At 70.0% G+C, this 55,611-nt stretch carries 54 protein-coding genes and 1 pseudogene (1 of these 55 only partly in view); 32 read left to right on the top strand and 23 right to left on the bottom strand.

Going from position 1 to position 55,611, the window contains the following annotated elements:
• Positions 1 to 327, bottom strand: the 5' portion of a protein-coding gene (locus tag ACZ44S_RS31170; RefSeq protein WP_466934855.1) for a Rid family hydrolase. The gene continues 99 nt to the left of window position 1, outside the view; only the first 327 of its 426 coding nucleotides appear in the window; it begins with the start codon at positions 325 to 327; the stop codon falls past the left edge of the window.
• Positions 328 to 455: 128 nt separating this feature from the next.
• Here ACZ44S_RS31170 and ACZ44S_RS31165 point away from each other — a divergent pair, with 128 nt between their 5' ends.
• Positions 456 to 965, top strand: coding sequence for a MarR family winged helix-turn-helix transcriptional regulator (locus ACZ44S_RS31165; protein WP_466934852.1), 510 nt, complete (start codon positions 456 to 458; stop codon positions 963 to 965).
• A gap of 31 nt (positions 966 to 996) precedes the next feature.
• On the opposite strand, the gene ACZ44S_RS31160 is transcribed toward ACZ44S_RS31165, so the two are convergent.
• Complete coding sequence (locus tag ACZ44S_RS31160) at positions 997 to 1,575, bottom strand: Dps family protein (RefSeq protein WP_466934849.1); 579 nt, start codon at positions 1,573 to 1,575, stop codon at positions 997 to 999.
• Positions 1,576 to 1,815: 240 nt separating this feature from the next.
• Here ACZ44S_RS31160 and ACZ44S_RS31155 point away from each other — a divergent pair, with 240 nt between their 5' ends.
• A complete protein-coding gene (locus tag ACZ44S_RS31155) occupies positions 1,816 to 2,694 on the top strand; it encodes an ABC transporter substrate-binding protein (protein WP_466934846.1) in 879 nt (292 codons plus the stop codon).
• A 57-nt stretch (positions 2,695 to 2,751) separates the two neighbouring features.
• Here ACZ44S_RS31155 and ACZ44S_RS31150 read toward each other — a convergent pair whose 3' ends face one another.
• Together ACZ44S_RS31150 and ACZ44S_RS31145 are read right to left on the bottom strand one after the other, a co-directional pair.
• A complete protein-coding gene (locus ACZ44S_RS31150; protein WP_466934844.1) occupies positions 2,752 to 5,532 on the bottom strand; it encodes a SpoIIE family protein phosphatase in 2,781 nt (926 codons plus the stop codon).
• A 77-nt stretch (positions 5,533 to 5,609) separates the two neighbouring features.
• Positions 5,610 to 8,324, bottom strand: coding sequence for an nSTAND1 domain-containing NTPase (locus ACZ44S_RS31145; protein WP_466934841.1), 2,715 nt, complete (start codon positions 8,322 to 8,324; stop codon positions 5,610 to 5,612).
• A gap of 384 nt (positions 8,325 to 8,708) precedes the next feature.
• Here ACZ44S_RS31145 and ACZ44S_RS31140 point away from each other — a divergent pair, with 384 nt between their 5' ends.
• From ACZ44S_RS31140 to ACZ44S_RS31125, 4 genes are all read left to right on the top strand, one after another.
• On the top strand, positions 8,709 to 9,155 hold the full coding sequence (locus ACZ44S_RS31140; protein WP_466934838.1) for a peptidase inhibitor family I36 protein: 447 nt from the start codon (positions 8,709 to 8,711) through the stop codon (positions 9,153 to 9,155).
• Positions 9,156 to 9,351: 196 nt separating this feature from the next.
• A complete protein-coding gene (locus ACZ44S_RS31135; protein ID WP_466934836.1) occupies positions 9,352 to 10,236 on the top strand; it encodes a hypothetical protein in 885 nt (294 codons plus the stop codon).
• A gap of 269 nt (positions 10,237 to 10,505) precedes the next feature.
• Positions 10,506 to 10,889 (top strand): hypothetical protein, encoded by a 384-nt coding sequence (locus tag ACZ44S_RS31130; RefSeq protein WP_466934833.1) that lies wholly within the window; start codon positions 10,506 to 10,508, stop codon positions 10,887 to 10,889.
• Positions 10,890 to 11,026: 137 nt separating this feature from the next.
• Complete coding sequence (locus ACZ44S_RS31125) at positions 11,027 to 11,194, top strand: hypothetical protein (RefSeq protein WP_190163222.1); 168 nt, start codon at positions 11,027 to 11,029, stop codon at positions 11,192 to 11,194.
• A 207-nt stretch (positions 11,195 to 11,401) separates the two neighbouring features.
• On the opposite strand, the gene ACZ44S_RS31120 is transcribed toward ACZ44S_RS31125, so the two are convergent.
• Positions 11,402 to 12,004: a DUF2867 domain-containing protein gene (locus ACZ44S_RS31120; protein WP_466934831.1), complete on the bottom strand. Its 603-nt coding sequence runs from the start codon at positions 12,002 to 12,004 to the stop codon at positions 11,402 to 11,404.
• Between the two features lie 95 nt (positions 12,005 to 12,099).
• Between ACZ44S_RS31120 and ACZ44S_RS31115 the strand changes: the two genes are divergently transcribed.
• From ACZ44S_RS31115 to ACZ44S_RS31095, 5 genes and pseudogenes are all read left to right on the top strand, one after another.
• A complete protein-coding gene (locus ACZ44S_RS31115; RefSeq protein ID WP_466934828.1) occupies positions 12,100 to 12,657 on the top strand; it encodes a TetR/AcrR family transcriptional regulator in 558 nt (185 codons plus the stop codon).
• Between the two features lie 218 nt (positions 12,658 to 12,875).
• On the top strand, positions 12,876 to 13,247 hold the full coding sequence (locus tag ACZ44S_RS31110; protein ID WP_466934825.1) for an SDR family oxidoreductase: 372 nt from the start codon (positions 12,876 to 12,878) through the stop codon (positions 13,245 to 13,247).
• Positions 13,248 to 13,341: 94 nt separating this feature from the next.
• On the top strand, positions 13,342 to 14,223 hold the full coding sequence (locus tag ACZ44S_RS31105) for an alpha/beta fold hydrolase (protein WP_466934823.1): 882 nt from the start codon (positions 13,342 to 13,344) through the stop codon (positions 14,221 to 14,223).
• A gap of 220 nt (positions 14,224 to 14,443) precedes the next feature.
• Positions 14,444 to 14,599: pseudogene (locus tag ACZ44S_RS31100) on the top strand (helix-turn-helix domain-containing protein); the annotation flags it as partial.
• Positions 14,539 to 14,682, top strand: a complete 144-nt coding sequence (locus ACZ44S_RS31095) for a hypothetical protein (RefSeq protein ID WP_466935100.1) — start codon at positions 14,539 to 14,541, stop codon at positions 14,680 to 14,682. The pseudogene ACZ44S_RS31100 and the gene ACZ44S_RS31095, both read left to right, overlap by 61 nt.
• A gap of 17 nt (positions 14,683 to 14,699) precedes the next feature.
• Here ACZ44S_RS31095 and ACZ44S_RS31090 read toward each other — a convergent pair whose 3' ends face one another.
• The gene (locus tag ACZ44S_RS31090) at positions 14,700 to 15,461 is read right to left on the bottom strand and encodes a DUF6193 family natural product biosynthesis protein (RefSeq protein WP_466934821.1); all 762 of its coding nucleotides are present in this window, start codon (positions 15,459 to 15,461) and stop codon (positions 14,700 to 14,702) included.
• Positions 15,462 to 15,614: 153 nt separating this feature from the next.
• Positions 15,615 to 15,986 (bottom strand): winged helix-turn-helix transcriptional regulator, encoded by a 372-nt coding sequence (locus ACZ44S_RS31085; protein WP_466934818.1) that lies wholly within the window; start codon positions 15,984 to 15,986, stop codon positions 15,615 to 15,617.
• A gap of 78 nt (positions 15,987 to 16,064) precedes the next feature.
• Here ACZ44S_RS31085 and ACZ44S_RS31080 point away from each other — a divergent pair, with 78 nt between their 5' ends.
• Positions 16,065 to 16,946, top strand: coding sequence for an NAD(P)-dependent oxidoreductase (locus ACZ44S_RS31080; protein ID WP_466934816.1), 882 nt, complete (start codon positions 16,065 to 16,067; stop codon positions 16,944 to 16,946).
• Between the two features lie 50 nt (positions 16,947 to 16,996).
• Here the strand turns inward: ACZ44S_RS31080 and ACZ44S_RS31075 are convergent, their stop codons facing one another.
• On the bottom strand, positions 16,997 to 17,392 hold the full coding sequence (locus ACZ44S_RS31075) for a cupin domain-containing protein (protein ID WP_466934813.1): 396 nt from the start codon (positions 17,390 to 17,392) through the stop codon (positions 16,997 to 16,999).
• A gap of 52 nt (positions 17,393 to 17,444) precedes the next feature.
• On the opposite strand from ACZ44S_RS31075, the gene ACZ44S_RS31070 reads away from it, so the two are divergent.
• The 3 genes from ACZ44S_RS31070 to ACZ44S_RS31060 all read left to right on the top strand — a co-directional run bounded on the left by ACZ44S_RS31070 (position 17,445) and on the right by ACZ44S_RS31060 (position 19,668).
• Positions 17,445 to 18,437 carry a GlxA family transcriptional regulator gene (locus ACZ44S_RS31070; protein ID WP_466934811.1) on the top strand — a complete coding sequence of 331 codons (993 nt, stop codon included), beginning with the start codon at positions 17,445 to 17,447 and terminating at the stop codon, positions 18,435 to 18,437.
• A 55-nt stretch (positions 18,438 to 18,492) separates the two neighbouring features.
• Positions 18,493 to 19,062 carry a DUF6328 family protein gene (locus ACZ44S_RS31065; protein WP_466934808.1) on the top strand — a complete coding sequence of 190 codons (570 nt, stop codon included), beginning with the start codon at positions 18,493 to 18,495 and terminating at the stop codon, positions 19,060 to 19,062.
• Between the two features lie 84 nt (positions 19,063 to 19,146).
• A complete protein-coding gene (locus ACZ44S_RS31060) occupies positions 19,147 to 19,668 on the top strand; it encodes a 2'-5' RNA ligase family protein (RefSeq protein WP_466934806.1) in 522 nt (173 codons plus the stop codon).
• 35 nt (positions 19,669 to 19,703) lie between these two features.
• On the opposite strand, the gene ACZ44S_RS31055 is transcribed toward ACZ44S_RS31060, so the two are convergent.
• Positions 19,704 to 21,128 carry a hypothetical protein gene (locus ACZ44S_RS31055; protein WP_466934804.1) on the bottom strand — a complete coding sequence of 475 codons (1,425 nt, stop codon included), beginning with the start codon at positions 21,126 to 21,128 and terminating at the stop codon, positions 19,704 to 19,706.
• Positions 21,129 to 21,323: 195 nt separating this feature from the next.
• Here ACZ44S_RS31055 and ACZ44S_RS31050 point away from each other — a divergent pair, with 195 nt between their 5' ends.
• Positions 21,324 to 21,497 (top strand): hypothetical protein, encoded by a 174-nt coding sequence (locus ACZ44S_RS31050; RefSeq protein ID WP_466934801.1) that lies wholly within the window; start codon positions 21,324 to 21,326, stop codon positions 21,495 to 21,497.
• A gap of 18 nt (positions 21,498 to 21,515) precedes the next feature.
• Here the strand turns inward: ACZ44S_RS31050 and ACZ44S_RS31045 are convergent, their stop codons facing one another.
• Positions 21,516 to 22,124, bottom strand: coding sequence for a TetR/AcrR family transcriptional regulator (locus tag ACZ44S_RS31045; RefSeq protein ID WP_466934799.1), 609 nt, complete (start codon positions 22,122 to 22,124; stop codon positions 21,516 to 21,518).
• Positions 22,125 to 22,243: 119 nt separating this feature from the next.
• On the opposite strand from ACZ44S_RS31045, the gene ACZ44S_RS31040 reads away from it, so the two are divergent.
• The 6 genes from ACZ44S_RS31040 to ACZ44S_RS31015 all read left to right on the top strand — a co-directional run bounded on the left by ACZ44S_RS31040 (position 22,244) and on the right by ACZ44S_RS31015 (position 27,040).
• Positions 22,244 to 22,909, top strand: a complete 666-nt coding sequence (locus ACZ44S_RS31040) for an NADPH-dependent F420 reductase (RefSeq protein WP_466934796.1) — start codon at positions 22,244 to 22,246, stop codon at positions 22,907 to 22,909.
• An 8-nt stretch (positions 22,910 to 22,917) separates the two neighbouring features.
• Entirely contained in the window at positions 22,918 to 23,352 is a 435-nt protein-coding gene (locus tag ACZ44S_RS31035; protein ID WP_466934794.1) for an ester cyclase, read from the top strand.
• Positions 23,353 to 23,549: 197 nt separating this feature from the next.
• A complete protein-coding gene (locus tag ACZ44S_RS31030) occupies positions 23,550 to 24,428 on the top strand; it encodes a lysostaphin resistance A-like protein (RefSeq protein WP_466934792.1) in 879 nt (292 codons plus the stop codon).
• Between the two features lie 26 nt (positions 24,429 to 24,454).
• On the top strand, positions 24,455 to 25,675 hold the full coding sequence (locus ACZ44S_RS31025; protein ID WP_466934790.1) for a sensor histidine kinase: 1,221 nt from the start codon (positions 24,455 to 24,457) through the stop codon (positions 25,673 to 25,675).
• Positions 25,676 to 25,679: 4 nt separating this feature from the next.
• The gene (locus tag ACZ44S_RS31020; RefSeq protein WP_466934787.1) at positions 25,680 to 26,366 is read left to right on the top strand and encodes a response regulator; all 687 of its coding nucleotides are present in this window, start codon (positions 25,680 to 25,682) and stop codon (positions 26,364 to 26,366) included.
• A gap of 89 nt (positions 26,367 to 26,455) precedes the next feature.
• Positions 26,456 to 27,040: a DinB family protein gene (locus tag ACZ44S_RS31015; RefSeq protein ID WP_466934785.1), complete on the top strand. Its 585-nt coding sequence runs from the start codon at positions 26,456 to 26,458 to the stop codon at positions 27,038 to 27,040.
• A gap of 36 nt (positions 27,041 to 27,076) precedes the next feature.
• Here ACZ44S_RS31015 and ACZ44S_RS31010 read toward each other — a convergent pair whose 3' ends face one another.
• The 5 genes from ACZ44S_RS31010 to ACZ44S_RS30990 form a co-directional block, all read right to left on the bottom strand.
• Positions 27,077 to 28,681 carry a polyamine aminopropyltransferase gene (locus tag ACZ44S_RS31010; protein ID WP_466934782.1) on the bottom strand — a complete coding sequence of 535 codons (1,605 nt, stop codon included), beginning with the start codon at positions 28,679 to 28,681 and terminating at the stop codon, positions 27,077 to 27,079.
• Between the two features lie 12 nt (positions 28,682 to 28,693).
• On the bottom strand, positions 28,694 to 29,131 hold the full coding sequence (locus ACZ44S_RS31005) for a DUF350 domain-containing protein (protein ID WP_466934780.1): 438 nt from the start codon (positions 29,129 to 29,131) through the stop codon (positions 28,694 to 28,696).
• A gap of 98 nt (positions 29,132 to 29,229) precedes the next feature.
• Positions 29,230 to 29,634, bottom strand: a complete 405-nt coding sequence (locus ACZ44S_RS31000; protein ID WP_466934777.1) for a DUF4247 domain-containing protein — start codon at positions 29,632 to 29,634, stop codon at positions 29,230 to 29,232.
• Positions 29,631 to 30,137: a DUF2617 family protein gene (locus ACZ44S_RS30995; RefSeq protein WP_466934774.1), complete on the bottom strand. Its 507-nt coding sequence runs from the start codon at positions 30,135 to 30,137 to the stop codon at positions 29,631 to 29,633. Before ACZ44S_RS30995 ends, ACZ44S_RS31000 begins: the two co-directional genes overlap by 4 nt.
• Positions 30,138 to 30,292: 155 nt before the next feature.
• Positions 30,293 to 31,291 carry a helix-turn-helix transcriptional regulator gene (locus ACZ44S_RS30990; RefSeq protein WP_466934772.1) on the bottom strand — a complete coding sequence of 333 codons (999 nt, stop codon included), beginning with the start codon at positions 31,289 to 31,291 and terminating at the stop codon, positions 30,293 to 30,295.
• 101 nt (positions 31,292 to 31,392) lie between these two features.
• On the opposite strand from ACZ44S_RS30990, the gene ACZ44S_RS30985 reads away from it, so the two are divergent.
• Entirely contained in the window at positions 31,393 to 31,815 is a 423-nt protein-coding gene (locus ACZ44S_RS30985) for a VOC family protein (RefSeq protein WP_466934769.1), read from the top strand.
• Between the two features lie 668 nt (positions 31,816 to 32,483).
• The gene (locus ACZ44S_RS30980; protein ID WP_466934767.1) at positions 32,484 to 33,731 is read left to right on the top strand and encodes a serine hydrolase domain-containing protein; all 1,248 of its coding nucleotides are present in this window, start codon (positions 32,484 to 32,486) and stop codon (positions 33,729 to 33,731) included.
• A 101-nt stretch (positions 33,732 to 33,832) separates the two neighbouring features.
• Here ACZ44S_RS30980 and ACZ44S_RS30975 read toward each other — a convergent pair whose 3' ends face one another.
• Positions 33,833 to 34,582, bottom strand: a complete 750-nt coding sequence (locus ACZ44S_RS30975) for an SDR family NAD(P)-dependent oxidoreductase (protein WP_466934764.1) — start codon at positions 34,580 to 34,582, stop codon at positions 33,833 to 33,835.
• 127 nt (positions 34,583 to 34,709) lie between these two features.
• Here ACZ44S_RS30975 and ACZ44S_RS30970 point away from each other — a divergent pair, with 127 nt between their 5' ends.
• Positions 34,710 to 35,144 carry an Rrf2 family transcriptional regulator gene (locus tag ACZ44S_RS30970; RefSeq protein WP_466934762.1) on the top strand — a complete coding sequence of 145 codons (435 nt, stop codon included), beginning with the start codon at positions 34,710 to 34,712 and terminating at the stop codon, positions 35,142 to 35,144.
• 59 nt (positions 35,145 to 35,203) lie between these two features.
• On the opposite strand, the gene ACZ44S_RS30965 is transcribed toward ACZ44S_RS30970, so the two are convergent.
• Positions 35,204 to 36,232 (bottom strand): LacI family DNA-binding transcriptional regulator, encoded by a 1,029-nt coding sequence (locus ACZ44S_RS30965; RefSeq protein ID WP_466934759.1) that lies wholly within the window; start codon positions 36,230 to 36,232, stop codon positions 35,204 to 35,206.
• Positions 36,233 to 36,647: 415 nt separating this feature from the next.
• Between ACZ44S_RS30965 and ACZ44S_RS30960 the strand changes: the two genes are divergently transcribed.
• The 4 genes from ACZ44S_RS30960 to ACZ44S_RS30945 all read left to right on the top strand — a co-directional run bounded on the left by ACZ44S_RS30960 (position 36,648) and on the right by ACZ44S_RS30945 (position 42,258).
• Positions 36,648 to 37,958: an extracellular solute-binding protein gene (locus ACZ44S_RS30960; protein ID WP_466934757.1), complete on the top strand. Its 1,311-nt coding sequence runs from the start codon at positions 36,648 to 36,650 to the stop codon at positions 37,956 to 37,958.
• On the top strand, positions 37,955 to 38,860 hold the full coding sequence (locus ACZ44S_RS30955) for a carbohydrate ABC transporter permease (RefSeq protein ID WP_466934754.1): 906 nt from the start codon (positions 37,955 to 37,957) through the stop codon (positions 38,858 to 38,860). The genes ACZ44S_RS30960 and ACZ44S_RS30955 overlap by 4 nt, the downstream gene beginning before the upstream one ends.
• A gap of 1 nt (position 38,861) precedes the next feature.
• Positions 38,862 to 39,758, top strand: a complete 897-nt coding sequence (locus ACZ44S_RS30950) for a carbohydrate ABC transporter permease (RefSeq protein WP_466934752.1) — start codon at positions 38,862 to 38,864, stop codon at positions 39,756 to 39,758.
• Positions 39,759 to 39,879: 121 nt separating this feature from the next.
• Positions 39,880 to 42,258 carry a beta-xylosidase/alpha-l-arabinosidase gene (locus tag ACZ44S_RS30945; RefSeq protein ID WP_466934749.1) on the top strand — a complete coding sequence of 793 codons (2,379 nt, stop codon included), beginning with the start codon at positions 39,880 to 39,882 and terminating at the stop codon, positions 42,256 to 42,258.
• A 60-nt stretch (positions 42,259 to 42,318) separates the two neighbouring features.
• Here the strand turns inward: ACZ44S_RS30945 and ACZ44S_RS30940 are convergent, their stop codons facing one another.
• Positions 42,319 to 43,506 (bottom strand): fumarylacetoacetate hydrolase family protein, encoded by a 1,188-nt coding sequence (locus ACZ44S_RS30940; RefSeq protein ID WP_466934746.1) that lies wholly within the window; start codon positions 43,504 to 43,506, stop codon positions 42,319 to 42,321.
• 32 nt (positions 43,507 to 43,538) lie between these two features.
• Positions 43,539 to 45,275 (bottom strand): IlvD/Edd family dehydratase, encoded by a 1,737-nt coding sequence (locus tag ACZ44S_RS30935; RefSeq protein ID WP_466934744.1) that lies wholly within the window; start codon positions 45,273 to 45,275, stop codon positions 43,539 to 43,541.
• Positions 45,276 to 45,425: 150 nt separating this feature from the next.
• Here ACZ44S_RS30935 and ACZ44S_RS30930 point away from each other — a divergent pair, with 150 nt between their 5' ends.
• A complete protein-coding gene (locus tag ACZ44S_RS30930) occupies positions 45,426 to 46,124 on the top strand; it encodes a FadR/GntR family transcriptional regulator (RefSeq protein ID WP_466935088.1) in 699 nt (232 codons plus the stop codon).
• 29 nt (positions 46,125 to 46,153) lie between these two features.
• Here the strand turns inward: ACZ44S_RS30930 and ACZ44S_RS30925 are convergent, their stop codons facing one another.
• The 4 genes from ACZ44S_RS30925 to ACZ44S_RS30910 all read right to left on the bottom strand — a co-directional run bounded on the left by ACZ44S_RS30925 (position 46,154) and on the right by ACZ44S_RS30910 (position 51,385).
• Positions 46,154 to 48,022 (bottom strand): GMC family oxidoreductase N-terminal domain-containing protein, encoded by a 1,869-nt coding sequence (locus ACZ44S_RS30925; protein WP_466934741.1) that lies wholly within the window; start codon positions 48,020 to 48,022, stop codon positions 46,154 to 46,156.
• On the bottom strand, positions 48,019 to 49,470 hold the full coding sequence (locus ACZ44S_RS30920) for a hypothetical protein (protein WP_466934739.1): 1,452 nt from the start codon (positions 49,468 to 49,470) through the stop codon (positions 48,019 to 48,021). The genes ACZ44S_RS30925 and ACZ44S_RS30920 overlap by 4 nt, the downstream gene beginning before the upstream one ends.
• 149 nt (positions 49,471 to 49,619) lie before the next feature.
• On the bottom strand, positions 49,620 to 50,330 hold the full coding sequence (locus tag ACZ44S_RS30915; protein ID WP_466934736.1) for a FadR/GntR family transcriptional regulator: 711 nt from the start codon (positions 50,328 to 50,330) through the stop codon (positions 49,620 to 49,622).
• A 185-nt stretch (positions 50,331 to 50,515) separates the two neighbouring features.
• On the bottom strand, positions 50,516 to 51,385 hold the full coding sequence (locus ACZ44S_RS30910; protein ID WP_466934734.1) for an alpha/beta fold hydrolase: 870 nt from the start codon (positions 51,383 to 51,385) through the stop codon (positions 50,516 to 50,518).
• 171 nt (positions 51,386 to 51,556) lie between these two features.
• On the opposite strand from ACZ44S_RS30910, the gene ACZ44S_RS30905 reads away from it, so the two are divergent.
• Together ACZ44S_RS30905 and ACZ44S_RS30900 are read left to right on the top strand one after the other, a co-directional pair.
• Positions 51,557 to 52,336, top strand: coding sequence for a hypothetical protein (locus tag ACZ44S_RS30905; protein WP_466934731.1), 780 nt, complete (start codon positions 51,557 to 51,559; stop codon positions 52,334 to 52,336).
• A 76-nt stretch (positions 52,337 to 52,412) separates the two neighbouring features.
• Positions 52,413 to 55,157 carry an NACHT domain-containing protein gene (locus ACZ44S_RS30900; protein ID WP_466934729.1) on the top strand — a complete coding sequence of 915 codons (2,745 nt, stop codon included), beginning with the start codon at positions 52,413 to 52,415 and terminating at the stop codon, positions 55,155 to 55,157.
• Positions 55,158 to 55,611 lie beyond the last annotated feature (454 nt).

Below are 55,611 nucleotides of genomic sequence, written 5' to 3'. Positions count from 1 at the left end.
GCCGCCGAGGCGACGGCGGAACTGTTCGGCCATGACCCTGTTGTGGTCCTCGCCGATGACGTCGTCCCCCGGAGAGACCTTGTGGTAGGAGTTGACGTGGATCACGTCCTTCCACGTCGCGCCGACCGTGGCGAGTGTGCGCTCCACGTTGTCGAAGGCCTGGATGATCTCCTCTTCGAGTGAGTCGGGTATGACCAGGTCGTCGTCCACCCCGGCCTGGCCGGAGATCTCGACACGGTCGCCGACGCGGACGGCGCCGCTGTAGCCGAGGGCCTCGTGCAGCTTCTCGCCGAAGCCCGGGGTGATGCCGAAGGTGACGGTGCTCATGATGCTTCCTCTCCCGTCCATGGGGGTGCGTTTCGCCTCTGAATGACTTCACGCGTAAAGTGACGCTAACAAGCGATGACTTCAAGCGCAAAGTGATGGCCGCTTCCGCAGGAGGGACGGGAAGAACCATGAGCAACACGGGAGGGCCCTTGAGCGGGACGGGCGAGGACCAGGGCGACGAGGAGCTGTGGTGGCTCGACGAGCAGGAGAAGGCCGCGTGGACGGGGCTGATCTCCCTGGTCCTGCTGCTGCCCGGCAAGCTGGAGTCGCCGCTGCGGCAGGAACACGGTCTCACTCTGTTCGAGTACCTCGTGCTCAGCCACCTCTCCGAGGCCCCGCAGCGCAGGCTGCGGATGGGAGAGCTCGCCTTCCTCGCCAGTGGGTCGCTCTCCCGCCTCTCCAACGTCATCAAGCGCTGTGAACAGCGCGGCTGGGTCGTACGGTCGCCCGACCCGGCCGACGGCCGCTACACCCTCGCCGAGCTGACCGGCGCAGGTTTCGACGTCGTCGACCGGGCAGCGCCCACCCATCTGCGCTCCGTACGGCGCATCGTCCTCGACTCGCTCGACACCACCGACCAGAAGGCCCTCACCCGCATCGCGGAAAAGCTCCGCATCGTCCCCGACGACTTCGGCTGACCCGCCCGAGCCGCGGGCCGCTCCCGGCAGGTCAGGGCTGATCGCGCGCCTGGTCCGCGGCCTGCTCGGCGGCCCGGCTCTCCGTTGTGGCGCCGCGAGTGCTGAGCGTGCCGCCGCTGGACTCCAGGTGCGCCCGCACGAACCACTGGAACAGCTCCAGGCCCCGCAACTGCTCGATGAGCATGTCCTGGGTCACCGGGTCCGACGCCTCGGTGGCGTGCATGGCCTCGCGGTGGTCCTTGATCACACCCGTGTAGACGAGGTCCAGGGCCCCGAGGTGCTCGATGGCTTCGGCCAGGCCGATCGAGTAGTCGTCCCACGTGCGCTCGTCGACCAGCGCACCGGGCGTTCCCTTGGGCTCACCGCCCAGGGTGGAGATCCGCTCGGCGATGTCGTCGGTCATGGACCGCACCTGGTCGACCTGAGGGTCGAGCATCTCGTGGACCGCGATGAAGTGCGGGCCGACGACGTTCCAGTGGATGTGCTTCAACGTCAGATGAAGATCGTTGAGCGCGTGCAGGCGCTTCTGCAGCAACGTCACGATGTGGCTGCTGTCCTGCCTGCTCATTCCCGGCACGGTGTACGAGAGGTCGGAACCCTGTGAGGGCACGGCGTCACTCCTCTGATCGTCATACGCGGTCCTGGACACCACAGCAGGCCCGGGGAGCTGCGTCGCGGGGCCGCGCCCGACAGCCTCCTGACTGTCACCGGAGCGGAGCACCCCGCCGGGGTGCGGGTGCGCGCCGGCCGGACACCGCGCCGTGAAACCGGCCCACGTGGCTCCGGCAGCCGTATGGTTCGGGATGATTTATGGTGACTCAAGGAGTCGGTTCCTACCGGAGGTGCAATGATGCGCGCCGCGGCAGCGATCGTCTCCAGGGCTGTCGGCGTGGCGCTCCTCCTCGTGACTCCGGCCTGCGACCAGGGGGAGTCGGAGTCGCCGAACGTCAAGTACGGTGACTGCGCGGTCTCCGGGCAGTACGGCGAGTTCGAGCTGTCACCCGTGACGGCGGGCGCCCTCACGGTCAGGACGACTCTGCCGGCCCCCGGCTGGTGGAACGGCGAAACGCCGGACTCCATCACGAGCGGCTACGAGTACTGCATGGCGGCCAATATCGCCTACCGGTCCGGACTCGACCGGGTGGCGGTTCAGAACGCCCCCTTCCCTGAGGTCGTGTCCGGCCGGACCAAGGACTTCGACCTGGCCCTCGCCCAGATCACGATCACTCCGGAACGGCGCGAGGTCGCCGACTTCTCCCCGCCCTACCTCTCCTCGACCCTGGGGCTGCTGATCAGGGACGGTGAGAAGATCAACGAGGACAACATCCGCGACGTCCGCATCGGCGTGGCCGAGGGCACCACGGGCGAGGAGTTCGTCGACGACCGCATCAGGCCGACCGAGCCCGTGACCGCGTTCGCCAACGACCCGGAGATGGTGGAGGCGCTGCGGCAGGGGCGGATCGACGCCGTCGTGCACGACACGACGATCCTGCTGGCGTACCCGCAGAAGATGGAGGACAAGGTGCGCCTCGTGGGCCAGTACCGGACCGGCCAGAGCTACGGCGCCCTGTACCCGAAGGGGTCGGCCGAGAAGGAAGAACTGGACCGGATCATCCAGCAGCTGATCGACGACGGGACGCTCACCAAACTGTCGGCCGTCTATCTCGGGGCGGCCTTCGGCCAGGACCCGGTCAAGATCCCGTACCTCAGGGTCGACGACGGCTCCTGACCGCGCCGGAATGCGGCACCGCCGGCATCGGCGACGGCCCGGTGCCCCTGTTCCGCCTCACAGGTCCGCCATCAGGAGACCGCTCAGATCCCCCGCGGCACCGGCGTCCAGCGCCTGCTCGGCCCAGATGATCTTGCCTCTGTCGGTGTACCGGGTGCCCCAGCGGCGCGACAGCTGCGCCACGAGGAACAGACCGCGGCCGCCTTCGTCGGTGATGGCTGCGCGGCGCAGGTGCGGAGAGGTGCTCGTGCCGTCGCTGACCTCGCAGATCAGGCTGTCGCCGTCACGCAGCAGCCGCAGGCCGATGGGGCTCGCTCCGTAGCGGATGGCGTTCGTGACCAGTTCGCTGAGGATCAGCTCGGTCGTGAACGCCACCTCGCCGAGCCCCCAGGACTCCAGCATGCCGGTGGCCTCGGCGCGGATCCGGGAGACGGCGGCGGGGTCGTCGGGCACCTGCCACTCCCCGACCTGCCCCGGGTCCAGCAGTCGGGTGCGAGCGACGAGCAGGGCGATGTCGTCGCTCGAGCCGGTGCGCAGCATCGCGTCGAGCACCGCCCGGCAGGTGTGGTCCGGGGTGGCGCCGTCCGTACGGGCCAGTGCCTCCCTCAGCATGCCGAGCCCGACGTCGATGTCACGCCCCCGGGCCTCGACAAGGCCGTCGGTGTAGAGGACCAGCCGGCTGTCGGCGGCCAGCCGGAGTTCGGCCGTCTCGACCGGCAGACCTCCTCCCACCCCGAGCGGCGGGGCGACCGGGATGTCGGGGAAGGTCACGGAGCCGTCGGGGGACACCAGCGCCGGGCCCGGATGGCCGGCCCGGGCGAAGACACACCCTCCGGACACCGGATCGTAGACGGCGTACAAGCAGGTGGCACCGGTGACGGTCTCGGTGTTTCCCTCGGCTGCCGCGTCCTGGTCGATCCGGGCGATCAGGTCGTCCAGGTGCGCGAGAAGCTCGTCCGGGGACAGGTCCAGGGAGGCGAAGTTGTGTACCGCGGTTCTCAGCCGGCCCATCGTCGCCGCTGCGTGCAGTCCGTGTCCGACGACGTCGCCGACCACGAGAGCCACCCGCGCCCCCGGCAGCGGGATGACGTCGTACCAGTCGCCGCCCACGCCCGCCTGCGCGGGAAGGTACCGGTGCCCGACCTCCAGGGCGGACAGCTCGGGGAGCGTGCCGGGCAGCAGACTGCGCTGGAGCGTGACGGCCGTGGTGTGCTCGCGGGTGTAGCGGCGCGCGTTGTCGATGCACACGGCCGCCCGGGCGGCGAGTTCCTCGGCGGGGGACAGGTCGTCCGTCTCGAAGGGGTCCTGCTCCGAACGCCAGAACTCCACGACGCCCAGCAACTGGCCACGCGCCTGGAGCGGCACCGAGATCATGGAATGGATGCCGTACTCGATGACCTTGCGGGTCTGCTCCGGGTCCTGGGCGCGCCATTCGTCGGCCATGGCGAGGTGCGGCACGAGGACCGGCCGACCGGTGGTCATACCGACGGACACGGGGTTGTCGGGCACGTAGTGCAGAGGCGTCCCGACGGGGTTGAGGGGTGCCTCGTCCCGGATGCCCGCGGCTGCGATGCGGCGCATCTCCATCCGCGCCCCCGTCGGTTCACCGCCCTGCAGCACGGGCTCGACCAACTCGACCGTGGCGAAGTCGGCGAAGCGGGGCACCGCCACCTCGGTCAGCTCCTCGGCGGTGCGCTTGATGTCGAGGGTGGTGCCGATCCGCGTGCTGGCCTCGTAGAGCAGTTGCAGGCGCCCGCCCGCCACCTCCGCCCGGCCCGCGAGGGCACGCAGCTCCGTGGTGTCCCGCAAGGTGGCCACGACACCCCCCTTCGGGCCCACCGGCCGCAGGCTGACCGCGAGCAGGAGGTCCCCGGCGAGGAAGACCTTGTCGGTGACCGCCCGGCCCGATTCCAGCAGCCCGGCCAGGGCCGGACTCAGCCCGAGCGCGGTCACCGGCCGGCCCTCGGCCTGTGCCGGCAGCGCGAGCAGCCGGCGCGCCTCGTCGTTGACCAGCAGCAGCTTTCCGTCGCCGTCCAGGATGATCACGCCTTCACGGACCGCGTGCAGCACCGCGTCGTGATGCTCGTACATGCGCGTCATCTCCACCGGCAGCAGCCCTCGGGTCTGCCGCCGCAGACGCCCGCTGACCAGTGCCGACCCGCCCGCGGCCAGCAGCAGCGCGACACCGCCCGCGGCGAAGATCACCGGTAGCTGGTGTTGCACCACACTGGTCACCTTGTCCACCGTGACCCCCACGGTGACGAGGCCGACGGCGGTCCCCTCCTCGTCGAAGACGGCCACCGTCGAGTCGACCGCCTTCCCCAGGCTGCTGTCGAACGTGGTCTGGTGGGGTTCGCCTTCCAGCGCCTCGCCGTAGGAGGCGGAGACGTGCTCCCCGATCTGGTCCGGATCGGGGTGGGTCCAGCGGAAGCCGTAAGGGCTCAGCGCCACGACGTAGTCGACGCCCGTCGCCTTGCGCACCTGCTCGGCATGGGGCTGGAGTGCCGCGGTCGGGTCGTCGCTCCGCATCGCCTCGGCCGTGCCCGGCGCTTTCGCGAACGACTCGGCCACCGCCAGCGACCGGTCGCCGGCCTCTTGGGTCGCGGTGTTGCGGTCCTGGATCACGAGCGCCACGACGGCCGTGGCGATGAGCAGCAGGACGACCGCCAGTTGCAGCAGAAAGACCTGACCGGCGACGCTGCGCGGCCTCAGCAAGGACAGGATGCGCCGGTCGGCCGCACGGCGACGCGCCTCCGGGCCGGTTTCCGGCGGCCCGGCCTTCGGCGGCACTCGGGCGTCCCGGCGGCCCATCGGGACGTATTGCCGAAGTTTGCCCATTTGTCCAGTATCGGTGACCGGTGCACGGTCCTCTCACCGCGGAGTCGATTCCCCTGCGGTGTGCGCCGCGCGGCGGCTCACGCGCGGCGCGGGCACGGAGGGGCGTAGTCGAGGCGGGGGAAATGGCGGGCCCACTGGTCGCGGCGGATGGAGGTCCGGATGCGGTCGCAGGCGTCGGCGAGCGCCCGGTCCAGGTCGGTGTACCAGATCTGGACGCTGTAGTGGGCCGTCACGGTGAGGAAGGTACTGTTCGCCGCGAGGGGACGCACCTCCTTCACCGTCCCGCCGGGGTTGGTGAGGTGGGCCAGGTGGGCGGGGCGCGCGCGGTCGGTCACGTCCCATACGTTCACCGCGCCGTCCACGCCGACCGTCACCGCCGTGCGGCCGTGCGGGGCGAAGGACACGCCGGTGACGATATCGGCGTGCCTCGCCAGCTCACCCAGTTCCCGGTGCCGGGGGAGGGCGCTGATGTCCCACAGCTTCGCCGTACGGTCGTCGCTCCCGCTCAGCAGCGTACGGCCGTCCGGGCTGAAGGCGAGGGCGTCCACGAAATGCCGATGGCCTTCGAGGACGGCAACGGGGACGGCGTGGTGCGGGTCGGTCACGTCCCAGATGCGGACGTCGCGGTCGTCGGCGCCCGATGCCAGAGTCCTCCCGTCGGGGCTGAACGCCACCGGTTTGACGTTCCCCTCGTGCCCGGTGAGTGTGTCCAGCATCCGAGGGCGGGCCGGGTCGGTGAGGTCCCACAGGCGGATGGTGTCGTCATAGCTGCTGGTGGCGGCCATGCGGCCGTCGCGGCGCACGGCGATCGAGTAAAGGGGGCCGGAGTGGCCCGTGGGCCGTTCCGACAGCAGGACCGGATGCCGCGGGTCGGTCACGTCCCACAGCCGGAGCACACGGTCGACGCCCGTCCCCGCAAGCGTGTCGCCGTCCCCGGTGAACTCGATCGCGTTCAGGCCGACTCCGTCCGCGTCGAGGGCGCCGAGCCGACGGGGCAGTCGCGGATCGCTCACGTCCCACAGGACGACGCGCGAGCCGTCGGCCATGGCCAGCGTGCGGCCGTCGGCCGTCACGGCCGGCGCGTGCCCGACCGGGGTGTGCTCGGCGGGAGCCTGCCCGGCCGGCCGGGATCCCAGCGTCCTGGAGCCCATCGACGCCACGGACAGCGTGCTGAGCAGGGCGTCCCGGGTACGCCCCTGCGGGGACTGGTGGTAGGCGGCCAGGGCGATCTGCAGCGCCAGGGACGGACTGTTCCGGCTGAGCCGCACGGACTCCGCGGCGGCCCGCAGGGCCACGGCCTCGTTGCGCTGCCGCGTGACGGTGTCCTGCGCCCGTACGGCGAACACGGCGGCGGTCACCGCACACAGCAGCAGCACGACCAGGGCCCCGGCCAGTCGGCGCAGCCGGCGCAGGCGGCGGCGGTCCCGCTGCTCCGCCTGCTTCACCGCCGCGTCACCGGCCTCGAGGAAGGCGCGTTCCCGGGCGGTCAGCACCCGGGGCGGGAGTTCCCTGGCGGCGGCGAGGCGCGCCCCGCGGTAGAGGGTGTCCGGATCGCGGTCCATGGACTCCCAGAGGGCCGTGGCCTCCGTGAGTGCGCGATGCAGGCGCTCCTGGCCGCGGTCCTCCTCCAGCCACCTGGCGAGCCGGGGCCAGCACCGGATCAGCGCCTCGTGGGCGATCTCCACGTGGTCGCGGTCGGCGGTCAGCAGCCTCGCCCTGGTCGCCTGTTCGAGGACGAACCCGGTGTCGGGGCCACTGTCGAGTTCCTGGCGCGGCACACGGCGCTTGGTGTCCTCGGTGCCCTCGCCCAGCGCGACGAGCCGCACGAACAGCCGCCGTGCGGCCTCCTGCCCGCCCTCGTCCAGGGCGCCGTACAACTCCTCGGCGGTCTGGGTGAGCGCGCCCTCGAATCCGCCCGCGGCGCGGTAGCCGGCCAGCGTGAGGGCGTTGCCCCGCCGTCGCTTCCAGGTCTCCAGCAGCGCGTGCGACAGCAGGGGCAGCGCCCCGGGCCTGCCGTGGGCGTCGGCCGTGAGGGAGGTCAGCAGAGCACCCTCGACGGTGAGTCGGCAGCGGGCGGCGGGCCGGACGACGGCGGCCCGCAGCTCCTCGGCGGTCATCGGGCCGACGGAGTGGTGGGCGCGGGGCAGAGCCTCGGCGAGAACGGGCAGCCGTGTGCAGTGCGTGTAGAAGTCGGACCGTACGGCGACGGCGACCCGCGTCCGGCTGTCGGGTGTCTGTGCGGCGTGCACGAGGGCGGCGACGAACCGCTCCCGCTCCCGCGCGTCGCGGCAGAGGGTGAACAGTTCTTCGAACTGGTCGACGACCACCAGCAGTTCCTCCGGTGCGGTCCCTGTGTCCTGCCGCCCGGCGAGGATCCGCCGCACCATCCGGTGGAAGGTGTCCGGCTCGGCAGCGAGTCCGGCGTGCACGGGTCCGGGAGCGGTGCCGGCGCGAGCCGCCAGCCGTGAGCCGCATTCCTCCAGCGGGTGTGCGCCGGGCGTGAAAACCAGCGCGGAACCATCGGGAAAGGCGGGAATCACGCCGGCGCGCAGTACGGACGACTTACCGGACCCGGATGCCCCGAACAACACGAGAAGCCTTTTTTCCTTCAGGTGTTCGACGAGGGCGGCGGTGAGTTTCTCGCGGCCGAAGAAGAATCCGGCGTCGGCCTCCCCGAATGGGAACAGGCCGGCATAGGGAGGCTTCGTGCCACCGTTTTTCCGCTTCTCCGTATCGGTGTCGGGCGACGCGTCCGCACCGCTGCATGCGTCGGCCGTCCGCTGCCAGATCACCTTCCATTCCCGCTCGTCACCCCCGCAGGCGCGAACGTAGGCAAGGGTGACCGCCAGGCTGGGAAGTTGCCGTCCCGACGCGGCAGAGGACAGCGTCGCGATCCCGTAGTGCGCCCGCTGCGAGAGGTCCCGGTAAGTGGGACGGCCTGCGTCTTCCCGCAGTTTCCGCAAACGGGCCGCGAATTCGAACAGAGGACCGCCTTCCGGGTCCAGAGGAATCTCTCCCCGTGGCACGCACCGCCCCTTTCACGCATCCCCATCGGATTGTTCGGCATCCGTTTGTTCACCGTCGGACCGCCGGACCTGAACAACAGATTAGCGGCTACAAACGGTGCATCAGGTCCCGCAATCAGGACCGGACAACGAACGGAAAAGAGGAATCGCATGAGGAAGCCCAAGCGCGTCATCGGGACGGTGCTGGCCTCACTCGCCCTGGCAACCACCGCCCTCGCCACGGCCGGCCCCACGCATGCGGAGACGTCGGAGGCGCGGTCCCGGGCGGTGACGGTGGGTTCGGCCACGGACACCACGAACGCCGTCGACACCACGAACGCCGTCGCCCTGCCGCACTGCGCCGTCGGCAGGATCTGCATGTGGTCGGAGGCCAACTTCCAGGGCAAGCGCTACGACTGGAGCCCCGACCAGGGGAATGTCTTCCTCGGCAGCCACGGGCTCGCCGACAAGGTCGCTTCGTTCGTCGCCTCGGTCAGGGGCTGCTTCCAGGACTCGCCGCCGCCGGACCCGGCCACCACGCGCCCGGTCAACCCGGGCGACTTCAGCTCGAACTACGACTTCGGCCGCCGGGTGGACCGGGTCAAGCCGGTCTGCTGAGCGCCGAGCGCACAACGCGGGCGCACCCGACGCCGCGGGCCCGGCCCGCGTAGGCCGCCTCGCCCGCAGCACCCGCTGTCCGTCCCCACGAAGCCCGTGGGGACGGACAGCGGGCCCTGAGTTCCACGTCCGCGGACTCACGGGCTGATCCGACGCCCGTCGGAAACACTCACGCACGGAAGGAAACACACCCACCATGACCATGCCCACCTTCGCCCACCGCACCCCCCACCGTTCCGCAGCGCGGTCCGCCGCCCTGCGCCGGCTGCTGCCGGTGCTCGCCCTGACCTGCCTCGCCGCGGGCGGCGTCGCGGTGCCCGACCACGCCGCGGCGGCACCGACGCACATCGGCGCCACGGGCGTGCAGGCCGCCGCGTCGTTCCCCACGTGGGGGACACGCTGGGTCGTCCACGCCACGCCCGACATCGACTCGCCCGCCGTGGGCATGATCAACCGGACCACCGCCGGTCAGGACCGGATCACCGCCGACTACCAGGTCGACACCGGGCGCCGGGTCTGCGAGGGCAGCGCCTGCTCCACCTTCATGGCCCACATCACCCGGCCCGTCACCGGCTTCCTCACGGTCGTCGCGGTGGACATCCCCGAGGACCGCCTGCCGGGCGTCCCCGTGCAGGCCGGACAGCCCGACCCCCAGCCCGCCTCGCGGCAGCGGACTCTCCAGCGCGCCGCGACCTGGCTCACGGCGAACAACGGACGCCCGGTGCCCTACGCCCAGGACAAGTACTGGCGGGACGGCTACCGGCAGGACTGTTCCGGCTACGCCTCCATGGCGTTGGGCCTGCCCGCACCCGGACCCAACACCCAGGGTCTGGCCGGCAGCAGGCACACCCGCCCCATCGCCATGAACGAGCTGCAGCCCGGTGACCTCGTCATCGACGCCATCGGTGACAACAACACCCGGCACGTCGTCATCTTCGAGAAGTGGAACGACGCGGCGCACCGCTCCTACACGGCATACGAACAGCGCAGCGTGCACGGCACGAGCCACCGCACGGTGACGTACGGACTGGCGGCGGGCAGCGAGTACAAGGCCTACCGCCCGCTGCAGTACGGCAACTGACACGTCATCGGCATGTGTGCCCCGCCTCTCCGGCGGGGCACACAGATGTGCCGCAGGGTGACCCGCGCGGTCGGGACCCCTCCCAGGCAGGTCCCGCTACAAGGCAGGCCATGAAACGACCCGTGCTCCTGGCCGCTGCCGTAACCGTGCTGACCGTAGGCGGCTGTTCCGATGGCGGCGGCTCCGTCAGCGACGACAGGTCTGCGGCCACACCGTCGTCCACACTCACGTCAGGCGAACGCTTGTCCCCCACGCCGAGTCCGAACGGCATGAGCCCTACCCCGAGGGATGTCGGCGTTGAGGACCTCACCGGGGGCTGGATGCCCATCGGCTCGAACGACGGTGTCTACACCCTCATCATCGACAAGGACGGAGACGCCGACTCGGTCGGCAGCCCCGACCCCCACTCCATTGGTGGGAACAGCGAACTCTGCTTCGGCTCCCTCAAGGGCGAGAGTCGGCTCAGGTTGGAGTTGGACTGCCACACCACCGACGATCTCAAGGGCTCCGGAACCCCGTACCGAGGCACGGTCGCCGTCGAGGCCCCCAAGTCGAAGAGTTCCTTCATGGACTGCAGCAAGGGCCCGGGCGTCTTGGTCATCACCTGGGAAGGCGGAGATCAGGATGCCCTGTGCTGGATCGGTGACGCCTGACACCACCGCAGATGTGGGGAAGCGGGACAGGTTGTGGTCCGCCTCCCGCAGGCCGGCGGTTCCGCAGAGTCCTTGTACGTCTGCGGGGACGATGGCCGGGCATACGGGTTCACATCCCCTTGAGAGGAGCTCGTTTCATGCTCGGCATAGTTGCGGCGGTGTTGTTCTTCGTTGCGTTCCTCATCAACGCGGCGGATCTCAGCACCAACGATGTGTTCTCATCAACGAACGTGATGCTGCTCGGACTCACCGCTCTGGCCCTGCACGTCGCCGGGATCGGCAGCGGCCGGCCCCGCAGACGCTGATCCCGCTTTCGCGATCCCGGGCTGTCACTGTCGCCGTTCCCCACCACGACTCGTGCGACGTGTTGCGGCAGTTGACCGCCTGACCTCGGCCACCACCGGCGCGGCGTCCCCGGATCTCCCGGGCCGCCGCGCCGGCGGCTGTGCCGAGTCCTCCTCGACGGGCCGGGAGCGCTGTTCCGGGGTGCCCCTGTTTCGGCCATGCGCGAGTCAAGTAGGGCGTGCCGTGTTCTCCTGCCACTCCCGGCCGATCGACCGCAGCAGGGCCGGATACACCCCCAGGTACCGGAAGGGTTTGATGCCGAGCATGTACAGCGAGCCGAGGCGGCCGTTGGGCTTGACCAGCACGGCCATCTGGCCGCGGTAGCCGCCACTGCCGTCGGGGACCCAGCCGATGTGCATCACCCCGTGCATCGTCTTGTTGGCGTACTCGGCGGCCCACTCGTCGTGTGTCTGGAAGACCGATGTGAAGGGCGCCGAGCTGAGGTCGGGCCCCCGCGGTCCCTCGCGAAGGTCGTCCGGCAGTCGGTCGCGCAGCGTCGCCACCCTGCCGCCGACGCCCGAGCCGGGCTTGTCCCAGCCGAGCAGCGCGCCGAGCTTCCAGCGCACCGCGAAGAGGAAGCGGCCCACGGGGTTGCCGCCGTCCGGGCCGTCCTTGCCGCCCGCCATTTGCCGCACCAGGTGGTGCAGGTCGTCCGGGCCGCCCGGTGTCGGCAGTGCCCACACATCCTCCAGCCGGAAGTCGGCGGCGACCTCGTGGATCCGCCAGGGGCGGGACGTGTGGTCGGTCGAGGGAAGGCGCAGATCGCTCATGGCAGGCCCTGTCTATACGGTGGCGTATAGATCGAGCATAGACCCGTCTGTACGGCGCCGTATACTCGCTCGGGAGATGTGAGGGGAGACACGGCATGGGCGCGATCCGCACGCCGCGCGAGAAGTGGATCGAAGAGGGGCTGCGAGCCCTCGCCGCCGGCGGCCCCGAGGCTGTGCGCGTGGAGGTCCTCGCCCAGGCGCTGGGCGTCAGCAAGGGCGGCTTCTACGGCTACTTCCGCAACCGCGCCGCCTTGTTGGAGGAAATGCTCGACACCTGGGAGCGCGGGGTCACCGACGACGTCATCGAGCGCATCGAGCGCGACCCGGGCGACGCCCGCGAACGGCTCGGGCGCCTCTTCGACTACGTGGGCTCCGGCGAAGCGCTGGTGACCAGTGCAGGCGTCGAGCTCGCGATCCGTGACTGGGCCCGCCGCGACGACGACGTCGTACGCTGCCTGCGCCGGGCCGACAACCGGCGCATGGACTACCTGCGCGAGCTCTACGGGGCCTTCTGCCCCGACGAGGGCGAGGTCGAGGCCCGCTGCCTGATCACCTTCTCGCTGCGCATCGGCGACCACCTCATCGCCGCCGACAACGGCCCGCGCAGCCGCACGGACGTCCTCGCCGCGGTCCGGAACCGGTTGTTGAGCTGAGCAGCCGGTCGTGATCGTGCTCGGCGGCTCCGGGGCAAGAAGGACACCGGAGCCGTGGTTGCCGATGCGCGACGCATAGCGGAAGCGGGCGCCGCGACCGTACTCACCCACCCCCTGCCGGGGTAGCACTGCCGGCTTGACTCCCCGGTGTGACGTCCCGCCGGCCACCGTCTTCCTGCCTTCCCCCCCGTCACCACGGACGAGACGGAGGGAGACCGGTGGATGCGCCGCACGGCCCGGACGCCCGCACCGATCGGAGCCGCCCACGGGGCGCCTCCCAGGCGGGTGTGGAGGTCATGATCCGCTACTGGGCCTGCGAGTTCGGCGGCAGCGGCGTACGGGTCAACACCGTCTCGCCCGGTCCGGTCAGGACGGACGGCACCGCTGCCATGTCCGGTGATCGGATCGCGATGCCCGACGCGGTCAACGCGCGGGGCAAGGCCGGTGGGCCTCGAGGGGGTCGCCGAAAGCGTCCCTTTCTCGCCGGTCCTGCGAGCAGGTACGTCGACGGAGTCACCCTCTTTGCTGCCCGCCTGCGGATCGCAGGGTCTCCTGTCGCGCCGGTCGCCTCCCAGTCCGGCATGATCTGAGTCTTCTAACCCTCTTAATTGACTTGACAGGTTAGATTGAATCCTGTCCACTTGCTCTGTAGGTAACCGCTCTAGATACCCAAAGGGGTTAGGCATGAGGGAGACTCGCCACCAGTACGCCACGGTGCAGGGGCATCGCATCTTCTACAGGGAAGCCGGACCTCAGGACGCTCCGGTCGTCGTGCTCCTGCACGGATTCCCCACCAGTTCCCGCATGTTCCGCCGGCTGATCCCCGAACTCGCCGACCGGTTCCGGGTGATCGCTCCCGACCACCTGGGCTTCGGCCACTCCGACACTCCGGCGGCGGACGAGTTCCCGTACACGTTCGACGCGCTCACGGACATCACGGAAGCATTCCTGGCCGGGCTGGGCGTTACTCGCTACGCCATGTACGTCCAGGACTACGGTGCGCCCATCGGCTGGCGGCTCGCGCTGCGCAACCCGGGGGCCGTCACGGCCGTGATCACCCAGAACGGCAATGCCTATGAAGAGGGGTTCGTGCCGGAATTCTGGAAGCCCGTATGGGCCTACACGAACGATCCAGGGCCTGACACGGAGCCGGCTGCGCGCCACGCACTCAGTCTCGAAGCCGTCCGCTGGCAGTACCTCCACGGGGTGGAACACCCCGAACTGGTCGACCCCGACACCTGGACGGCCGATCACCGGGACATCAGCCGTCCCGGCAACGACCTCGCGCAGCTGGCTCTCTTCCGGGACTACGCCACCAACCCGCCTCTCTATCCGCGGGTGCACGAGTACTTCCGGCAGAGCCAGGTGCCGCTCCTGGCGATATGGGGAGCCGAGGACCTCATCTTCGGCCCCGACGGCGCGCGAGCCTTCAAGCGGGACCTGCCGGACGCCGAGATCCATCTGCTGCCCGGAGGCGGTCACTTCCTCCTGGAGAGCCATCTGCACACCGCGGTCGGCCACATCCGGGACTTCCTGGCCCGCCCGTTGGTGACTGCCCGGGCATGACGGACTGAGCGGTGCCCAGTCCTCTCGCGTGCTGAGGTCCCGTGCAGAACGCGGTGTCCACGGCCGGCATGACCGCCTTCGCGGCCTTCTCGCCGTCGCCGAAGGTACCCGGCAGCGCGGTCACGGCAGGCCCGACGGAGCGGCTGTCGTCCGTGGCACCGCCGCGGGTCTCGAACCCGTCGATGTCGCCGCCCCTGCGGCGACGGTATTCGTCAGTGCACTGCGCCGGGCCGCCGAACGCTTCCAGGTCTCTCCCACCACCGCCCAGCGGTGGGCCGACCGCTACCGGCAGACGGGCGAAGCCGCCTCGCCCAGGTGCGGCGCAGCCTCGCCGCCGCCGAGGCCCGCCTTCTCACCGACCTCGACGACCAGAACGCGGAGCAGTTGCGCACCCTGCTCTCCCGGGTCGCGCAGACCGCTCGGCGAGTGACGATCGCCCTCGGCGAAGCGGACCGCTGACAATCCGCCTCCATCCGCTATGCGTCGTGACGACGCCCCGGCCAGCCTCCCTCGACGGCCGGGCCGCTGCCCGCTGGGATGTTCGCTGCGACCAGCGCCGCGGCTTCGTCGGCACCGAGGCCGGTACCGAGCACACGTGACGGTGTCTGCGAGGACCCCTGCGCGACCACGTTCCACAGCCCGTCGATGGTCGGTATCACCCGCGGAAGCTCCTCATGGAACGGATCAGCGGTGCTGCTGAGCAGGCTGAACTGGCCGTGTGACGGCCACGGGAAGAAGACGCGCAAGGCAGGCTGCGCATAGAGCGCTTCGGCGAGTTCGGCATCGCCCAGCCTGATCGTCCGCGAGCGTTCCAAGGTCAGCCGCCAGGCGGTCGACACGACCCTGCCAGGAGGTGCCGCCTTGAGCGGGTCATCCGCCAGGAACGTCCACTCGCGGCGCAGCTGACCGATCGATGCGCCCCCGCCCCATGCGTGCAGGAGGGCGGCCACCACTGTGAGGCTGTCGGTGCTGCCGAAGGCGCCCCCGGGCCATCCGGTGCCCTCGGAGATCTCAACACGGAATTCGCGTTCCTCCTCGTTGGTCGCGTAGACCGTGAACCGCGCCTCTCCGCGGACACAGCACACGGCCACCGTCGAGGCGAACCCCTCAACAGATCGAACGGGGCCGATTGCGTGTCCCTGGCGAGCCGCTTCGCCGGCGAGTGCTTCTCTCAAGCCGCCCGACCCCGCCACGTCCGGGTAGAGGTCGGCGGGCACTTCACTTGAACGCTCCTTCATGCGCATACCGTAGGCCGGGCAGGCTGCAGCAGCCGTTGTGCAGCGGTGTCCCACCGGTGTGTCAACTCGCGCCCCACGCGTTCTTGCATGCTGCTCCGCTGGTATGTGCCGATACGTGTGCTCCGGCGCGTGCACGGAAGGACCCCGGCCCGCCTACTCCTCCGGCCCTCGAGTGGTAGGCCGCTCGCGGCCCCAGGCGGCCAGCGGCTCGAGTGCGTCGTTGAGGCGCCTGCCGTCCTCGGTCAGCGAGTACTCCACACGTGGCGGTACCTCGTCGTGCGAGACGCGGTCGACGACACCGTCCGCTTCCAGCTCGCGCAGGTGTGAGGCCAGCACCTTCTCGGTGATGCCGGGAACCAGTCGGCGCAGTTCCCCGAAGCGGCGGTGGGGGTGCTCGTGGAGAGCCCAGAGGATCAGCACCTTCCACTTGCCGCCGATGACCTCCATCGCGGTGTCGATCCCGCAGACGTGGCCGTCCGCCGCACCCGGCCGGTTCAGCGTCGCCATGGCCCACCCCTCCGACATGCTCGCTCACCTCGAGGTAACCACCCACTGCCAAGTGCGTACTTGATCACCTCTGCACCTGGGGCCAGCCTAATCCGCATGACACGGAACACTGTTGAGAAGACCCCCGTCACCCTGCTCGGCCTGGGCGCGATGGGCACCGCGCTGGCCCGTACCTGGCTCGCCGCCGGTCACCCCCTCACCGTCTGGAACCGCACTTCGTCCCGCGCCGCGGCACTCGCCGCCGAGGGAGCACGGGTCGCGGACAGCGCCGCTGAAGCGGTCACGGCGAACACATTGATCGTCGTCTGTCTGATGGACGACGCTTCCGTCGGGGAGGTGCTGTCCGGCACGGACCTGACCGCAAAAGACCTCGTCAACCTGACCACCGGCACCCCCGCCCAGGCCCGCGCCCGCGCCGAGTGGGCCCGCGGGCGCGGCGCCCGCTACCTGGATGGCGGCATCATGGCCGTCCCTCCGATGATCGGCGTCCCGGAAGCCGGCGGGTACGTCTTCTACAGCGGCTCACCGGAGCTGTTCCAGCAGCACCGGGAGACCCTGGTCGTCCCGGCCGGCACCACCTACGTCGGCGAGGACGCGGGCTTCGCCGCCCTGCACGACGTGGCCCTGCTCAGCGCCATGTACGGAATGTTCGCCGGGGTCGCGCACGCCTTCGCCCTGATCCGCGACGAGGACATCGACCCCGCGTCGTTCGCCCCGCTGCTCGCCGACTGGCTCGTCGCGATGGCCCCGTCGGTTCACCAGACCGCCGAGCAACTGCGCAGCGGCGACTACACCAAGGGCGTCGTCTCCTCCCTCGCCATGCAGGTGGCCGGCACGCCGACCTTCCTGAGCACAGCCGAGCAGCAGGGCGTCAGTCCGGAGCTGCTCAGCCCATACTTCGAGCTGATGCGCCGCCGCCTGGCCGAGGGCGGCGGCGAGGAGGACCTGACGGGCGTGATCGACCTGCTGATGCGCTGACCGGCCGCAAGCGGTCCCGGAAGCCGCTTATGGGACCGAAGCCCGCCTGCTCAGGCGTTGAGCGCATGCCCGGTCGTCGAGTCCACGTGGTCCGGGACCTCGTCGTGGCGATCGCCCACGGTCGACGTCCCCGTGGGCTCGAACATCAGGATGGCGGCGCCGGACGGAGCAAAGGGCTTGTGTTCCGTCCCTCGGGGGACCGTGAAGACCGCCCCCTGAGGCAGCAGGACCGTGCGTTCACCGCCGGGCTCGCGCAAGGAGATGTGCAACTCCCCGTCGAGCACCAGGAAGAACTCGTCGGTGTCATCGTGGACGTGCCAGAGGTGTTCGCCCTCGACCTTGGCGATGCGGACGTCGTAGTCGTTGACGCGCGTGACGATGCGAGGGCTCCACAGGGCATCGAAAGAGGCCAGCGCCTTGCCGAGAAGGATGGGTTCGTCGCTCATGAGCCCATCCTGGGCCCTTCCGCAGCGTCCGTGTGAGTGCTAGGAATCGCAGGTGACGCAAGAATCCTCGCACGCCGTCCACGCGAACGGCGCACACCGGGTCGTCGTGATCGTGGACGAGAACTCGAACCCCTTCGAGCTCGGCTGTGCGACCGAGGTCTTCGGTCTGCGCAGACCGGAGATCGGCCGTGACCTCTACGCCTTCACTCTCTGTTCCCCCGAGCCCCGCACCCTGATGCGCGACGGGTTCTTCACCCTCACGGGAGTCGCCGACCTGGCGGCGGCCGACGCGGCGGACACCTTGATCGTTCCGAACCGCCCGGATGTCGAGGTGCCCCGCCGCCCGGCCGTGCTCGATGCCGTACGACGGGCGCACGCCCGCGGTGCGCGCCTGGTCGGCTTCTGCAGCGGCGCCTTCACCCTGGCGGAGGCCGGAGTCCTCGACGGCCGACGGGCCACCGCGCACTGGCAGTGGGCGGACTCCTTCCGGGCCCGCTTCCCCTCCGTCCGGTTCGAAGCGGACGTGCTGTTCGTGGACGACGGCGACATCCTCACCGCTGCGGGGAGCGCGGCCGCACTCGACCTCGGGCTGCATGTGGTCCGCCGCGACCACGGCGCGGAGGTGGCCAACTCCGTGAGCCGACGCCTGGTCTTCGCCGCGCACCGGGACGGCGGACAGCGACAGTTCGTGGAGCGCCCCATGCCCGACCTGCCGGACGAGTCCCTGGCGCCCGTCCTGGCCTGGGCCCAGGAACGACTGGACTCACCGCTCACGGTCTCCGACCTCGCGGCCCGTGCGGCCGTCAGCCCGGCGACGCTGCATCGCCGCTTCCGGGCACAACTGGGCACGACGCCGTTGACATGGCTCACGGGTGAACGACTCGCCCTGGCCTGCCGGTTGATCGAGCGAGGTGAGCATCGTTTCGAGGTGGTGGCCCGGCGCAGCGGGCTCGGCACCGCCGCCAATCTGCGCACCCTGATGCGCCGCGAGACCGGCATCACTCCGTCGGCATACAAGGAGCGGTTCGGGCCGGAAGCGGACTGAAGCATGAAACCGGCGAGGTCGGGGCAGACGGTCGACCTGCGATCGGGAGGGTTTCATGACAATGACGGAACAGTCGGCCACGTCGGTGAAGGAGGAAACCGCGCGTTGCACACACCACGACGGTCACGGACCGAGAGCCGGTGCCGAAGAGCCCGAGTCCCCGCGTGAGCGGGTCAACCGCCGCTGGAACGAGGTGCTGCAGGAGACACGGGTCACCCAGACCGGTGTGCAGATCCTCTTCGGCTTCCTGCTGAGCGTGGCCTTCACTCCACTGTTCCGGCAGCTCGGAACGGTGGACCACGTCATCTACGTCACCACCGTGGTACTCGGCGCTTCGGCCACCGGAGCGCTCATAGCGCCCGTCTCCATCCACCGCTTCCTGTCCGGCCAGCGGATGAAGAACGAAGTGGTGGAGGCCGCCTGCCGACTGATGATGTGCGGCATGGTCCTGCTCGCGCTGACCATCGGCTGCACGCTGCTCCTCATCCTGCGTTTCGTGGTTCCCGGCGTTCTGGCCGAAGTACTGGTCGTCGCGGTCATGCTGTGGTTCGGCCTCTGCTGGTACGTACTGCCCTTGCGCATACGACGTCGCGCCACGCCCCATTCCTGCGCCGACCAGGGCTGACTGGACGCGAGTGCGGACCTTCGAGCAGGTGCGGCCCGGCTCACGAGGACATGATCACTCACTGACCGCCGGTAGGCTGGTGTGGTGCGCACGGTCGAGCTTCTGTTGGACGAGGCGGCGGAGCTGGCGGTTCGGGAGGCCTGGCGGCGGCTCGCGGAAGCGGGGCTGCCCAGTCAGGCGCGCCACCGCTCGCCGACCAACAGTCCGCACCTGACCCTGGCCGCCTGCCCGGAACTGACCGCCCCGATCCGTTGGGAGCTCGCCGAAGTGGCGGCCGCTCTGCCGCTGCCGGTGCGCTTCACCGGCCTGGTGCGCTTCGAGCGGCCCACCTCGGTGCTGGCCTGGTCGCTGGACCGCGACCCCGCGATGGCCGGTCTGCATCGCAGGGTATGGGAGGCGGTGGCCTCGGACAGCCCGCCCGGGAGCCTCAGCCCCTTCCACGAACCCGGCCGCTGGAGCCCGCACATCACCCTCGGCCGCACCCGACGGGCCGGAGCCTTCGCCGGTCGGCGCATTCCCGAACTGCTGCCGGCGCCGCCGCTGTCGGCCCGGCTCATCACTCTGCGCAGCTTCGACACGGAGACCGGCGCCTTGGAAGTCCTGTAGCCCCACTCTCGCATTCCGACGCCGGAACCCGCGGTTCAGAAGTGGCCGATGCCGAAGCTGCTCGGCCATGTGGTGGCGTGTCCCGTCGACGTCCGGTCGCCTGACGGCGAGGGCACAGGGGGCGGCCAGGGATCCGGACGCCCCGCCCGCTCCGCCACCGTACGGAAATGTTCGTGTTCATACCGGTAACGCTCTTCGGTGAGGACGGCGCGTAACCGTGTGCCGTCGGGGTCTTCACGGTCGTACCGCTCGAACTGCTCGGTGAGGAAGAGCAACGGGAGCAGCCCTTGGTCGTCGTCGGGCAGATAGCCTGCGTCGACCACGGCCGCGACCGCCTCCGGCTCGAGCTCGGTCGCGCGGGCCAGGACGGCCCGTCGCATGACCCGGCGTTCGACGTTCTCCACGGATGGGTCGTCCAGGGGACCGAGGTCACGCAGGGACCGCCGTACGGCTGTGGCGACATCGTCCGGCAGATCTGTGCTCAGACCTGCCAGTATGCGATCGACGATGACGTCGCATGCTCTCGTACTCAACCTGCCTGCAGCGCATGCCAGTTGCAGGACCCGTCCGTCCGGGTCGGCCTCGCGATAGGCCGCGAACTGGCGGGTGAGCAGCAGAAAGACGGGGGCCCGGGCGGGGTCGGCCGGCCGGTATCCGGCATCGCGGGCCGCGGCGATGGCCTCGGCGTCACCGAAGACGGCCCGGTCACACACAGCCTCGACACCCGCTCCCGCCGACAGGTCGCGCAACGCTCGGCGGCACTGCTCGTGTATCTGTTCCGGCAGCCAAGTGCCGAGATACTCCAGCAGCCGCACGGCCAGGGCGCCCTGTTCGTAGGCCGGCAGCAGATCGGGCCGGTCCTTGACCAGAGCGAGCAAGGACAGATCGATGTCGTCGGGCTGTGCGGGCGACCGGGGCAGGTTCGGGTTGGCGCAGACGATCTCCAGCAACGCGGTCGGCTCGCCCCCGGACCACAGGTTGCACCGGGTCTCATGGCCGGGCGGTGCCGCGCCGAGGTAGGTCGGGCCCAGCTGCGCACGCGGCCGGAAGGCGGTTTCCAGAGCGTCCAGCAGGCCCGGCTGGTCGGTGACGGACAACAGCTCTGCCAAACGTTGGCGCAATCCGGGATCGGGAAAGCTCAGCGCGGCTTCGACCAGTCGGCGAACCCATGGATCGCCCCGGTATAAGCCGTACGGCGGGTCGGCGGCCGTCTGCGGGAGACAGGCGGTCAGCCGGACCCGCGGCCGGTACGGGGACGCGGGGTCGGCCTCGAGCAGGCATTCCAGCACCGGAATGACCCGCTCGGGTTGCTCGTGGTTGCCGAACCTGAAGTGTGCCGTTGTCAGCAGGAACCACGCACCGCGCCACACCTTCTCGCGGTAGGCTCCGCCGGCCGCCCACCACCGGTCGATCCGCTCACGGGCCCGGCTCTTGTGCCCGTAGAGGGCGGCGGCCAGCATGTCCTGAGCGTGTCGCTGAGCATCCCGCCGACGGAACCTCATCGTTCCATGATGCAGCGCCCGCACGCCGGTGGCCATACGGATGATGGGTGGCTTCGCGTCAACTGCACATGCATAGGGCGCTGTTGTCCGACGTGCGCCCTCGGCGTCTCCCGAACCGCGACCGCCGCCATCGCCGCGGGCATCGGCTACCACTTGGCGTTCCGGACCACTGCCCAGCTCTTCCTGGGCGAGGGCGCGGTGCTGGACGAGACCGGGAGTACCGTCCTTGAGGTGTTCGCGCTGGGCGGTGTGCCGTTCACGCCGGGCTGGATGGCGATGCTCCGTGTCCACCGCGATCGCATCGACCGGAGCACTCCCGGCCCGTAAGGCGCGCAGGGGTGGCCTTCATGAGTCTCCGGCTCGTGCCGCTCGTCCGTGGGCTTTGATGCCGTCCAGAGCCATGGCGAGCACCCGGTCCCGCTGTGCCTCCTGTACGAAGTTCGCTCCGCTGACGCCGTTGACCAGGAAGAGCACGTCGTCGAAGCTGACGTCGGTCCGGGCCGTGCCGGCGGCCTGGGCGCGTTCGAGAAGTGGCCTGCCCGCCGCGTGGATCATGTCGCGGCCCGTCGCGAACATCTCCGCACGGTGCGCGATGGAGTCGTAGATGGCCTTCTTGGTGGTCGCATAGCTGACGAACTGGCGTAGCCAGCTCTCCAGAGCATCCCACGGTTCTTGGCTGTCGAGCTCGGCCGCCATGCGGGCCAGGGCCTGGACCTCGTCCAGGTAGACCGTTTCGAACAGATGCTGACGTGTGGGGAAGTTGCGGTAGAGGGTCGCGATGTTGACCCCCGCCCGCCGGGCGATCCCCTCCAACGAGGCATCGGCACCCTCGGCGGCGAACACCTCACGGGCGGCGTCCAGCAGGGCGTCGAAGTTGCGGCGCGCGTCGGCGCGCGTCGGCCGGCTCACGGTGAAACCGGCATCGGTTCGTCCGCCGGACTCGGGCGTGGCCATCGCGCATTCCTCCTGATCTCCACCCTTGCTAAACGAAGGGGTGTCTGCGTTAAAGTCAAGGCATGCCTTCGATTAGTCGCAGGCGTGCCTTAGCTTATGTGAACCCAGTAGGAGAACCCATGACTGCCATCGGTTTCATCGGCAGCGGCAACATCGGCAGCACCTTGGCCCGCCTTGCCGTCGACGCCGACCACGACGTCGTCCTCAGTAACAGTCGCGGCCCGCATACCTTGCACCACCTGGTCACGCAGCTCGGCCCACGAGCCCGCGCGGCGACCTCCGTCGAGGCCGCAACCGCCGGCGACCTCGTCGTGGTGACCATTCCGATCAGGGCCTACCGGCAGGTTCCCGCCGAACCCCTCCGGGGCAAGGTCGTCATCGACACCCTCAATTACGACCCCGCCCGCCAGGGCCATGTCCCCGAGATAGACGCCGACGACACCCCGGCCCACCTCCTGCTTCAGACGCACCTGACCGGCTCCCGTGTCGTCAAGGCGTTCAGCAACATCTTCTTCAAGCACCTGGCCACCCTGGGGCGCCCCAAGGGAGCCCCGGATCGCAGCGCACTGCCTATCGCCGGTGACGACAGCGACGCCAAGAAGGCAGTCGCCACACTGATCGATTCACTCGGGTACGACACCCACGACGTCGGCCCGCTCGCAGAGAGCCGTCGGTTCGCGCCGGGTACGCCGGCTCAGCACGCCTATCTCGACCCGGACGGCATGTTCGCCGCCCCCGGACGGCCGGCGTCAGCGGCCGCCCTCATCGAGCTCCTCACCGCTTAAGGAACCTCATGACCAGCACGCACAGCGCTCCCCGCATCGTTGGGGCCACCGACGAGGAACGACGACTCATCGAAACGCTCTACAAGGCGATCGGCGGCGAGCCCGATCTCCTCGACGAGGTGCTCGCGCCCGACTGGGAGGACATTCCCAGCCTCTCCGACCAGCCGCGGGGACCCGCGGGGATGAAGCCGCACATCGTGGCCTTCCACGAAGCCTTCGCCGACGCACGCGTGATCATTCACGACATCGTCGCCTCCTCCGGGCTGGTGGCCGTACGCGGCGCCCTCACCGGCACCCTCCGCGGCGAGTTCCTCGGCGTGCCCCCGAACGGCAGATACGACGAGATCACCATTCACGAGTTCCACGAGATCAACAACGGTCGCATTCGACAGAGCTGGCACCTCGAAGACCTTCACGGATGGATGTCCCGCATGAAGTCCTAGGCGCGCCATCCCGGCAGCACGCCCAGGCCGCCGCCCCGCGGTGAGCGCAGACGGAACCCGAGTGGGCGGAACGCGGGCGGCACATCCCCCGTGAGAGCTACAGGAGTTGTCCATGGACGGGTGACTCGCGGACGTCGGCACATTCCTAGCGTGGTCGTCAGGTCGCCGAAGGTGCGACCACGACACGGGAGGCCACCATGGGCACGACGTCCGCCGCACACCACGACACACGGCCCGACCCGGACAAGGACCGGGACGGGCGCGGCGGCCGTGTGGGCCGGATCGTGCGCTCCCCGCTCGGCTGGATGGTGACGGGGATGGCCGGCATCGGCCTGGTCTCGGGCGTGACGGCGACGGGACCCGGCCCGGTGCCGGTGCTGGGCGCGGCCGCCGCGGTGGCCGTGTACTGGGTGGTCATGCGCCGTGCCGCACGACGCTCCACGCCGGAGATCACCCGGCACGGCGCCGGCCGGGAGGCACTGCTGGGCGGCGGGATCGGCCTGGGCTTCATCCTCGCCTCCGCCCTCCTGATCACGGCGATCGGAGGCTACTCGTTCTCCTGGGCGGGCAACGACTTCATGCCGGTCGTCCGGACGGCGGTCATGGTGCAGATCGGGGCGGCGGTCACCGAGGAGTTGCTGTTCCGCGGTCTGGCCCTGCAAGCCCTGGAGCAGCTGTGGGGCAGCCGCACAGCCATCGTGCTCACCTCGCTGTTCTTCGGAGTCGCCCACCTGGGCGCCCCGGGAGCGAGCGCGTGGGGCGGACTCGCGATCGCTCTGGAGGCGGGCGCCCTGCTCGGAGCGGCGTTCCTGTGGCGGCGTAACATCTGGTTCGTCGCGGGGCTGCACTTCGCGTGGAACACCACGGAGCAACTGCTCGGCATCCCGGTCTCCGGGCATACCCCCCAGGGTCTGTTCACCGTGGACAGCAATGGCTCCGCTTTTCTGACCGGCGGCAGCTTCGGCATGGAGACGTCGATCGTGCCCGTCCTCATCGGCGTGGCTCTTGCCGTCCCGATGCTCGTCCTCGCCCGACGGAATGGTGGGATCAAGTCCCGTCGTGGTGCGGGCCGCTGAGACAGGCCGACCGGAGGAGAATGGAAGTGACGCCTCGTCAGGTACCCAAGAGCCTCCAGCTGCTCCGGGCGCCCCTCGACTGGTGGAAGGAGCGGGATGCCTTCCTCAAGGACGGCATCCTCGCCCTGACGCTCACCTTGCTGGCCTTCGTGCCGACCTTGTCCAACCTCGGTGCACAGATCGGCGATCTGTCCGAGCGACCTGCGAACGTGCTGAGCGTCGGGCTCGTGCTGGCCCAGGCCATGCCGTTGGCGATGCGCCGCAGGTGGCCCGCAGCCTGTCTGGCTGTCGTCGCAAGCGCGTTCGCGCTGCACCAGGCGCTGGGATTCGCGACGACCTTCGCGAGTGTGGGGCTGTATCTGGCCCTGTACTCCGCAGGGGCCCATCAGGTCCGCTTCCGCCCCGGTCTGGCCACCGTGGCGAGTGCGGGCTACGTCGTGCTGACCGCCGTCCTGGACCGCTTCGGCTCACCGCAGTCCGTACCGGACTATCTCGCGTTCTATCTGTTTCTGGCCGCCGTCTGGCTGATGGGGAGTACGGTGCGCACGCGGCGGGCGGAAGAGGCGAAGCGGCAGCGGCTGACCGCCGAAGTGGCCACGGCCGCCGAGCGGGCACGGATCGCCCGCGAGCTGCACGACGTGGTCACCCACCACGTGACGGCCATGGTGGTCCAGGCCGACGCGGCGCAATTCCTGCTCACCACCGCGCCGGAACGCGCCGGCGAGGGACTGACCGCCGTCAGCGACACCGGCCGCCGCGCGCTGACGGAACTGCGGTACCTGCTCGGCGTCCTGGAGGCGACCGGCGAGTCGGCCTCCGCGGACCTGGCGCGTGCGGGACGGGCACCCGTCGTGGGACGCGTGGGGGACCTGGTCGAGCAGGCCCGAAGGTCGGGGCTGCCGGTCGAGTGCAGCGAGCAGGGCGAGCGGCAACAGCGGAGCGTGGATGTGGAATTGGCCGTGTACCGGGTGGTGCAGGAGGCGCTCACCAACGCCATGAAGTACGCGGTGCGGGAGCCGACACGGGTTTTGCTCCGGCACGGCGCCGAGTCCATCGGCATCGAGGTGACCACGGACGGACCTCTCGTCGCACGGGTCGAGCGCAAGCCGGGCCCCGCCGGGGGGCGAGGGCTGGCCGGGCTGCGTGCACGGGTGCGGATGCTCGATGGTGAACTGGAGGCCGGTCCCCGGCCCGAGGGCGGGTTCGAGGTCCGCGCCACGATCCCGTCCAAGCCCACTCAGGAGTGACCCCGTGAGCGAAGCGCCGCCACCGATCCGTGTGCTGATCTGCGACGACCAGGCGCTGGTGCGGACCGGCTACGTCACCATCGTCTCTTCGCAGCCCGACATGGAGGTCGTCGGCGAGGCAGAGAACGGCCATGAAGCGGTCCAGGCCGCCAGGCGGCTGCGCCCCGACGTGGTCGTGATGGACATCCGGATGCCCCTGCTCGACGGCATCGAGGCGACGCGGCAACTGGCCGGTCCCGACAGCGAAAACGCGCCGAGGGTCCTGGTCGTCACCACGTTCAACGTCGACGCCTACGTCTACGACGCGCTGCGTGCCGGCGCGAGCGGCTTCCTCCTGAAGGACTCGCAGCCGGCGGAACTGGTCAACGGCATCCGGACCGTCGCCCGGGGCGAGGCACTGCTGGCACCCGCCGTCACCCGCCACCTCATCGGCCACTACGCCCAGCATCTGCGGCCGGCGGACACCTCCCGGCCGGCCGGACAGGACGTCGTCCGTGCGCTGGCCCCCCGCGAGCTGGAAGTGCTCCGGCTGATCGCCGAAGGGCTGTCGAACGCGGAGATCGCTGCGGCGATGCACATCACGCCCGAGACGGTGAAGACGTATGTGTCGCGCATCCTGGCGAAACTCGGCCTGCGCGACCGCGTCCAGGCCGTCGTCCTCGCCTACCGGGTCGGACTGGTGTCCCCCTGAACCGACCGGCCCTCGGCTCCTCCGCCGGCCGTTGCGTACCGCGTACGGGATCTTGAGACCACGACCAGCCCATGGCAGGCTCTTGCCGCATGATCGACGAATTCGCCAAGGACAACCTGCACGGGAGACTGCGGCGGGACCGCGAGGCGTTGCTCTGGAAACTCGACGGCTTGTCCGAATACGACGCCCGCCGCCCTCTGACGGCGACCGGGACCAACCTCCTCGGCCTGGTCAAACACGTTGCCACCGTCGAAGCCAGGTACTTCGGCGAGGTCTTCGACCGCCCGTCCCCGGAACCGCTGGCGCGATGGCAGGACTCCGACGGCAGTGATCTGTGGGCGAGCGAGGACGAGACCCGTGACCAGATCATCGGGTTCTACCGGCGCACGTGGCAGCACTCGGACGCGACGATCAACGAGCTTCCCCTGGACGCCCCCGGCCATGTGCCGTGGTGGCCGCAGCCTCATGCCGACACGAACCTGTTCGCCGTCATGGTCCACGTCCTCGGCGAGTCCGTCCGGCACACCGGCCATGCAGACATCCTGCGCGAGGGCCTCGACGGCCGGACCGGCTTGCGCCCGGAACACGAGAAGCCGATCGACAAGGAAGCCCGCACAGCCCACCGGGCGAAGATCGAACAGATCGCCAGGTCGGCCGCGGAAGTCAGAACGTGAACCGCCGACGTGCCGGAGGGCCGTGGGGCGCGAGCGTCAGTAGTTCTGCCACTCGTCCAGCACGTAGTCCAGTACGGCCGGGTCCATCAGCGTGCTCGGGCGTACGTCCTGGCGGCGGCGGTCCACGGGGAACACCGCGGCGGCTTTCAGGACCGTTTCGTCGAGGTAGCGCAGTCGCGGGGCGTCCGACGCCAGTCGCAGCGGTGGGGACGCGCCGTCGCCCGGGGCGGCCAGGACGAAACCCCAGTTGCCGAAGCTCGGTACGTCGACCTGGAATTGGGCGGTCGAGTAGCCCGCCGTCTCGATCGTCTTCGCGATCGACCAGTACGTCTTCGGCGCGAAGAACGGCGACCCGCTCTGCACCATCACCCTGCTCTGCGGCGTCAGGACCTGTCCGAGCAGGTGGTAGAACTCCACCGAGTACAGCTTGGCCAGCGCCGCTGTGTCCGGGTCGGGGAAGTCGATGACGACCGCGTCGTACGACTGCCGGGCGCCGCGCAGCCAGTTGAAGGCGTCGGCGTTGACGACCTCGACCCTGGGGTCGCCCAACGCCTCGTCGTTCAGGTCGCGCAGGGGCTTGTAGTCGCGCGCGAGCCGGGTCATCGCCGGGTCCAGTTCCACGAGAGTGACGTGCCGTACGTCGTCGTAACGCAGCACCTCGCGCAGGGCGAGCCCGTCGCCGCCGCCCATGATCAGCACGTTGGCGCGGGAGTCCGCGAGCGCGGGGTGGACGAGGGACTCGTGATAGCGGTACTCGTCGACCGAGCTGAACTGGAGATCGCCGTTGAGGAAGAGCCGCATGTCCGGTTCGCCGGTGAAGGCGGTGGAGCGCGTGACGACGATCTCCTGGTACGGCGTCGTCTCCGCGTGGACGATCGGGTCCCGGTACATCTGCTGGCGCGCGGTCACCTCCAGGTCGTCCGCGAACGCGTACGCCGTACCGAGCACGGCCAGCACCGCCGTGACCCCGGCCAGCAGGGCGTTGCGCACCCAGCGCCGGATCTGCCGGCGGAAGATGAACACCACCACGATGACCCCGGCCACCGCGTTCACACCGCCGACCACCAGCGCGCCCTTGAGCTGGCCGAACGTCGGCAGGAGCAACAGAGGGAAGCACAGGCCGCCGACCAGCGCTCCGATGTAGTCGACGGCGAACATGTCGGCGACCGCGCTGCCCGCCTCCTGCCGACGGATCCGCTGGAGCAGGGTCATCAGCAGCGGGATCTCGGCGCCGATCAGCAGGCCGACGGCCACCGCGACCACGATCATCGCCGGGGTGTACAGCTGGAGCCAGGCGAACGCCGAGTACAGCGTCAGCACCGACAGGCCGCCGACCAGTGCGAGTACGCCCTCCACGAGCGCGAACGCGCCCACCGCGCGGCGGCGCAGGGGTTTCGCGGCGAGGGAGCCGAGCCCCATGGCGAACACCATCACGGAGATCACCACGGAGGTCTGGAGCACCGAGTTGCCGATGAGGTAGCTGCCCAGTGCGGTCAGGGCCAGCTCGTACACGAGGCCGCAGGCCGCACAGAGGAAGACGGCGAACAGCAGAAGGAAACGAGCCCCCCGGGTGGGCCGGACGACCGGGGGGCGGGAAGGTGTTGCGGCGGTATCGCTGTCCTGCACGGTGGAGGCGCTCATCGAGGGGCGTTGCTAAGAGATCGCCGCGCCGACCATGAACCCGGTGCCCAGGTACATGCCGGCCTGGACCCAGGCGGCGGGGTGCGGACGGCTGTCCTGGTCGTCGAGGACGACGGCACCCATCTGGCCCGGCGTGACCACGCCGATCACGATGCCGACGACGGTCATCACCAGCACCCCGGCCAGGCCGTACAGCAGCGTGCTGACCAGGCCGTAGCCGAGGCCCTGCTCGGACTCGCTCGCCTCGATGGCCTTCATGATGACCAGGCCCACGGCGACGGACTGGCTGCCCAGCAGGACGGCCGCGCCGCGGTTCCGGTCGGTCCATACCACGTGGTACAGCTTGCCCGGCGTGACGAGGTCGAGCGCGATGAAGCCGACGGCCATCACGACGAGGCCCGCGACTCCGTAGAGCAGGGCCTGTCCGGTCGACTCGAATATCTCGGTCACTGCGTTGCCTTTCTTGAGGGCGGGGTCGGGGCGTGATCCAGTGGTGTGCGGGAGGAACGTCGGTCGCGTCGGCGGGTGGCCCGGCCGGTCGGGGGATGTTACTTGCCCTCTCCGGGGCCGCCGCCGCGGAAGCTCGCGCTGTCCGGGTCCGGCCAGTAGGTGAGGTGCCGCTGGTGGCGGTGGTAGCCGTTGCGGTAGTCCTCGATCTCGATCAGGCTGCCGCTCCGATACGGCGAGACGGTGACCATGTCGTCGCCGTAGCGCAGGAACTCCATGCTGTCGCCGGAGGCACGGTCCAGTTCGGCCCGCTCGTTGTGGATCGCCTGGGCGACCTCGCTCGGGGTGCTGTCCGGGTCGGTCCAGTTCCCTCCGGTCGCGGTGTACGTGTCCCTGATCCACTCGCGGGGGACCGCGTAGTTGTCCCCGTCGCTGGAGCAGGCGGTGAGCAGGGGCGCGGCCAGCACGGCCGCCACCGCTGCGCGGACGAGTCGGGCGCTGTTCATCGGGCCTCCAGCCGGCTGTACGTCGATACGATCTGGCCGTTCTGCGGATACGTGTGCCAGGTGCGCCATACGAGCCCGGGGCCGTGCGGTCCCTCGACCGACTCGACGACCACGGCTGTGACCGCTTCCGGCGAGCCGGGGAAGACCCCGCACAGACTGTGCTCGGCGTCGGTGGACCGGCAGAGGACCTGTGCCACCTCGGCGCTGAACTCCTCGGGGGCCAGCCGGCGGGTGGTGGCGCCGAAGTCGTAGACCCAGCCCGGCAACTGTCGGGTGCATTCCTCGGGCAGCCCCCTGACGGCGCCCTGCAGACAGGCCACCGTCTCCCGCACGGGGCCGGCGAACACCTGGTGCGAGGCCCCGAGCAGCCGCAACCGTACGTCCAGGCCGCCGAGCGACACCACACGTTCTGCTAGCGCTGGACGCTCCGTCAGGCCCAGCGAGAAGCAGAGTTGATCCGCATCCGTGTCCAGGTAAGGGGCGTCCAGAGAGACGGCGTACACACGGCCCCCCGGTCGTTTCCTGCCATGATCGGCGCTCGAGTATGACACATGAGTTCGCGGAACTTGAGGGGTGAGGGTGAAGGGCCTGCCGCCTCGTGGAGCTCGGCCCTGCCCCACCGACGCACGGGGCAGCACCTCCGCGGTGGGTTGCCTTCTCACCGCGTGCGCCCGGCCTGGGGACCTCCGCCGCGGGCGGCCCTGGCGTAGCGGGCGGCGAGGTCTGCGCATGCGGTGGTGAGCTCGGGTGGGCCGACGACGTCGACATCGGCGTCGAAGCGGCCGACGGCCGCGGCGAGCCCGATCCATGACCAGGAGCCGAGGGTGAGTCGGCAGTGGCGGGGACCGAGTTCCTCGACGACTCCGTCATGGACGAACGGTGCGACGTCGGCGGCAGGCAGGTGCAGGACGACCTCGCCCACGCAGGGCCAGTCGCCGGCGGTGCCGTCGTTGCCCCGGAACCGGCTGGTGATGAAGGCGGCGACGTCACCGCCGGGCAGTTCCCGAGGGGTGAAGCGAGGGCCGGTGGGTGTGCGGGGGCGGATGCGGTCGATGCGGAACGTGCGCCAGTCCGCACGGTCGAGGTCCCAGGCCACGAGGTACCAGTGAGGGCGCCGGGCGACCAGGTGGTGGGGCTGTACTCGACGGGCGTCTGCGGCTGACGTGTTCGTCCCCGGTGCGTAGTCGAAACGCAGTTCCTCGCGGGCGTCGATGACGCGGCTCAGTTCTGTCAGAACCCGGGTATCGACTTGGGGTGTGACGTCGGCGGCGGGCGGCCGGACGGCGGTGACGCGCAGCAGGTCGATGCGGTGACGCAGGCGGGGTGGCATCACCTGTCTGACGGTGGCCAGGGCGCGGGACGCGTCTTCGGCGACCGCGGTGTCCGCGGCCGCGGTCTGGAGTGCGACGGCCAGGGCGACGGCCTGGGCGTCGTCGAACAGCATGGGCGGCATGCGAGTGCCCGCCTCCAGCCGGTAGCCGCCGCCCGGTCCTTTGACGGTCCTGATCGGGTAACCCAGCGCGCGCAGGCGGTCGATGTCACGGCGCACGGTGCGCGACGTGATGTCGAGGCGCTCGGCGAGATCGTTGCCGGGCCAGTCACGGTGCGTCTGAAGCAGCGAGAGCAGCGCGAGCAGACGGGAGGACGTCTTGTGCATGCGTTCCATCCTGCCCGCGGTACCGGACACATCCTGTCCTCTACCTCTGTGATCGTGGCGTACGAGCCGTTCGACGGCATCCCATCGAGACAAGGAACAACATGTCGATTGCAACCACGACTCATCTGAACTTCCGGGGCGCCGCACGTGATGCGCTGGACTTCTACCGGTCCGTCTTCGGCGGACGCATCACCGTGGTCACCTACAAGGACGCGGACGCGGTGCAGAACGAGAGCGAGGCGGACCGGGTGATGTGGGGCGAGGTGGCCGGCGACAACGGCTTCCGTGTCATGGCCTACGACGTGCCCTCGCACCTGCCCTGGAGCCAGGGCGAGAACCCGTTCTTCGTCTCGGTACGCGGTGACGACGCCGAGGAGATCAAGACCCTGTGGGCCAAGCTCGCCGAGGGCTCCACCCTCGTGCGTGCGCTGGAGCCCGCGCAGTGGTCGCCGCTGTACGGCATGCTCACCGACCGGTTCGGCGTCACCTGGGTCCTGGACGTCGCGTCCGCCTACAACGGCTGATCCGGCCTGGCCTGCCCGCGCGACCTCGACGGGGGGCAGTGCCGAGCCGTTCGGGCGGGTAGAAGTGACGTGACGCAGGGGGACACCGACGTCCGAAACACACGGTGACTGTCGGGGCTGGGGAGCATGAGCGGTAGGCGCATGGTGGGGCACTCGTGTCGGACTTACGGCCGCCCCAACGCCTACAGCCTGCACCCTTGGCGTGAACGGTACGCCGGACTGTCCGAGTACCGACAGCGGCGCGGCTGGGACCACTCGTTGGGCAGGTATGAACAGCAGGGTTGGTGCTGCCCGGTATGTGGTGACGAGTGGTCCCAGCGGGTCGGGCAGCGCCGAGTGAAAACGTTCTGCTCCATCGCTGCCGCCGCTGCGGACGGGTCGTCCGTTGGACGCTGATGACGGAGTGAGCGCGAGCCCGCCCCCGTTGTCGCTGGGCCGTCGGCGAGGTACGCACATGACCCTCGAAGGAACCGCCTTCGAAGGACGTCCATGGGCATTGCAGGAGGCGGATCACCGGTTTCGAGCGCCAACGGTCCGGTAGCAGGGACGCCCCCAGGGTGCCTGGACACCGCCGGCTCAGGCCGACCCCGCGCTCGGGTTAACCTCAGGCTGAGAACTCGAGGCTGCCGGATGGTCCCGGTGTGGTGACGCTTCGTAGCGTCTGAGTCATGGCAATGAAGGCACAGAAGCAGTCCCGACGTCAGGCGGGAGCACGGGTGGCGCTGACCATGGCAGCCGTCGGTGCCCTGGGTGTAGCCACCGTGCCCGGCCCAGTGGCCCGGGCCCAGGACTACGAGACCCGTACGGCGGGCGCCACTCGCTTGCAACGGGATGCCGACGCAGTGCGCGACACAGGTGCCTCCGGACTCGTGGTGCGGACGCGAGACGGTGCGGGGCACGTCCGCCAGGCGCGATCGGGGGTGGCCGATCTGGACGAGGGCGGAAGGATCCCCTTCGACGCCTACTACAGGATCGGCAGCGACACCAAGACCTTCGTGGCGGTGGTCGCCCTCCAGTTGGTGTCCGAGGGCACGCTGAGTCTCGGTGACACGGTCGAGAAGTGGCTGCCGGGAGTGGTCGCGGGCAACGGAAACGACGGAAGCCGCATCACGGTGCGCGACCTGCTTCAGCACACGAGCGGTCTGGTGGACTACACGGATGTGCTGTTCGGTGACCCCGCCGATCTGACGCCCGAACGCTTCCGCTCGCAGCGCTTCACGGCGCGCACCCCTGAACAACAGGTGGCCTTGGCCATGTCACGCCCACCCGGCTGGCTGCCGGACGCCGACGCATCGAAGAAGGAGATCCGCTGGGACTACTCCAACACCAACTACCTGCTGACCGGCATGATCATCGAGCGTGCCACGGGCCGTCCCTGGGCGCAGGAGGTCCACGAGCGCATCATCGAACCCCTCGGTCTCCGCCACACCATGACCCTGGGCACCTCCGCCTACATCCCCCGTCCCACCGCCACCGCCTACACACAGTTCCCCGGACGCGACGATCTGACCGACACCACGGTCTCGGTGGACGGCGGTGCGGACGGCGGCATCGTCAGCACGACCTCCGACATGAACACGTTCCTGCGCGCGCTGATGGCCGGCACCCTGCTGCCTGCCGATCAGCTGAAACAGATGCGCACCACCGTGCCCGCACCCGGCATGGCGGGCAGTGACGAGGCGCGTTACGGACTCGGTATCGCGTGGCGCCCGGCCGAGGGCTGCGAGCGCGGTGTCTGGTACCACGGCGGCACCTCGTTCGGAACGGTGTCCGAGGCCGCCGTCACTCCGGACGGCCGGGCGTCGGCCGCCGCTGCCGTCTTCACCACCCGCTATGGCGACGAGAAGCGCTTCACGGAGCAGGCCGACGCGACCATCCGCCTCATCGACGAGGCCGTGTGCGGCGAGCGCCGTTAGCGTGCTGCCTCACATGGGGACGTTCCGCGCACACGCGGGGCGTCGACGGCGCATGCCCCGGAGACACGATGTGCCCCAGGGCGCGCGGCAGGTATTCCGGTTCAGGCGTTGTAACCACCGTGGGCGTCGAGCACCGCGCCTGTGACGTACGAAGCGGCAGGGCTCGCCAGAAACGCGATCGCCGCGGCGACTTCTTCGGGGCGACCCACGCGTTGCAGGGAAAGCGAGCCGACCAGGGCCTTGAGGGTCTCGGGGTCCGGAGCGTCCATACCGCCCTCCATCAGTCCCGCCTCCACGACGTTGGCCGTGATGTCCCGGGAACCGAGGTCCCGTGCGGCTCCCATGGTGTACCTCTCTATCCCCGACTTGGTCGCCGCGTAGTCGGCGACGCCCGGGACACCGGCCCGGGAGCCCAGTCCGGAACTCACGGTGACGATCCGGCCGCCTGTGCGCAGCACTCGGGAGGCGGCCCGGATGACGGCGATCACGCCCAGGTAGTTGGTGGCGTGCATCCGGTCCAGTGCGGCGGTGTCGGCGTCCGGGTCGTCCACCGTGCCGTTCACCGAGATCGCCGCGTTGTTGACGAGGATGTCCAGGCCACCGAAGTGCGCGACCACGTCGTCGATCAGCGCCGGCGCGCCACTCGTGTCAGCCTGGTCGGACTTGAAGGCGACGGCCTTGGCCCCCTTGCCGCGCACTTCGTCGACGACAGCCTGCGCCAGCTCATCGGAGCTGATGTAGGTGAAGGCGACGTCGGCGCCCTGCTCGGCCAGCAGTCGTACGGTCGCGGCTCCCAGTCCTCGCGACCCCCCGGTGACCAGGGCGACCTTGCCCGTCAGTGGCTTGCTCATTCTTCTCACCTCGTTGTTGGACCCTGTACGGCTGTCGCAACGTTAATGGTTACAACAGCCTGTCGCAACCTTTGCTGTTACGACTGCGCTGTCCTAACATGAAGCGTTGCGGTCGAGAGGAGGGTCCATGAGCGCCAACAGTCGGCTGACCATTGCCGCCCACGCGCTGGCCTGGATCGGCCTCTATCAGCGCCGGGGCCATGAGGTCGCCACCTCCGAGCAGATCGCCACCAGCGCGAACACCAACCCCGTGGTGATCAGACGGCTGCTGGGCGAGCTGCGCAGGGCCGGGCTCGTCGAGTCCCGGCGGGGCGTGGGCGCGGGCTGGTCGCTGGCGCGCGAGCTGGGGTCGATGACCCTGCTCGACGTGTACGACGCCGTGGAGCAGGGCCCGCTGTTCGCGCTGCATCGCACCACCCCGGACCAGGACTGCGTGGTGGGCTACGGCATTCAGCCGGCGATGCAGGGCATCTACGGGGGCATCGAGCAGACCCTGAGGCGCGAGTTGGCCGGCGTCACGCTCGAGGACGTGCTCCGGGACGTACTCGCGGCGCCTCGCTAGCGTCCTCGCTGCACCCCGGCATCATGAGGATCCGGTACCCGACGACGTCTCACCTGCGCTCACCCGTTTGCCGGCGTCGCCTCGCGAGGCGGTGCCGTCGAAGCGCGTACCACGAGTTCGGTGGCGAGTTCGATGTGATGGGACTCGACCTTTTCGCCGTTGGCCAGTCGGAGGGCGGTGCGCAGGGCGGCTGCGCCCATCTCCCGGAGCGGCTGGCGCACGGTGGTCAGGGGCGGTGAGGCCATCTGAGCGAGGCTCGTGTCGTCGAAGCCGACCACGCTCAGGTCTTCGGGAACGCGCAGACCTCGGGCGCGAGCGGCCTCGATGACTCCGAGGGCGATCTCGTCGTTGCCCGCGAAGACCGCCGTAGGCGGTTCCTCCAGGTCCAGCAGCGCCTTTCCGCCGGTCAAGCCGGTCTCGTAGGTGAATTCTCCGGGCCGGACACAGTCGTCCGGTACCTGCGCTCCTTCGGCCTCCATGGCCGCGCGGTAGCCGTGCATGCGAGCCTGATTGCAGACGGCCAGGCTCGGTCCGCCGAGGTAGGCGACGCGGCGGTGGCCCAGGGAGAGCAGGTGCCGGGTCGCGGCCAGACCGCCGGCGAAGTTGGTCGCCCCGACACTGTTGACCCGGCTGTCCGGCAGGTGCAGGGGGTCCAGCACGACCAACGGCAGCCCGGACCGGGCCAGTTCGTTCAGGTGGGCCGCTGTGTACACGCTGGTGACCGCGATGACGGCGCGGCGCCCGGCCGAGACCAGGTCCCGGGCCCAATGGGGGGCGGTGGACGCCTTGCTGACCACCACCGAGGCCCCCGACTCGGCGGCGGAGTCGATGATGCCTTCCAGGGTCTCCGCCACGTACGACTTCAGGCCGCCCTTGAACTGCACCTCGATGGTCGGGCTCGCGACGGACTCGGTGTGGCGGAACACGGGCGCGAGGTAATCGTGTTGATGCAGCAGCTCCTGCACACGGATGCGGGTGTGCGGCGCAACGTCACCACGACCGTTGACCACTTTGGACACGGTCGCGACGGAGACCCCGGCCGCTTGGGCGATGTCCGCCAAAGTGGTGCGCCTGGCGTTCGGTCGCATCGGTTCCTCTCAGCTGTAGGTCCACCGGTGTGGTTACCCGCCGGTCGGCCCGGCCGCGCGGACGGAGCCGGTCAACCGTACCTGTGAAGGCAGCAACTCGTCCGGCGACGGCGGCACCGGACCTCGATGGCCCGGTGTGACCTGCACCGACAGTGTGTCAGTCGGCAGCCACTGCGTCACCCCCACCCTCGACCGACCATTTCGAAACAGTTTCGAGCTCCGGCAAGGTCCCTCGGGTGCCGATCAGACGCTGATATTGCGCGGACTTCGTCCACCCCGCAAGTCCGCTGCACGCATCTTGACACCGCAACAGATCGAAATCTAGCTTGCACCAACAGAGCTCGAAGAAGGCATTTTCGAAAACCTTTCACCATGACTCACGAGAAGCTGACAGCTCTCGAGTGCGGAGAAAATCATGGCGCTCTCTCGACGTACCCTCCTAGGCCTGGCGGCTGCCGTGCCGGTCTCCGCGGCGCTGACGGCGTGCGGCGGCTCGTCAGGACCCGGCAAGAGCGGTGGTGCCACGTACTGGTACCTGAACGGACAGCCGCAGGAAGGCGTCAGGGCCGGCGCCGTGGACGCGTTCAACAAGGCCCACCCCGACGAGCAGATCGACGACACGACCTACCAGAACGACGCGTACAAAACGAAGATCAAGACAGCCATCGGTGCCGGGCAGGCGCCCACCATCATCTGGGGCTGGGGCGGCGGGACGCTGCGCGCCTACGCGGAGGCGGACCAGGTCGAGGACCTCACCTCGTGGTTCGACGAGCATCCCGACGTCAAGAAGGGGCTGTTCCCGTCCTCGTTCGGTGCGGCGACCGTCGACGGCAAGATCTACGCGATGCCCTGCGAGACCGTGCAGCCGATCATCCTCTACTACAACAGGAAGGTCTTCGACCAGGTCGGGGTGAAACCACCGGAGTCCTGGGACGACATCATGGCGCTGGTGCCCAAGTTCAACGCCAAGGGCATAGCGCCGTTCGCGCTCGGCGGCCAGTCCCGGTGGACCAACATGATGTGGCTGGAGTTCCTGTTCGACCGCATCGGCGGCCCCGAGGTCTTCCAGGCGGCCATCGAGGGGGAGAAGAACGCCTGGTCCCACCCGGACGCCATCAAGGCGCTGACCGCACTGCAGGACCTGGTCAAGGCCGACGGGTTCGTCAAGGGCTTCTCCTCGATCACCGCGGACTCCAACGCCGACCAGGCGCTGCTGTACACCGGCCGGGCCGCCATGATGCTGCACGGCGCCTGGTCGTACGGCATCCAGCAGACCGACGGCGGGGACTTCGTCTCCAGCGGCTCCCTGGGCTACATGACCTTCCCGCCCGTCGAAGGCGGCAAGGGCGACCAGAGCAACACCGTCGGCAACCCCGCCCAGTACCTGTCCATCTCCTCGAAGGCCAGTGCCGACGAGAAGAAGATCGCGAAGGAGTACTTCGCCAAGGGCGTCCTCCAGGAGGAGGAGGTGAAGGCGTGGATCGGCAACGGGTCGGTCCCGATCCGACTCGGCACGGAGAAGCTGCTGGCCGCCTCCGACAACGCCGACTTCCTCCAGTTCACCTACGACATCGCCAGCAAGGCCAAGGTGTTCGTCCAGTCCTGGGACCAGGCGCTCAGTCCGACGGCCGCCGAGACCCTGCTGGACAACATCGTCAAGTTGTTCCAACTGTCGGTCTCACCCGAGCAGTTCGCCGGCAACCTCAACGCGGTCACCGCCGCATGAGTGCGCTCACCACTCGGCAGTCCCTCCGCGAGCCCCGCAGCAGCATCCTGCCGTGGCTCGCGGTGCCGGCCCTGCTCTTCTTCGTCGGCTTCGCCGTGATCCCGCTCATCGGTGTCTTCGCACTGAGCTTCACGACCTGGGACGGCATCGGCTCCATCCGTCTGACAGGACTGTCCAGTTGGCGCTCGGTGCTCACCGACCCCGGGCTGCCGCACGCCCTCTGGGTGACCTTCCTGGTGATGGCCGTGTCCTGGCTCGTGCAGACGCCGCTGAGCATTCTGCTCGGCACCTTCCTCGCCGGCCGCCAGCGCTACCGCGCGGTGCTGGGCGTGGTGTACTTCGTCCCGTTGATGCTCAGCTCCGCGGCGATCGCGATCGCCTACGAGGCCCTGCTGGACCCCAATTTCGGGCTCGGTGCGGGGCTGAACATCGGGGCACTCAGCAAGGACTGGCTGGGCCGGCCCGGGCTCGCGTTCGGAGTCGTCATCTTCGTCGTCTCCTGGCAGTTCGTCCCGTTCCACTCCCTGATCTACCAGGGCGGCGTCCAGCAGATCCCGAAGTCCCTCTACGAGGCGGCGCAGTTGGACGGAGCCGGACGGATCCGGCAGTTCTTCAGCATCACGCTGCCGCAGCTGAAGTACACCATCATCACCTCATCCACGCTGATGGTCGTCGGGTCGCTGACCTTCTTCGACCTCATCTTCGTCCTGACCGAGGGCGGCCCCGGCGACGCCACCCGGGTCCTCGCACTGGACATGTACAAGCGGGGGTTCCAGGCCAGCCTGATGGGACCCGCCAGCGCCATCGCGGTCATCCTGGTCCTCGTCGGGCTCGCCCTCGCCCTGCTGCTGCGCCGCCTCGGAGGCAAGGACGCCGGCGCGAGCCAACTCGAGGGGGCCTGACATGACCACCACGCTGACCAAGACTCCACGACCGCAGAAGGCCACGCACCGGGAGGGACAACGCTCCTCCCGCCCGGCGGCCCGCCGGCGCAACTGGGCCGGGGGCCTGGCCGGATGGCTCTGGCTCGTCGTCGTCGCCGTGCCCCTGTACTGGACCCTCATCACCAGCCTCAAGGAGCGGACCCGCTACTACGCGAGCAACCCGCTGCTGCCGTCGAGCGACCCGACACTCGAGAACTACCGGCTGGTCATCGAGTCCGACTTCCTGCGCTACTTCATGAACAGTGTCGTGGTGACCGTCGGCGCCGTGGTGCCGGCGGTCGTGGTCTCCTTCATGGCGGCGTACGCCATCGTCCGGGGCTGGCGCATGCGGGTCCTGCGCGCCATGAACGGGCTGTTCCTCATGGGCCTGGCCATCCCGCTGCAGGCGACGGTGATCCCTGTCTACCTGATCATCATCAAACTGGAGCTGTACGACAGCCTGACGGCGCTGATCCTCCCGTCGATCGCGTTCGCCATACCCCTCTCCGTGCTGGTGCTTGCCAACTTCATCCGCGACGTGCCCAAGGAACTGTTCGACTCGATGCGGGTCGACGGTGCCACCGAATGGACGACGCTGTGGCGGCTGGCGGCGCCGCTCACCCGGCCGGCCATCCTCACCGTGAGCATCTTCAACGCACTGACCATCTGGAACGGATTTCTGCTGCCGCTGGTCCTCACACAGAGCCCGGACCGCCGGACCCTGCCGCTCGCCCTGTGGACCTTCCAGGGCCAGTACGGGGTCAACGTCCCCGCCGTGCTCGCCGCCGTTGTCCTGACCACCCTCCCCGTCCTGGTGCTGTACGCCTTCGGCCGCCGCCAGCTGCTGAGCGGCCTGACCGCGGGGTTCAGCCGTTGACCCACATCCGTACGGCCGCGGACACCGGAGGCACCACGCGGTCCCCCGCGCCCCAAGTCCCACTCGATCACCGGTTCGCCCGTCCCGCCCTGGCCAAGGGTCCGACGGGCGTGGGAGGAAAGTGAACGCCGACGTGGCTGTAGAGAACACTTCCGCAATCGCCCTCTGGAACGACCCCACCGCCTCCCTCGCCGCGAGAGTCGACGCGCTCGTCGACGCAATGACCCTCGAGGAGAAGACCGCCCAGCTGTACGGAGTGTGGGTGGGCGCCTCCGACGAGGGCGGTGAAGTCGCCCCGCACCAACACGACATGGAGGAGGCCGTCGACCTCGACGTCCTCCTGCCCACCGGACTGGGCCAGCTGACCCGCCCCTTCGGCACGGTCCCGGTCGACCCCGCCCTGGGTGCCCTCTCCCTGGCTCGCACCCAGGCCCGGATCGCCGCCACGAACCGGTTCGGCATTCCCGCGCTCGCACACGACGAGTGTCTGGCCGGCTTCGCCGCCTGGGGCGCCACCGCCTACCCCGTCCCGCTGTCCTGGGGCGCCACCTTCGACCCGGACGTGGTGCGCCGCATGGCCGCCGCCATCGGCCGCGACATGCGGTCCGTCGGCGTTCACCAGGGACTCGCGCCGGTCCTCGACGTCGTGCGCGACGCCCGCTGGGGCCGGGTCGAGGAGACCATCGGCGAGGACCCCTACCTGGTCGGCACCATCGGCACCGCCTACGTCCAGGGCCTGGAGTCCGCCGGGATCGTCGCCACCCTCAAGCACTTCGCCGGCTACTCCGCCTCCCGCGCCGGACGCAACCTCGCCCCCTCCTCCATGGGGCCGCGTGAGCGCGCCGATGTGTTGCTGCCTCCCTTCGAGATGGCGATCCGCGAAGGCGGAGCACGCTCGGTGATGAACGCCTACACCGACACCGACGGCATGCCCTCCGCGGCCGACGAGGACCTGCTGACCGGGCTGCTGCGCGACACCTGGGGCTTCGACGGCACCGTCGTCGCCGACTACTTCGCCATCGCCTTCCTCAAGACCCTGCACGGCCTCGCCGCCGACTGGGCGGGCGCCGCCGGAACGGCGCTGCGCGCGGGCGTGGACGTCGAACTGCCCAACGTCAAGACGTACGGCGGACCCCTGACCGAGGCCGTCGCCGACGGCCGTGTCCCGGAGAAGCTGGTCGACCGCGCCGTGCGCCGGGTCCTCACCCAGAAGGTGACTCTCGGCCTGCTCGACCCGGACTGGGACCCCGTGCCGGCGGCGCTCGACGGGGCGGACCAGGACGACCCGAAGGCCCTGCGCGGCCGGATCGACCTGGACGGCCCGGAGAACCGCGCCCTGGCGCGCACACTCGCCGAGGAAGGGGTCGTGCTGCTGAGCAACGACGGCACCCTTCCGCTCGCAAGGCCGCGCCGCATCGCCCTGATCGGTCCCAACGCCGACGAACCCGTCGCCGTCCTGGGCTGCTACTCCTTCCCCCAGCACATCGGAGTCCGTCACCCTGGCACGCCCCTGGGCATCGAGCTGCCCACCCTGCGCGAGACGCTCGCCGCCGAGTTCCCCGACGCCGAGATCACCTACGCCCGCGGCACCGGCATCGACGACGGGGACCTCGCCGGCCTCGACGAGGCCGCGCGGGTGGCGCGCGAGGCCGACGTCGCCCTGGTGGTGCTCGGCGACCGCGCCGGGCTCTTCGGCCGGGGCACCAGCGGCGAGGGCTGCGACGTCGAGACGCTGACCCTGCCCGGTGCGCAGCAGCACCTGCTCGACACCCTGCTCGACGTCGGGACACCCGTGGTCACCGTGCTGCTCGCCGGACGTCCGTACGCCCTCGGCCGTGCCGTGGAGGAGTCCGCGGCGGTCGTGCAGTCCTTCTTCCCGGGGGAGGAGGGCACGCACGCGATCGCCGGGGTGCTCAGCGGCCGGGTCAATCCCTCCGGACGTCTCCCGGTCGGCGTGCCGCGCGGGCCGGGCTCCCAGCCGGGCACGTACCTCGGGGCGCGCCTCGCGCACGCCAGCGAAGTGTCCAGCATCGACCCGACCCCCGCGTTCGCCTTCGGCCACGGCCTGTCCTACACGCGGTTCGACTGGACCGATCTGACGGTGCAGGCCGAACAAGCACCGACGGACGGTGAGTTCGCCCTCTCCTTCACCGTCTGCAACACGGGTGACCGCTCCGGCACGGAGGTCGTCCAGCTCTATCTGCACGACCCGGTCGCCTCCGTGGTCCAGCCGGTGCAGCGCCTCGTCGGCTACGCCCGAGTAACACTGGAGCCGGGGGAGGCCCGGCGCCTGAGCGTCACGGTCCCGGCCGACGTCGCGTCCTTCACCGGACGCGACGGCCGGCGCGTCGTCGAACCGGGCGAGCTGGAGGTGCGGTTGGCCGCGTCCAGCGCGGATCCGCGCCTGACGGCCAGGGTCGTGCTCACCGGAGCCGAGCGCCACGTGGACCACACACGGTGTCTGCACGCCACGATCGTGAAGGAGCCGCTCACCACCTGAACCGGCGGTGCGCGGCGCACGTCCGGGGCGCCGCCCACTCCGGACCGCCGGGAGGAGGTCTCACAACAGGCCGCGCCGGGCGAGGCTGCGCATCAGCGCCCCCACGCCGAACGTCCACGGCGCGGCCTCCTCACTGGGCACGACCGTGTTGACCAGGGCGCCGAGGGGCGGGCTGGAGATCCGTACGATGTCGCCGTACTCGTGGGTGAAGCCCGCTCCGGGCGCCTGCCGGTCCTCGGTCGGCGCGAACAGCGTGCCGGTGAACAGCACGAACCCGTCCGGGTATTGATGGTGCGCGCCGTGCGTCGCGGCCACCAGGTCCAGCACGTCGCGGCTGATCTCACGCAGCGAACTGCTGCCCCGCAGCACATAGCCGTCCGCGCCGTCGACCCGCAGTGCGACGTCGAGCCCGCGTACGGCGTCGAGGCCGAAGTCCTCGTCGAGCAGGCGGACGAACGGGCCGATCGCGCAGGAGGCGTTGTTGTCCTTCGCGCGGGACAGCAGCAGGGCGCTGCGCCCTTCGATGTCACGGAGGTTGACGTCGTTGCCGAGCGTCGCGCCGCGTACCCGGCCGCGCGAGTCCACGACGAGGACGGCCTCCGGCTCCGGGTTGTTCCACACGGAGGCACCGAGCACCCCGATGTCGGCGCCGGTGCCGACCGCGGACAGTACGGGGGCCTTGGTGAACACCTCCGGGTCGGGCCCGATCCCGACCTCCAGGTACTGCGACCACAGTCCTTCGGCGACCAACAGCTCCTTGGCCCTGACCGCTTCCGGAGATCCGGGACGGATGCCGTCGAGCCTGCCGCCCACCACCTGCCCGACGCGGGCCCGCACCTTTGCGGCCTGCGCCGGATCGCCGCCCGTGCGCTCCTCGATGACGCGTTCCAGCAGACTCCGGGCGAAGGTGACGCCCGCCGCTTTGATCACCTGGAGGTCGACGGGGGCGAGCAGATGCGGCAGGTCACGGCGGCCGGGCGGCGCCTGCAGCAGGTCGTCCAGACGCCAGGCGCGTCCGCCGTCGGCCTCCCGGACGACGGCCGCCGCGTCGTCGCGTTCCATGAGGTCGGAGACGGTGGGTGAGAGAGCGGTCAGGTCGACGACGTCCTCTCCGCGGACCGCGGCCACACACGGCCCGTCGCTTTCGGGGTCGTGGACGCGCGCGACGAGGGCTGCCCGGCCGGCGTCCTCGGGCAGGACGGAGCCGGCGCTGAGGACCGGACGGGGGCGCTCTGCTGCCGATTGCACGATCGATGCTCTCCTGGATGCGAGGGGCGGGCTCAGTGGGAGTCGCGGGGCACCTCGTGTCCGCGGCTGCCGCGCAGGAACCCGAAGTCGGCGCCCCGGTCGGCCTGTTCGACATGCTGGGTGTAGAGCCAGGTGTAGCCTCCGGTGTATGCCTCGGCGGGCGGCGTCCACTCCTGTCGGCGCCGCGCGAGTTCGTCGTCGTCCACGTCCAGGCGCAGGGTGCGGTTCGGGACGTCGAGGACGACGGGGTCGTCGTCGCGCACCAGGGCGAGCGGTCCGCCGACGGCGGCCTCGGGCGCCACGTGCAGGACCACCGTTCCGTAACCGGTGCCGCTCATCCGGCCGTCGCACACGCGCACCATGTCGGTGACGCCGGCCTTCAACAGCTTGGCGGGCAGCGGGACGTTGGAGACCTCGGGCATACCGGGGTAGCCCTTGGGCCCGGCGTTGCGGATGACGATGACGGTGTTCTCGTCGACGTCGAGGTCCGGATCGTCGGCGACCTCGTGGTACGCCTCCGGGGAGTCGAAGACGCGCGCGGGGCCGCGGTGGGTGAGCAGATGCGCCGACGCGGCGGACTGCTTGATCACGGCGCCGTCGGGGCACAGGTTGCCGCGCAGGACGGCGATTCCGGTGCCGGCCGGCTGGAAGGGGGCGTCGAGGGGGGTGATGACGTCGGAGTCGACGCGTTCGGCGTGCTCGGTGTTCTCGGCGACGGTGCGCCCGGTGACCGTGACCGGCCCCCCGTGCAGCAGCTTGCCGGCGAGCAGTTCGGCCATGACGGCGGGCAGCCCGCCCGCGTAACAGAAGTCCTCCATCAGGTACTTGCCGCTGGGCATCAGGTTGACCAGCGTCGGCACAGCACGGACCAGCTCGTCGAAGTCCCGCAGGTCCAGCTCGACGCCCACGCGTCCGGCGAGGGCCGTGAGGTGGATGATGGCGTTGGTGGAGCCCCCGATGGCCGCGTTGACCCGGATGGCGTTCTCGAACGCCTCCCGTGTCAGGATCCGCGAGGGCCGCAGCTCCTCCTCCACCATCGTGACGATCCGCTGCCCGGCCGCCTGAGCGGTCTCCATCCGCCGGGAGTCGACCGCGGGCCACGACGCCGACCCCGGCAGCTGCATGCCGAGCGCCTCGGCCATGCAGGCCATCGTCGAGGCGGTCCCCATCGTCATGCAGTGCCCGTTGGAGCGGGCCATGCAGCCCTCCGCGAAGAAGCACTCCTCCTCGGTCATCCGGCCGGTCTTCAGGTCCTCCTCGAACTTCCACACATGGGTGCCGGAACCCACGTCCTGACCGCGGTACTTGCCGTTCAGCATGGGTCCGCCGGTGACCATGACGGCGGGCAGATCGACGCTGGCGGCGCCCATGAGCATGGCAGGGGTCGTCTTGTCGCAGCCGGACAGCAGCACGACACCGTCGAGGGGGTTGGCCCGGATCAGCTCCTCGACCTCCATGGCCATGAGATTGCGGTACAGCATGGCGGTGGGGCGCATCAGGGTCTCGCCGGTGGCCATGGTCGGGAACTGCAGCGGGAAGCCGCCCGCCTGCCACACCCCCCGCTTGACGGCTTCGGCGACGCGGGTCAGATGGGCGTTGCACGGCGCGAGTTCGGAGGCACTGGTCGCGATGCCGATGACGGGACGACCGTCGAACACCTCGTGCCCGAACCCCTGATTGCGCATCCATGAGCGGTACAGCATCCCGCTGCGCCCCTGGGCGCCGAACCATGCCTGGCTGCGGCGGTTCGTCCTCCTACCGTCGGTCATGTGAACACTCCCGTGGCTCCGGCGTCGACCGCTGTGCGATGGGGCATTGGCGGGCGCGGGCCCGCAGGCCCTACCCTGGGACTCAATCATTAAATGATTCGATGAATCACGTCCAGGGGGTGAGCGGAGATCGTGGTGCACTTCTTGACCATGCACCAGCGCGTGGTCGACGAGCTCGGGCGGCGCATCGTGGACGGCGCGTGGGAGGCGGGCGACCCGCTGCCGGTCGAGGACGCCCTCGCGGCCGAGATCGGCGTCAGCCGTGGGGTGCTGCGTGAGGCGGTCAAGTCCCTGGTGGCCAAGGGGATGCTGCACGTACGACCGCGCACCGGTACGCGCGTGCTGCCCCCCGAGCACTGGAACCACCTGGACCGCGACGTACTCCGCTGGAAACAGGCGGGGGACGCCGCGGCCCTGCTGCGCGACACGGGGGAACTGCGGCGGATCGTGGAGCCCGAGGCCGCCCGGCTCGCCGCCGAGCGGGCCGGCCCCGACGCCGTACGCGCGCTGTACGACGCCCTGGCCGCCATGGAAGCCGCGGCGGCGGCACCGGGCCGCGGCGGCTATGTCGAGGCCGACATCGCCTTCCACCGGGCCCTGCTCGACGCCGGCGGCAACCGTCTCCTCGGCTCACTGGGCCGCGCGGTCGAGATCGCGCTGGAGCACAGCTTCGTCATCAGCACCCAGACCCCGGGCGCCGTGGAGGACTCGCTGCCGGGTCACCGCGCGGTCGTAGAGGCTGTCGAGTCCCGTGATCCGGCGGCCGCCGCGGCCGCCGTACTGGCCATCATCGAGGCTGCCGAACAGGAGATCGCCCAGTCACCGGGAATGCCCGGCGACAACGGATGACCGTCACGGCTCCGGCGCCCCATGGCCCGTCAGCCTCCTTCGCGAAGGAGGGCCTGCTCGGTCACGGCGTGCGCCAGGGCCATGATGGTGACCTGCGGGTTCACCCCGGGGGACGACGGAAGCAGACACGCGTCGGCGACCACGACTCCCTCCGTTCCGCGCAGTCTCCCGTCGGCGCGTACGGGGAAGCGTTGGCCGTCCGCTCCCAGGGCGGCGGTACCTGTGGGGTGGAACGCCGAAAGGTGGAGGCGGCGAGGACCGATGCGCCGGACGACATCGTCGAGGGCGTCCGGCGACGTGACCGAGGGATGCGCCGGTACACCGGTGAGGACTTCGCGGGCGCCTGCGGCGAAAAGGATGCGGCCCATGTGACCGATGGACTGGACGAGGCGGCGCCCGTCGTCGGCGTGCAGGGCGTAGGAGGCGACGGGACGGCGGGTTCCGCGCACCCGTCCGGAGGGACGGTCGGAGACCATCGCACCGAGGAGGCCGAGGTTTCCGGCGTCGTTCAGCTCGCGCTTCAGTTCCCTGCCGAGGTGCGGCAGGACGAAGGACGTCATGCCGGGTGGCGCCGCGGTCGCCTCGATGAGTATCCCGTCGTGATGCCATTCGTCGACGCCGACGCTCTGCAGGACGTTGGGGCCGGCGCCCGGACCGGTGACGGGCTCCGCGAAGCGTCCGGCGACGCTGACGGCCGGGTGGATCGCCAGATTGCGACCAAGACGGGGGTGACCCGCCAGCCCTGAGCGCCTGAGCAGAGCGGGGGTGTGCAGCGCGCCCGCCGCTGCGACGACGAGACCGGTGCTGATGGTGAAGGTCGTGCCGTCCGGACGCACGGCCTCGACCGCCGTGACGCGGCGGGCGCCCGACCGGTGCGCGGAGACGACGCGGGTGGCGCGAGCACGAGTGACGATGCGGGCTCCGGCGGCGCACGCCGCGGGCAGCACGGACAGGTGGACCGCCTGTTTGGCGCCGCTCGGGCAGCCGGCGACGCATTCGCAACACCCCCCGCAGCCAGTGGCGTTGCGGCGCAGCGCAGCGGCGGACCAGCCCAGGCGCTCGGAGCCGAGGAGGGTCAGTTGGCCGTTGCGGCCGAGGACGGACGGATCGGGGACGCCCACGCCGAGGAGATTCTCCACATGGTCCATGTGACGGGCGAAGGCGGCGGGATCCGCCAGCTCGACGCCATGGGCGCGATGCCATCGCTCCAGCACGTGAAGGGGTGTGCGGAAGCACGTGCCCGAATTGACCAGCGTGGTGCCGCCGACGGCCCGGCCGAGCGGCAGCAGCACGGGCGGCAGCCCCCAGGCGAGGGTGGCGCCGCCGTCACGGTAGGCGTCGGCGAAGCGGTCCAGGGGTGCACGCGAGGCGAGTTCCCGGGTCGAGAAGTGCCGCCCCTCTTCCAGCACCACGACCGAACGTCCGGCTGAGGCGAGGGTCAGCGCTGCCACGGCGCCCCCTGCGCCGGAACCGATCACCACGGCGTCGACGCGGTCTGCGTCGGGCCAGCCGGACGACGGGCAGATGTCCAGTGGAGGATCCTTCCGGACAAGGGGCCGGACGGGCCGGGAGCCGTGTCGGCTCGACCCCGCGGCCAGCAGCAACGGAATCTTCACGTTGTCCATCAGGGCCTCGAAGCCGGGCAGTCGGGTCAGCCGCTGGAGCAGCCGGGCCCTGGTGTCCGCCGGGAGACGATGAGCACGCCGCCCCGTGCTGAGGACGGACGCTCCGTCGAGTGCCACGTCCGCCGTCAGCAGGCCGGCGCGGACGTACGGCGGCAGCGACGCCAGGAGACCGATCAGGCGTTCCGGCACCTGACCCTCCCACTCCGCGTGGTGTGCGTCCGTGCCGATGTCCAGCAGCACCGCTGACAGCGCTCGGCCACGATGCGCCGTCATCGCAGACCCACCTCCGCATGGGCGGTTCCCCGCACGTCCCAGACCTGCTCCGGCGCCCAGCGCAAGCCGCGTCGCTGCTCGACAGTGACGTGGGCGTCGGCCCGCTCGCTGTTGTGGCAGACGGCCCGGCTGCCGTCCGGGTCCACGTAGTCGACGGAGGTTCGGCGCGCCTCGGGCAGATGCACCCGCACGGTGATACGGCGCCCGCCTGACTGACCCCGCACGGTCCAGGTCGGCAGCTGGGGCCTTCCCCGGAACCGTCCGACCCCCATCACGCCCAGTGAGCTGCGCCAGTCGCCCCGCGGCCAGTCCCGTCCCGCTCTGCGCAGCCGCAGGAACACCAGCGGCGGAAGATGCCGCAGCAGGGGCAGGCCGGAGACGGCCGTCACCACTTCCAGGACGGTGTCGTCGTCCAGATCGGCATGCAGCCAGGCCCAGGAGTGGGCGTTGCCGCGGCCCGCGATGCGGGCGTTCGCACCCAGTGCGTCGGCCAAAGGGAGCACCTTCCCGTCGAGCCGCACCGACCCGGAGTAACGCGCCTGCGTCTGCGGGACGGCGTGTACGGCGGGCAGCACCCGGCGCTTCCAGGCCAGCCGGGGGAACGTGTGCAGGGGCGCGGAGCTCGCGGCCACCTTGAGATCCCAGGCCAACTGTTCCGTCTTTCCACGCAGTTCATGAACCGTGGCGATCGCGGCGGGGGAGTGGAAGCCTGGGCGATCCGCACGGCTGCTGTCGGCGCCGACGGACGAGGACGTGCCTCCCGGCAGGGAGTGCGGGCCGAAGCGGTCGATGACCGGGGGCGTGTCGGGCTGGTACACGGCGGCCCAGCCGTGGGTGTAGGGCGCGCCGCTCACCGGGCGTACCAGCTCGTGATGGAGCCAGAAGCCGATGCCGGTGTCCGGGTCGGTGAAAGTGCTGTACCAGACGTTCAGACGGTCCTTGCGCTGAGCCGTGAGGGTTTCGGCGGACTCGGCGGGCGCCGGGAAGCGCCAACTCGCCGCGAACGAGGGCAAGGTGCGCAGGCGAAGTCGCAAGAGGCCCTCGCCGCGTGTGGAGGAGAAGCTCCCCGGCTCGCCCTCCTCCTCTGCCGGTCGCAGGCGGACCGGGAGCGCCGTCATGGACCGCAGCGGACTGCGCCAGGTGGGCGACTTGTGGCCCTCGAGAACGTACTCATGGCCGTCCAGGGCCGTGAACCGCACGTGATAGCCGATCCGGCCCTGTGACAGCGGGGCTATGAGCATCTGGCCCGAGGCGTGGAGATCATCGGCCCAGCCGCTGATGCGAACACGGCCCGTCAGAGCGGCAGTTGTGGAGCCCCGAGGGCGGATCGCGCCGGGAGAGACGACCCGGAGGTCGAGTGTGACGGGCCGCCTTCCACCCTCAGCCGCGTGGAGCCGCAGTGTTCCCGTCATGGTCTCGGCGAAGCGTGCTCCCCGACGTGCCGTCATGCCGGTGCCCTTCCTCTCCAGAAAGTCCCGGTGCATCAGTGACCCGGTGACTCAGTGGCTCATCCACTGACGGCAGAGAACCAGCCCATTCCCGATAGGTCAAGTCCTCCGTCCCGTCCGCGACTTAGCCGCCCCTCCGGGAACGGGCCTCACTTCCGCCGTTCGTGCCTCATGAGGTCCGCGGTCATCTCCTCGGCAGTCAGCCGAAGGTAGTTCTCCGCCGCGCGCCCGGCTTCCTGTACCCGCCCTTCGACCACCGGCTCCACGACCTGCCGTATACGGTCCGCTGCGACCGCGGGATCGGCGAACGGCGAGCTCATGACGTGACGGACGGGCAGGTACGCGTTCAGCAGGGTGTTGGTGAGGAGTACGTAGACGCGGTTACCTGTGGCGCGGGCCAGTTCCCGGTGGACCTCGGCCTCGGCGAGCTGTGCGCCGGCCGGATCCGATGCCTTGGCCACCGCGTCGACGGCCGCACGAAGCCGCACCCTCTGTGAGGCGCTGCACTGGGTGGCGGCCTTGCGCGCGATGATCGCCCCGATGGCCAGGCGCGCCTCGAACACGTCCGCCAGCCACCGCCCGTCCCGCCCCACCAGCAGGGGGAGGAGATCAGCGCCCCCGGACCGAAGAAAGTCCAGCACACGTGTGCCCACGCCGTGCCGGGTGCGGAGCAGGCCCGCCTGCTCCAGCCGGGACAGGGCGTGCTTGAGAGTGGTACGCGTGACGCCATAGGCCGCGGCGAGCTCACGCTCCGACGGGAGCAGCGATCCGGCCTCGTGCGTGCCGTCCAGGATGTCGGTACGCAGGCGCTCCACCAGTACGTCGACGACGGACTGGCGAACGATCGCTTCGGCTGACATGGCCGCACTCCTTCGGTTCGGTCCCCGCTCCCGCCGGTGCCATCGGGGACCGTATGGCGAAATCCTCGCAGGCAGTGGATCAGCGCGGACTTCCCACGTCAAGCGGCGACCGGCCGAGCCGGGCTCGACCGGTCTTCGGACGCCCCAGGCGGAAGGGCTGCTTGCCGACGGCCGCCGCGGCGACCTTACAAGCCGCCGTCCAGAACCTCGCGCAGCCGGTGCGCGAACTCGTCCGGCTTCCCGGGATAACCGAACTCCCCGTCCAGGAAACCGCCGTGATGGCTCGGGAACACGGTCACCCGCAGGCCGAGGAATTCGGCGGTCGCGACGGAGGTACGTCCGGTCAGCAGGCCTTCGGACTCCTCGCCCACGGCGATCACGATACGGGTCGGCGCACCGGCGATCGCGTCGACGTCCGGCCGATAGCTGCTCACCGCCCACGACCGGTCGGACAGCAGAGGATCGTCGCGTGAGCCGTCATCCTCCGCAGGCAGCCCGAACACGGCCGGATCGGCTTCGGGCTGCTCGAAGTAGGCGTCGGTGAACTCTCCCTTCCACGAGGTCATGGCCACGAACGCAGCCATCCCGGCCCCCCATCCCCGCTTCTCGTAGGCCTCCCGGACCCGGTCCCGCGCCCGCACGGCCGCCGGGCCGTCCGGCGTGAGGGTGATGAGCGGCGGCTCGTGCGCGACCAGAGTGGTCACGTCCGCGGGGTACTTCGCCACGACCGCGAGCGCGGTGATCGCTCCACCGCTGCTGGCGAACATCTCGACCGGCCCGGCCCCGAGCGCCTCGATGACGGCGTGCACGTCGTCGGCCTGGGTCTCGGGCGTGTGGTCGACCCGTCCGTCCTTACGGGTGCTGCGGCCGAGCCCGCGCGGGTCATAGGTGACGACGGTCCGCTCGGGGAAGCGCGCGGCGAGCGCGGCGAATCCCGAGGCATCCATGGGCTGCCCGATCATGAGCAACGGCGGGCGTCCGTCCGCGGTCGGCAGCGGCCCGCGAACGTCATGGACGAGGTCCGCGCCGTCCGTCTCGAGTGTGTGAGTCTTCATGACAGTGCAGACCGTCCCCGCACCGGAAACTCATCGGCGCGGCGAGCGTCCCTTCGCGATGCGCCTGCTGCAGCGTCCCCGACGCCCGGGACGAAACACTGGGCCAGGCTAAGCTGCACCTCTTCGACAGATGCGGGGGACGGCATGGGGTGGCGGGGGAGAGGGACGGTCGTGCTGGGCGCGGCTTCGGTACTCCTCGCGGGCTGCGGTACCACACCGGCCGGCACCGGCCAGGAGCCGGCAGCCGCGGCGCCGCCCGCGACGACGGCCCCCGCCTGGACGCTTGCTGCCCCGATCCGCATCGACGGCGTCCGCACCGCTGACGGCGGCCGATCACTGGAGGTCGACGCCGAAGTGCCCGACGGCCCCCGCGACTGCATACGCGGCCTGCGCGGCAAGCTCGAGACCGTCGAGCACGGCACGGTGTACGTGCAGGTCACCTACGAGTCCCCTGCCCACGACCGCGCCTCCGGCTGCACGGAGACGCAGCAGGTCACAGCGACAGTGCAGCTCCGCGAGCCCCTCGGCTCGCGCAACGTCATGGTGAACAGCATGAACGTGTTCACCCCGGTCGGTGCCACGCAGCCCCCCGCCCTGCGGCAGTGCGGTGAGAACGGCTGCGATCCCACGCCCCCGCGGTGCACCCCGTCCTCCTACCGGCAGGCGGTCAACGACACGGACATCCCCGAGCACACGAGCTGGGAGGAACGCGGCTGCGACGACACGTGGTTGGTGCTGGATCTGTCGACGCGGATGGGCCCGGCGTGCGGTGACCCCGGCGACGGATGCCCCTCCTCCGCTGTCGCGCAGCGCTGGTTCTACCGGGCCGGACCCTCGGGCTGGAACCCGGCCGCCACGAACGGCGATGCGGGCTGCGCAGGCATCCACAAGATCCTGCCGGAGCTGCCCGAGCGCCTGTGCGCGTCGCTGCCGCGGCTCGCCCGCCGCTGATCCCCCGATCAAGGCCCACCACCACGCCACGCCGACTACCCTGACCAAGGCGGTTCACAGGCTTGGGGGGCGTCGGATGGATCCCGCAGTCATCGGCACACGCCTGGCTTCGAGCGTGGTCGCTCCACTGGTGCGGAAGCTGCTCGTGAAGGAGGGACCGGGCGCCGGGCTGGTCGACAGGCCCGTGAGACTGTCGAGCCTCGTCTCCTTCCGGGGCGAGAAGCGGACCTTGACCGAGAAGGACGTGCGCGCACTCGCCGCCCGCCTGGTCCGCCAGGCGGTGGAGTCGCCGGGAGAGGCGCCCTTCCCCAGGGACGAGGAAACGGCGGTCACGGATGCGCTGACGGCCAGGCTGCTCGTGCTGGGCGAGCTCGAGATGGACGACGTACAGGCAGTACGCCTCGGACACCGGCAACTGGCCCGCACACTGAACCACCAGGCCGCCACCCGGGACCTGTCCGCGGACGCCTCGCTGTTCCTGGACTCCCTCACCGAGTGGGCCTGCCTTCACGTCATCAACTTCTTCACACAGCGCTCGACCTTCGTGGCCCGCACGCTCGTGGAGCAAAGCCGTAATCAGACCGAGCTCATCGCCAAACTGGACGTGCTGATCACCCGCACTCCGCGGCCGGACGGCCGTGACGCCGCCTTCGAGCGGCGCTTCCTGTCGTACATCACCAAAAAGCACGGCCGGTTGCAGATCTACGGCATCGACCTGCTCAACTCACCGGGCAAATGGCCGCTGGACGCGGCGTACATGCGTCTGGAGGCCACGTCGCCCGTGGACGCGTACGAGGACTTCCTGCGCCGGCACCCCCGGTTCCGGCAGGGACACCAGCCCGTCGACGAAGCGCTCGCCGGTCACGACCGTGTTCTTCTGCGCGGCGAGGCCGGATCCGGCAAGACCACGCTCATCCAGTGGCTGGCCGTCTCCGCCGCCCGCCCGGACCCGGACGACCGGTTGGCCTACCTCACCGGCCTGATCCCCTTCGTTCTCCCCCTGCGCACCCTGACCCGCCACGGTGGACACCTCCCCGCCCCCAAGGACTTCCTGGCCGCCGTGGGCTCACCCCTGGCCGGTGAGGAGCCACCCGGCTGGCCCTCCCGCGTCCTTACGGCCGGACGCGGACTCCTCCTCATCGACGGCATCGACGAAGTCCCCGAGAACGAGCGGGCACATGCGCAGGCCTGGCTCGGCGACCTGGCCGAGGCATACCCGGGCAACCGTTGGCTGGTCACGTCCCGTCCGTCCGCCGTGGCGGAGGAGTGGCTGGCGGCCGAGGGTTTCGGCGAGCTGAGGCTGTCGCCTATGCGCCCCGCGGATGTCCGCTCGTTCGTCGGACGCTGGCACGAGGCCGCGCGCACGGGCGTGTCCGAGGAGGACGAGGCCCTGGCCTCGTACGAGAGCCAGCTCCTGGACGCCATACGGACCAAACCCGACCTGGGGCGCCTCGCCACCAACCCGCTGATGTGCGGCCTGATCTGCGCCCTCCACCGGGACCGCCACGGCTTCCTGCCGATCGGCCGCAAGGAGCTGTACCAGGCAGCGCTCGGCATGCTCCTCACCCGCCGTGACCGCGAACGCGGGGTGACGGGTCCCGAACTGAGGGAGGAGCCACAGCTCCAGATCCTCCAGCGGCTCGCCTACTGGCTGATCAAGGACGGCCGAACGGAGATGACCCGGGACCGCGCCCTCGCCGAGATCGGCAAGGCACTGCCCGCCCTGCCCGAGATGCAGGCCCTGGGCGACCCCGAGACGGTCTTGTCCCACCTCCTCAACCGCAGCGGTTTGCTGCGCGCCCCGACCGCCGGGACCATCGACTTCTGCCACCGCACCTTCCAGGACTTCCTGGGAGCGCGTGCCCTCCTGGACGAGGGCACGTTCGGGATGGTCCGCAAGCATGCCGCCGACGACCAGTGGGAGGACGTCATCCGCATGGCGGTGGCGCAGGGGCGTCCGCGCGACCGGGCAGACATCCTGCGCGAGCTCCTGCACGACGGGTCGGCCCGGGCCGTGGTCCTCGCCGCATCCTGCCTCGAACAGGCCACGGAACTGGACCCGGCGGTACGGGCCGAACTCGAGCGCACCATGTCCGCGCTCCTTCCGCCACGCACTCCCGAAGCGGTCACCACGCTCACGTCGGTGGGACCCCTCGCCCTCGACTTCCTGCCGGGACCGGACGAACTGGCCGACGCCTGGCCCGCCTCGGCCGGCGACGACTACGCACAGCTGTGCGTCAGAACGGCGGCCCTGATCGGAACCGACGAGGCGATCCCGTACCTGGCCCGCTTCACCACCCATCCGTCCCCGAGGGTGCGCACCCAACTTGCCCTGTTCTGGCACCGGTTCGCCATTGACACCTATGGCAGGGAGGTCATCGCCCACCTCCTGTACGACGACCTCTACCTGATAGCGCACTCCCGGGCAGAACTCCGTGCCCTACGGGAACTGGGCGGCCGCCCGTGGATGAGGCTGGTCGGCGACTTCACCGCCGCAAGCCTTCGCGTCCACCTGGATCCGGGGCAACTCACCCGCCTCGACCTGCGCGGCACCGTCGACGACATGTCGGTGCTGGGTGAATTCCCCCTCCTGGAAGTCGTCTCGATTACCGAGTGCCCAGAGAACACCCCACTTGCGAGCCTCCAAAAGCTCCCCGAACTGCACCATGTGGCACTGTCGGCACAGCACGCCGCATACGCCGCCCGGTCCGGTCTGTGTTTCCCTCAGGTCCGCCGTCTCGACCTCCACGACACCTGCACGAGTCCGGACCACGCCGGCCTGCGCACCGTTCTCCCTCATGCGTCGATCAGGCACCCGTGAGCACCCTGTGCTCGGTCCGCGAGAACTCCGCGGGGGACCGGCGGTCCAGTCGGCTCACGGCCCAGCCCAACAGGAAGCCGAACGGAACTGAAACGATTGCGACGCTTCTCAACGGAACCATCCGAAGTCGAGGTCAGGAAAGAGCGCGGTCGGAATACCCGAGACGGCCGCTAACGAACGTCGCGATGGGATGGAGGGATCCGTCCTTCATGGCTGCTGCCGCCGGCTTCTCCAACTGCTCCGCGCTCGCAGGCGTGCGCTGTGGAGGCCACGGCTCGGGGCCACCGTGCCATGCGGCATCCGCAGGCTCCCAACTCGGCAACCCGTTCGCGACGGACCATGGGTATGCGGGCCGACGGCCTAGTGTCCTGAGTCAGGAATTCGGTTCAGATATCCGGCGAGGCGTTCGAGGATGTCGTCCGCGGTCTTCGTCCAGACGAAGGGTTTCGGGTCT

Source organism: Streptomyces malachitofuscus (assembly GCF_055571035.1).
This window is presented reverse-complemented; position numbering and strand designations above follow the sequence as displayed.

Coding starts and splice junctions, on each gene's coding strand:
- ACZ44S_RS31165 (WP_466934852.1), top strand. CDS start 456: ATGAGCAACACGGGAGGGCCCTTGAGCGGGACGGGCGAGGACCAGGGC.
- ACZ44S_RS31155 (WP_466934846.1), top strand. CDS start 1,816: ATGCGCGCCGCGGCAGCGATCGTCTCCAGGGCTGTCGGCGTGGCGCTC.
- ACZ44S_RS31150 (WP_466934844.1), bottom strand. CDS start 5,532: ATGGGCAAACTTCGGCAATACGTCCCGATGGGCCGCCGGGACGCCCGA.
- ACZ44S_RS31140 (WP_466934838.1), top strand. CDS start 8,709: ATGAGGAAGCCCAAGCGCGTCATCGGGACGGTGCTGGCCTCACTCGCC.
- ACZ44S_RS31135 (WP_466934836.1), top strand. CDS start 9,352: ATGACCATGCCCACCTTCGCCCACCGCACCCCCCACCGTTCCGCAGCG.
- ACZ44S_RS31130 (WP_466934833.1), top strand. CDS start 10,506: ATGAGCCCTACCCCGAGGGATGTCGGCGTTGAGGACCTCACCGGGGGC.
- ACZ44S_RS31125 (WP_190163222.1), top strand. CDS start 11,027: ATGCTCGGCATAGTTGCGGCGGTGTTGTTCTTCGTTGCGTTCCTCATC.
- ACZ44S_RS31120 (WP_466934831.1), bottom strand. CDS start 12,004: ATGAGCGATCTGCGCCTTCCCTCGACCGACCACACGTCCCGCCCCTGG.
- ACZ44S_RS31115 (WP_466934828.1), top strand. CDS start 12,100: ATGGGCGCGATCCGCACGCCGCGCGAGAAGTGGATCGAAGAGGGGCTG.
- ACZ44S_RS31105 (WP_466934823.1), top strand. CDS start 13,342: ATGAGGGAGACTCGCCACCAGTACGCCACGGTGCAGGGGCATCGCATC.
- ACZ44S_RS31090 (WP_466934821.1), bottom strand. CDS start 15,461: ATGAAGGAGCGTTCAAGTGAAGTGCCCGCCGACCTCTACCCGGACGTG.
- ACZ44S_RS31085 (WP_466934818.1), bottom strand. CDS start 15,986: ATGTCGGAGGGGTGGGCCATGGCGACGCTGAACCGGCCGGGTGCGGCG.
- ACZ44S_RS31080 (WP_466934816.1), top strand. CDS start 16,065: ATGACACGGAACACTGTTGAGAAGACCCCCGTCACCCTGCTCGGCCTG.
- ACZ44S_RS31075 (WP_466934813.1), bottom strand. CDS start 17,392: ATGAGCGACGAACCCATCCTTCTCGGCAAGGCGCTGGCCTCTTTCGAT.
- ACZ44S_RS31065 (WP_466934808.1), top strand. CDS start 18,493: ATGACAATGACGGAACAGTCGGCCACGTCGGTGAAGGAGGAAACCGCG.
- ACZ44S_RS31055 (WP_466934804.1), bottom strand. CDS start 21,128: ATGCTGGCCGCCGCCCTCTACGGGCACAAGAGCCGGGCCCGTGAGCGG.
- ACZ44S_RS31045 (WP_466934799.1), bottom strand. CDS start 22,124: ATGGCCACGCCCGAGTCCGGCGGACGAACCGATGCCGGTTTCACCGTG.
- ACZ44S_RS31040 (WP_466934796.1), top strand. CDS start 22,244: ATGACTGCCATCGGTTTCATCGGCAGCGGCAACATCGGCAGCACCTTG.
- ACZ44S_RS31035 (WP_466934794.1), top strand. CDS start 22,918: ATGACCAGCACGCACAGCGCTCCCCGCATCGTTGGGGCCACCGACGAG.
- ACZ44S_RS31030 (WP_466934792.1), top strand. CDS start 23,550: ATGGGCACGACGTCCGCCGCACACCACGACACACGGCCCGACCCGGAC.
- ACZ44S_RS31015 (WP_466934785.1), top strand. CDS start 26,456: ATGATCGACGAATTCGCCAAGGACAACCTGCACGGGAGACTGCGGCGG.
- ACZ44S_RS31010 (WP_466934782.1), bottom strand. CDS start 28,681: ATGAGCGCCTCCACCGTGCAGGACAGCGATACCGCCGCAACACCTTCC.
- ACZ44S_RS31000 (WP_466934777.1), bottom strand. CDS start 29,634: ATGAACAGCGCCCGACTCGTCCGCGCAGCGGTGGCGGCCGTGCTGGCC.
- ACZ44S_RS30990 (WP_466934772.1), bottom strand. CDS start 31,291: ATGCACAAGACGTCCTCCCGTCTGCTCGCGCTGCTCTCGCTGCTTCAG.
- ACZ44S_RS30985 (WP_466934769.1), top strand. CDS start 31,393: ATGTCGATTGCAACCACGACTCATCTGAACTTCCGGGGCGCCGCACGT.
- ACZ44S_RS30980 (WP_466934767.1), top strand. CDS start 32,484: ATGGCAATGAAGGCACAGAAGCAGTCCCGACGTCAGGCGGGAGCACGG.
- ACZ44S_RS30975 (WP_466934764.1), bottom strand. CDS start 34,582: ATGAGCAAGCCACTGACGGGCAAGGTCGCCCTGGTCACCGGGGGGTCG.
- ACZ44S_RS30970 (WP_466934762.1), top strand. CDS start 34,710: ATGAGCGCCAACAGTCGGCTGACCATTGCCGCCCACGCGCTGGCCTGG.
- ACZ44S_RS30965 (WP_466934759.1), bottom strand. CDS start 36,232: ATGCGACCGAACGCCAGGCGCACCACTTTGGCGGACATCGCCCAAGCG.
- ACZ44S_RS30960 (WP_466934757.1), top strand. CDS start 36,648: ATGGCGCTCTCTCGACGTACCCTCCTAGGCCTGGCGGCTGCCGTGCCG.
- ACZ44S_RS30955 (WP_466934754.1), top strand. CDS start 37,955: ATGAGTGCGCTCACCACTCGGCAGTCCCTCCGCGAGCCCCGCAGCAGC.
- ACZ44S_RS30950 (WP_466934752.1), top strand. CDS start 38,862: ATGACCACCACGCTGACCAAGACTCCACGACCGCAGAAGGCCACGCAC.
- ACZ44S_RS30935 (WP_466934744.1), bottom strand. CDS start 45,275: ATGACCGACGGTAGGAGGACGAACCGCCGCAGCCAGGCATGGTTCGGC.
- ACZ44S_RS30930 (WP_466935088.1), top strand. CDS start 45,426: ATGCACCAGCGCGTGGTCGACGAGCTCGGGCGGCGCATCGTGGACGGC.
- ACZ44S_RS30925 (WP_466934741.1), bottom strand. CDS start 48,022: ATGACGGCGCATCGTGGCCGAGCGCTGTCAGCGGTGCTGCTGGACATC.
- ACZ44S_RS30920 (WP_466934739.1), bottom strand. CDS start 49,470: ATGACGGCACGTCGGGGAGCACGCTTCGCCGAGACCATGACGGGAACA.
- ACZ44S_RS30915 (WP_466934736.1), bottom strand. CDS start 50,330: ATGTCAGCCGAAGCGATCGTTCGCCAGTCCGTCGTCGACGTACTGGTG.
- ACZ44S_RS30910 (WP_466934734.1), bottom strand. CDS start 51,385: ATGAAGACTCACACACTCGAGACGGACGGCGCGGACCTCGTCCATGAC.
- ACZ44S_RS30900 (WP_466934729.1), top strand. CDS start 52,413: ATGGATCCCGCAGTCATCGGCACACGCCTGGCTTCGAGCGTGGTCGCT.